This window comes from Luteibacter sp. 9133 (assembly GCF_000800155.1).
Lineage (GTDB): Bacteria > Pseudomonadota > Gammaproteobacteria > Xanthomonadales > Rhodanobacteraceae > Luteibacter > Luteibacter mycovicinus.
Genome location: NZ_JUHO01000001.1, coordinates 516,270 through 573,940 on the forward strand (window position 1 = coordinate 516,270; position 57,671 = coordinate 573,940).

Annotated in this window: 47 protein-coding genes and 1 riboswitch (2 of these 48 cut by a window edge); of the genes, 30 read left to right on the forward strand and 17 right to left on the reverse strand. The window is 65.3% G+C overall.

Annotation, left to right across the window (positions count from 1 at the left end; genetic code table 11):
- The 6 genes in view from gmk to FA87_RS02070 are tightly spaced (at most 58 nt apart) and all read left to right on the forward strand, a layout consistent with a single transcriptional unit that may run on beyond the window.
- Positions 1-492, forward strand: partial view of a guanylate kinase gene (gene gmk / locus FA87_RS02045; protein WP_036116218.1) — the 3' portion only. Its footprint begins 126 nt before the window's first position; only the last 492 of its 618 coding nucleotides appear in the window; the start codon falls outside the window, past its left edge; its stop codon occupies positions 490-492.
- Complete coding sequence (locus tag FA87_RS02050; RefSeq protein WP_043692052.1) at positions 489-1,301, forward strand: ATP-binding cassette domain-containing protein; 813 nt, start codon at positions 489-491, stop codon at positions 1,299-1,301. The genes gmk and FA87_RS02050 overlap by 4 nt, the downstream gene beginning before the upstream one ends.
- Positions 1,298-2,065, forward strand: coding sequence for a lipid asymmetry maintenance ABC transporter permease subunit MlaE (gene mlaE, locus FA87_RS02055; protein WP_036116216.1), 768 nt, complete (start codon positions 1,298-1,300; stop codon positions 2,063-2,065). Before FA87_RS02050 ends, mlaE begins: the two co-directional genes overlap by 4 nt.
- Before the next feature lie 58 nt (positions 2,066-2,123).
- Complete coding sequence (gene mlaD / locus FA87_RS02060) at positions 2,124-2,999, forward strand: outer membrane lipid asymmetry maintenance protein MlaD (protein ID WP_036116215.1); 876 nt, start codon at positions 2,124-2,126, stop codon at positions 2,997-2,999.
- A gap of 21 nt (positions 3,000-3,020) precedes the next feature.
- Positions 3,021-3,701: an ABC transporter substrate-binding protein gene (locus tag FA87_RS02065; protein WP_036116214.1), complete on the forward strand. Its 681-nt coding sequence runs from the start codon at positions 3,021-3,023 to the stop codon at positions 3,699-3,701.
- On the forward strand, positions 3,698-3,994 hold the full coding sequence (locus FA87_RS02070; protein WP_043692053.1) for an STAS domain-containing protein: 297 nt from the start codon (positions 3,698-3,700) through the stop codon (positions 3,992-3,994). The genes FA87_RS02065 and FA87_RS02070 overlap by 4 nt, the downstream gene beginning before the upstream one ends.
- Before the next feature lie 112 nt (positions 3,995-4,106).
- On the opposite strand, the gene FA87_RS02075 is transcribed toward FA87_RS02070, so the two are convergent.
- Positions 4,107-4,925, reverse strand: coding sequence for a VacJ family lipoprotein (locus FA87_RS02075; protein WP_036116210.1), 819 nt, complete (start codon positions 4,923-4,925; stop codon positions 4,107-4,109).
- 185 nt (positions 4,926-5,110) lie between these two features.
- On the opposite strand from FA87_RS02075, the gene rpoZ reads away from it, so the two are divergent.
- From rpoZ to FA87_RS02100, 5 genes are all read left to right on the forward strand, one after another.
- Positions 5,111-5,401, forward strand: coding sequence for a DNA-directed RNA polymerase subunit omega (gene rpoZ, locus FA87_RS02080; protein ID WP_036116209.1), 291 nt, complete (start codon positions 5,111-5,113; stop codon positions 5,399-5,401).
- Between the two features lie 112 nt (positions 5,402-5,513).
- Positions 5,514-7,700 carry a bifunctional (p)ppGpp synthetase/guanosine-3',5'-bis(diphosphate) 3'-pyrophosphohydrolase gene (locus tag FA87_RS02085; RefSeq protein ID WP_052191092.1) on the forward strand — a complete coding sequence of 729 codons (2,187 nt, stop codon included), beginning with the start codon at positions 5,514-5,516 and terminating at the stop codon, positions 7,698-7,700.
- A 132-nt stretch (positions 7,701-7,832) separates the two neighbouring features.
- A complete protein-coding gene (locus FA87_RS02090; RefSeq protein ID WP_036116206.1) occupies positions 7,833-8,216 on the forward strand; it encodes a RidA family protein in 384 nt (127 codons plus the stop codon).
- A 37-nt stretch (positions 8,217-8,253) separates the two neighbouring features.
- Positions 8,254-10,353, forward strand: coding sequence for an ATP-dependent DNA helicase RecG (recG, locus tag FA87_RS02095; RefSeq protein ID WP_156128599.1), 2,100 nt, complete (start codon positions 8,254-8,256; stop codon positions 10,351-10,353).
- 47 nt (positions 10,354-10,400) lie between these two features.
- Positions 10,401-12,998, forward strand: coding sequence for a glycoside hydrolase family 31 protein (locus FA87_RS02100; RefSeq protein WP_081996432.1), 2,598 nt, complete (start codon positions 10,401-10,403; stop codon positions 12,996-12,998).
- Positions 12,999-13,006: 8 nt separating this feature from the next.
- Here the strand turns inward: FA87_RS02100 and FA87_RS02105 are convergent, their stop codons facing one another.
- Positions 13,007-13,999, reverse strand: a complete 993-nt coding sequence (locus FA87_RS02105) for a mitochondrial fission ELM1 family protein (RefSeq protein ID WP_239708949.1) — start codon at positions 13,997-13,999, stop codon at positions 13,007-13,009.
- 98 nt (positions 14,000-14,097) lie between these two features.
- On the opposite strand from FA87_RS02105, the gene FA87_RS02110 reads away from it, so the two are divergent.
- The 6 genes from FA87_RS02110 (at position 14,098) to FA87_RS02135 (ending at position 18,931) form a co-directional block, all read left to right on the forward strand.
- Positions 14,098-14,691, forward strand: a complete 594-nt coding sequence (locus FA87_RS02110) for a malonic semialdehyde reductase (RefSeq protein WP_036116204.1) — start codon at positions 14,098-14,100, stop codon at positions 14,689-14,691.
- Between the two features lie 70 nt (positions 14,692-14,761).
- Positions 14,762-15,352: a YceI family protein gene (locus FA87_RS02115; RefSeq protein WP_036116203.1), complete on the forward strand. Its 591-nt coding sequence runs from the start codon at positions 14,762-14,764 to the stop codon at positions 15,350-15,352.
- Positions 15,353-15,459: 107 nt separating this feature from the next.
- Positions 15,460-15,666, forward strand: coding sequence for a zinc-finger domain-containing protein (locus tag FA87_RS02120; protein WP_043692055.1), 207 nt, complete (start codon positions 15,460-15,462; stop codon positions 15,664-15,666).
- Between the two features lie 61 nt (positions 15,667-15,727).
- Entirely contained in the window at positions 15,728-16,867 is a 1,140-nt protein-coding gene (locus tag FA87_RS02125; protein ID WP_036116201.1) for a glycosyltransferase, read from the forward strand.
- On the forward strand, positions 16,864-18,144 hold the full coding sequence (locus FA87_RS02130) for an O-antigen ligase family protein (RefSeq protein WP_051944024.1): 1,281 nt from the start codon (positions 16,864-16,866) through the stop codon (positions 18,142-18,144). The genes FA87_RS02125 and FA87_RS02130 overlap by 4 nt, the downstream gene beginning before the upstream one ends.
- Positions 18,134-18,931, forward strand: a complete 798-nt coding sequence (locus tag FA87_RS02135) for a glycosyltransferase family 2 protein (RefSeq protein ID WP_052191094.1) — start codon at positions 18,134-18,136, stop codon at positions 18,929-18,931. Before FA87_RS02130 ends, FA87_RS02135 begins: the two co-directional genes overlap by 11 nt.
- Here FA87_RS02135 and FA87_RS02140 read toward each other — a convergent pair.
- Together FA87_RS02140 and lpxL are read right to left on the reverse strand one after the other, a co-directional pair.
- Positions 18,875-19,792: a DUF535 family protein gene (locus tag FA87_RS02140; RefSeq protein ID WP_043692056.1), complete on the reverse strand. Its 918-nt coding sequence runs from the start codon at positions 19,790-19,792 to the stop codon at positions 18,875-18,877. The two genes, FA87_RS02135 and FA87_RS02140, sit on opposite strands and share 57 nt — an antisense overlap.
- Before the next feature lie 245 nt (positions 19,793-20,037).
- Positions 20,038-20,955 (reverse strand): LpxL/LpxP family Kdo(2)-lipid IV(A) lauroyl/palmitoleoyl acyltransferase, encoded by a 918-nt coding sequence (gene lpxL, locus FA87_RS02145; protein WP_036116199.1) that lies wholly within the window; start codon positions 20,953-20,955, stop codon positions 20,038-20,040.
- A gap of 80 nt (positions 20,956-21,035) precedes the next feature.
- On the opposite strand from lpxL, the gene waaA reads away from it, so the two are divergent.
- Positions 21,036-22,301 carry a lipid IV(A) 3-deoxy-D-manno-octulosonic acid transferase gene (gene waaA, locus FA87_RS02150; protein ID WP_036118482.1) on the forward strand — a complete coding sequence of 422 codons (1,266 nt, stop codon included), beginning with the start codon at positions 21,036-21,038 and terminating at the stop codon, positions 22,299-22,301.
- A gap of 4 nt (positions 22,302-22,305) precedes the next feature.
- On the opposite strand, the gene FA87_RS02155 is transcribed toward waaA, so the two are convergent.
- The 3 genes from FA87_RS02155 to FA87_RS02165 form a co-directional block, all read right to left on the reverse strand.
- Positions 22,306-22,899 carry a hypothetical protein gene (locus FA87_RS02155; protein ID WP_043692059.1) on the reverse strand — a complete coding sequence of 198 codons (594 nt, stop codon included), beginning with the start codon at positions 22,897-22,899 and terminating at the stop codon, positions 22,306-22,308.
- Positions 22,900-23,066: 167 nt separating this feature from the next.
- Entirely contained in the window at positions 23,067-24,419 is a 1,353-nt protein-coding gene (locus FA87_RS02160; RefSeq protein WP_043692061.1) for a TolC family outer membrane protein, read from the reverse strand.
- A gap of 34 nt (positions 24,420-24,453) precedes the next feature.
- Positions 24,454-25,113, reverse strand: coding sequence for a protein-L-isoaspartate O-methyltransferase (locus FA87_RS02165; protein ID WP_036116195.1), 660 nt, complete (start codon positions 25,111-25,113; stop codon positions 24,454-24,456).
- Positions 25,114-25,474: 361 nt separating this feature from the next.
- Between FA87_RS02165 and FA87_RS02170 the strand changes: the two genes are divergently transcribed.
- From FA87_RS02170 to FA87_RS02185, 4 genes are all read left to right on the forward strand, one after another.
- The gene (locus tag FA87_RS02170; protein ID WP_043692063.1) at positions 25,475-26,140 is read left to right on the forward strand and encodes a TetR/AcrR family transcriptional regulator; all 666 of its coding nucleotides are present in this window, start codon (positions 25,475-25,477) and stop codon (positions 26,138-26,140) included.
- Between the two features lie 35 nt (positions 26,141-26,175).
- Positions 26,176-26,274, forward strand: a riboswitch (TPP riboswitch).
- Positions 26,275-26,350: 76 nt separating this feature from the next.
- Entirely contained in the window at positions 26,351-28,198 is a 1,848-nt protein-coding gene (gene thiC, locus FA87_RS02175) for a phosphomethylpyrimidine synthase ThiC (RefSeq protein ID WP_043692065.1), read from the forward strand.
- Between the two features lie 134 nt (positions 28,199-28,332).
- Positions 28,333-28,923, forward strand: a complete 591-nt coding sequence (locus FA87_RS02180; RefSeq protein ID WP_036116189.1) for a DUF892 family protein — start codon at positions 28,333-28,335, stop codon at positions 28,921-28,923.
- Positions 28,924-28,969: 46 nt separating this feature from the next.
- Positions 28,970-29,989, forward strand: a complete 1,020-nt coding sequence (locus tag FA87_RS02185) for a DUF2333 family protein (RefSeq protein WP_043692067.1) — start codon at positions 28,970-28,972, stop codon at positions 29,987-29,989.
- Positions 29,990-30,076: 87 nt separating this feature from the next.
- Here the strand turns inward: FA87_RS02185 and ppa are convergent, their stop codons facing one another.
- The 7 genes from ppa to FA87_RS02220 all read right to left on the reverse strand — a co-directional run bounded on the left by ppa (position 30,077) and on the right by FA87_RS02220 (position 44,991).
- Positions 30,077-30,610 carry an inorganic diphosphatase gene (gene ppa / locus FA87_RS02190; protein WP_036116186.1) on the reverse strand — a complete coding sequence of 178 codons (534 nt, stop codon included), beginning with the start codon at positions 30,608-30,610 and terminating at the stop codon, positions 30,077-30,079.
- Between the two features lie 62 nt (positions 30,611-30,672).
- Positions 30,673-32,799, reverse strand: a complete 2,127-nt coding sequence (locus FA87_RS02195) for a prolyl oligopeptidase family serine peptidase (protein WP_043692069.1) — start codon at positions 32,797-32,799, stop codon at positions 30,673-30,675.
- A 232-nt stretch (positions 32,800-33,031) separates the two neighbouring features.
- On the reverse strand, positions 33,032-35,080 hold the full coding sequence (locus FA87_RS02200; RefSeq protein ID WP_043692070.1) for a sodium-translocating pyrophosphatase: 2,049 nt from the start codon (positions 35,078-35,080) through the stop codon (positions 33,032-33,034).
- A gap of 118 nt (positions 35,081-35,198) precedes the next feature.
- Positions 35,199-42,569 (reverse strand): SpvB/TcaC N-terminal domain-containing protein, encoded by a 7,371-nt coding sequence (locus tag FA87_RS02205; RefSeq protein WP_081996433.1) that lies wholly within the window; start codon positions 42,567-42,569, stop codon positions 35,199-35,201.
- 146 nt (positions 42,570-42,715) lie between these two features.
- Complete coding sequence (locus tag FA87_RS02210) at positions 42,716-43,108, reverse strand: RcnB family protein (RefSeq protein WP_043692073.1); 393 nt, start codon at positions 43,106-43,108, stop codon at positions 42,716-42,718.
- A gap of 24 nt (positions 43,109-43,132) precedes the next feature.
- Entirely contained in the window at positions 43,133-43,555 is a 423-nt protein-coding gene (locus FA87_RS02215; protein WP_043692075.1) for an RcnB family protein, read from the reverse strand.
- A gap of 149 nt (positions 43,556-43,704) precedes the next feature.
- Entirely contained in the window at positions 43,705-44,991 is a 1,287-nt protein-coding gene (locus FA87_RS02220; RefSeq protein ID WP_043692077.1) for an amidohydrolase family protein, read from the reverse strand.
- Between the two features lie 115 nt (positions 44,992-45,106).
- Between FA87_RS02220 and FA87_RS02225 the strand changes: the two genes are divergently transcribed.
- Together FA87_RS02225 and FA87_RS02230 are read left to right on the forward strand one after the other, a co-directional pair.
- A complete protein-coding gene (locus FA87_RS02225; RefSeq protein ID WP_036116172.1) occupies positions 45,107-46,321 on the forward strand; it encodes a putative DNA modification/repair radical SAM protein in 1,215 nt (404 codons plus the stop codon).
- A gap of 2 nt (positions 46,322-46,323) precedes the next feature.
- A complete protein-coding gene (locus FA87_RS02230) occupies positions 46,324-47,742 on the forward strand; it encodes a UdgX family uracil-DNA binding protein (protein WP_043692079.1) in 1,419 nt (472 codons plus the stop codon).
- Between the two features lie 128 nt (positions 47,743-47,870).
- On the opposite strand, the gene FA87_RS02235 is transcribed toward FA87_RS02230, so the two are convergent.
- Positions 47,871-49,127: a 6-phosphofructokinase gene (locus FA87_RS02235; RefSeq protein ID WP_043692081.1), complete on the reverse strand. Its 1,257-nt coding sequence runs from the start codon at positions 49,125-49,127 to the stop codon at positions 47,871-47,873.
- Between the two features lie 176 nt (positions 49,128-49,303).
- Between FA87_RS02235 and FA87_RS02240 the strand changes: the two genes are divergently transcribed.
- The 6 genes from FA87_RS02240 to FA87_RS02265 all read left to right on the forward strand — a co-directional run bounded on the left by FA87_RS02240 (position 49,304) and on the right by FA87_RS02265 (position 55,844).
- A complete protein-coding gene (locus tag FA87_RS02240) occupies positions 49,304-49,888 on the forward strand; it encodes an adenylate kinase (protein WP_043692085.1) in 585 nt (194 codons plus the stop codon).
- Between the two features lie 5 nt (positions 49,889-49,893).
- The gene (gene mpl, locus FA87_RS02245; RefSeq protein ID WP_043692086.1) at positions 49,894-51,252 is read left to right on the forward strand and encodes a UDP-N-acetylmuramate:L-alanyl-gamma-D-glutamyl-meso-diaminopimelate ligase; all 1,359 of its coding nucleotides are present in this window, start codon (positions 49,894-49,896) and stop codon (positions 51,250-51,252) included.
- A 10-nt stretch (positions 51,253-51,262) separates the two neighbouring features.
- A complete protein-coding gene (locus FA87_RS02250; protein ID WP_043692087.1) occupies positions 51,263-51,865 on the forward strand; it encodes an LON peptidase substrate-binding domain-containing protein in 603 nt (200 codons plus the stop codon).
- An 11-nt stretch (positions 51,866-51,876) separates the two neighbouring features.
- Entirely contained in the window at positions 51,877-52,692 is an 816-nt protein-coding gene (locus FA87_RS02255; RefSeq protein ID WP_043692088.1) for an NAD(P)-dependent oxidoreductase, read from the forward strand.
- 213 nt (positions 52,693-52,905) lie between these two features.
- On the forward strand, positions 52,906-54,243 hold the full coding sequence (locus tag FA87_RS02260) for a sigma-54 dependent transcriptional regulator (RefSeq protein ID WP_043692090.1): 1,338 nt from the start codon (positions 52,906-52,908) through the stop codon (positions 54,241-54,243).
- 353 nt (positions 54,244-54,596) lie between these two features.
- The gene (locus tag FA87_RS02265; protein ID WP_043692092.1) at positions 54,597-55,844 is read left to right on the forward strand and encodes an acetylornithine/succinylornithine family transaminase; all 1,248 of its coding nucleotides are present in this window, start codon (positions 54,597-54,599) and stop codon (positions 55,842-55,844) included.
- Between the two features lie 162 nt (positions 55,845-56,006).
- Here the strand turns inward: FA87_RS02265 and hemL are convergent, their stop codons facing one another.
- Complete coding sequence (hemL, locus tag FA87_RS02270; RefSeq protein WP_043692094.1) at positions 56,007-57,284, reverse strand: glutamate-1-semialdehyde 2,1-aminomutase; 1,278 nt, start codon at positions 57,282-57,284, stop codon at positions 56,007-56,009.
- Positions 57,281-57,671, reverse strand: partial view of a thiamine phosphate synthase gene (gene thiE / locus FA87_RS02275; RefSeq protein WP_043692097.1) — the 3' portion only. It continues 257 nt past the right edge of the window; the window shows 391 of its 648 coding nt (coding positions 258-648); the start codon falls outside the window, past its right edge; the stop codon is at positions 57,281-57,283. The genes hemL and thiE overlap by 4 nt, the downstream gene beginning before the upstream one ends.

Genomic DNA, 57,671 nt, shown 5'->3' on the forward strand with positions numbered 1-57,671 from the left:
CGCGTGGGTGAGCAGTACGGCCGCCATTATTTCTTCGTGGAGCGTCCGGACTTCGAGAACGAGATAGCCGAGGGCATCTTCCTCGAGCACGCCGAAGTCCATGGCAACCTCTACGGCACCTCGCGCACCGTGGTCGAGGAGAAGCTGAAGGTCGGCTCTGACGTCCTGCTCGAGATCGATTGGCAGGGCGCACGTCAGGTGCGTAAGGGCAAGCCCGATTGCGTGTCAGTTTTCATCCTTCCTCCGTCCCGCACGGAACTCGAACGCCGCCTGCGCGGTCGAGGTTCGGACGCGCCCGAGGTGATTGAACGCCGCCTGTTCAACTCGCGCGAGGAGATCGCTCATGCGCACGAGTTCGACTACATCATCGTCAACGATCGCTTCGAGGACGCCCTGGCGGACCTTCAGGCGATCGTCCGCGCCGTCCGCCAGCGCACGCCCATGTCGGCGCGCCGCCACGAAACGCTGATCGAGGAGCTGCTGGCCCCATGACCGACGACGCCATCGTCCGCATTCGCGGACTGACGACCGTACTCAACGGCAAGACGATTTTCGATTCCCTGGATCTCGATATTCCGCGTGGCAAGGTCACCGCCATCATGGGGCCCAGCGGTACCGGCAAGACCACCCTGCTCAAACACATCACCGGGCAGATGCGTGGCGATGCCGGTACGGTCGAGGTCGATGGCAACAACGTTCCCTCGTTGTCGCGCGAGATGCTGTTCGAGCTGCGCGAACGCATCGGTTATCTCTTCCAGAATTCCGCGCTGCTCACGGACTTCGACGTCTTCGAGAACGTGGCTTTTCCGCTGCGCCAGCACACGAAGCTGCCCGAGGAACTCATCCGCAACATCGTGCTGAACAAGCTCGAGGCGGTGGGCCTGCGCGGTGCGGCGAAGCTCGAGCCGACGGAGCTATCCGGCGGCATGGCCCGTCGCGTGGCGCTGGCCCGGGCCATCGTGTTCGATCCGGCGCTGATCCTCTACGACGAGCCCTTCGTCGGCCTCGATCCGATCGCGCTGAATCAGGTGCTGCTGCTGATTCGCACGCTCAACCAGACGCTCGGTATCACCAGCGTGCTCGTCGCGCACGAGCTCGCCGCCGTGCAGAAGGTGGCCGACCACGTCTACCTGATCGCCAACGGCAAGGTCGTGGCGCAGGGTGATCCCGCCAGTCTGGCCACCGATGGCTCGCCGTGGACGGCGCAGTTCTTCGGCGGTGAGATCGACGGTCCCGTTCCTTTCCAGTATCCCGCGGGCGATTACGCCACCGCGCTCGGTTTCCCCGGAGGCAAGGCATGACCACCCGGGACGACAATGTCGTCATCCGCAGCCTCGCGCAGATCGGCGCGTGTGGCCTGTTCCTCATCAATATCCTCGGTGCGGTGCCGCGCAGCTTCCGCTACTTCAGTGAGACGCTGCGGCAGATCTGGTTCGTCGGCGCGATGAGCCTGACGATCGTGATGACCTGCGGTCTGTTCGTCGGCATGGTGCTCGGCCTGCAGCTGTACGACGTGCTGTCGATCTTCGGAGGCACCTCGGCCACCGGTACGGTCGTCGCCATCGCGATCTACCGCGAGCTCGGTCCCGTCGTCACCGCGTTGCTCTTCGCCGGCCGCGCCGGCACCTCGGTGACCGCCGAGATCGGCCTGATGCGCGCGACCGATCAGCTCGACGCCATGGAAATGATGGCGGTGGATCCGGTCGCCTATGTGGTGGCGCCGCGTTTCCTCGCCGGCGTGGTCGCGCTGCCGCTGCTGGCCGTCGTGTTCTGCGCCATGGGTGTGTTCGGCGGCCATCTGGTCGGCGTGACCTGGCTGGGCATCGACAACGGCACCTTCTGGTCGAACATGACCGCGTCGGTCGACGTCCACAAGGACATCATTGACGGCGTCCTGCTCAAATCGTTTGCCTTCGGCATCGTGGTCTCGCTGATCGCGGTGTTCCAGGGCTACACCACGCCGCCCACCAGCGAGGGCGTCGCATACGCGACGACGCGCACGGTGGTCGCTTCGTCCATCGCCATCCTGGCGCTGGACTTCGTCCTCACCTCGTTCCTGATCTGAGGCACCGGAGACCCGCCATGACCCTTCTTTCCCCTATCTCCCATTCGAGGATCGTGCCGTGAGCCAGAGACCTTCCTATGCCGTCGGCACCGGCCTGTTCATCGTGCTCGGTTTCGCCGCGTTGGCCTACCTCGCCACGCAGACCACGTCGGTGGCCAATTCGCATCGCGGTTCCGCCTATGAGGTGACCACGCGCTTCGTCAATGTCGGACAGCTCAAGGTCCGCGCCCCGGTGAAGGTTGCCGGCGTGCGTGTCGGCTCGGTCGACGCGATCGACCTGGTTCCGGGCAAGGAGGAGGCGAAAGTCACCCTGTCGATCGACGACAGCCACAAGGACATTCCCGATGACTCCGTGGCCACGATCTACACCAGCGGCCTGCTCGGCGACCAGTACGTCGGCCTGCAGTTCGGCCAGTCGAAGACGCCGGTCAAGGCGGGCGGTGAGCTCGCCTTCACCCGTCCGGCTCAGCAGCTGGAAGAGATGATCGGCAAGTTCTTCGGCGGCGGCAGCGCCCCCGACCGTCTGGGTGGCACCTTCCACGTGACGGGCAACTTCACCAACATCGGCGGCCTGCAGCCCGGTGCCGCGGTCAAGCTGGCCGGCGTGCCGATCGGCAGCGTCGAATCGGTGGTGGTCAAGCCCGGTTCGTCGGAAGCGACCGTGACCCTTGCGATCGACAAGCGTTACTCCCAGATACCTGACGACTCGGCCGCCGCGGTGTTCACAAGCGGTTTGATCGGTAGCCAGTATGTTGCGATCCAGCCCGGCGGCTCGCCGGAATACCTGGCTGACGGCGATGAGCTGGTGCTCACGCAGTCGGCGCTGCAGCTGGAAGATCTGATCGGCAAGTTCCTCGTGAACGGTTCGCCGAGCGACAACAAGAACGGTTCCGCCCCGGGCGGCAACCAACCCGACAACGCCGGCAAGAAGTAAGGCCGGCTCAGGAGATATCGCATGCTGCGTCAGATTTCCCTCGCCATCGCCCTTGCCATCGGTACGGTCGTGGCCGCCCCCGTGCTCGCCCAGGATGCCGCTCCGGCCTCGGCCGGCCAGCAGCAGGGTCCCCAGCAGGTCGTCCAGACCATTTCCGACGACCTGGCCAAGGCCATCGAAGGGCACCAGGCCGAGCTCAAGAACGATAAGGAAAAGCTGATCGCCGTCATCGACGACACCTTCCTGCCGCATTTCGATATCGATTACGCGTCGATCCTGGTGCTGGGTCAGCACGCCAAGGAAGCCTCGCCGCAGCAGCGCGAGCGTTTCGCCAAGGCGTTCTACAACTCGATCACCCACCGTTACGCCGAGGGCCTGCTCAACTACACGCGCGGCCGGGTCAAGGTGCTGCCGTTCAACGGCGACCTGAACAAGTCGCGCACCCTGGTCCAGACCCAGGTCGTGCTCGACGACGGCAAGACCGTCTCGGTCAACTACGTGTTCCGCCAGAGCAAGACCACCGGCGACTGGAAGGCCTACGACGTTGTCATCGAAGGCATCTCGTACATCACCAACTATCGCAATCAGGTGGATGCCGAGATCAAGAAGGAAGGTCTCGACAAGCTGACCGCCGACCTGGAGCAGAAGGGTGCCGGCGCGATCGAGGAAATGAAGCAGGACACGGGCGGCGCGAACAAGTGAGCGACGCGTCGTTCTCGCTAACGACCCCGGCGCCGGACACCCTCGCGGTGTCCGGTGATCTTACGTTCGCCACGGCCGCCGACGCCCTCCACTCGGCCCGCGCCGAGCTGGACCGCGGCAAGCAGACAGTGCTGGATCTCGGCGGCCTGTCGCACGCCGACAGCGCCGGGCTGGCCACGGTGCTGGCGTTGCTGGCGCATGCGCGGGCCCAGCGCAGGGCCATCAAGGTCGCTCGTGTCCCCGAGGGGCTGCAGGCGCTGGCGCGGGTGTCGGGCGTCGACGAGTTGTTGTGATGTCGTGGTTATGTCGAGCTGAGACAGGCCCTTCGGGGCCTTTTTCGTAGCTGGGCCTGCCCCTTCCACAAGGGTCCAGGCGCAAAAAAAGGGCCCCGAGGGGCCCTTTTCATCAGTTGGGCTGCTGCCCGTTCTGGTTTTCCCACTTGTGCTGTTCATCCAGGAGCTTCTCGGGATCGAAGTCCTTGTCCTGGTCGAGGCCCTGCAGCTGTTCGATCGCTTCCGCCGGCGGGTTGCCGTCGTAGATCTGGCTCAGGCGCTGCTGGCGGTAAGCGTCGCGCAGGAACACGTAAGGATCGTAGGCCGAGGCCAGGAAGCTTTCCGCGTCGATGGCGCGGGCGCGCAGGGTAATGAGATAGAGGACCGACGGGGCGTAGTACTGGCCGGCCTTGAAGTCGTGGTTACGCGACAGGTAGCTCAGCGGATCGAAGAAATAACTGTCGACCGGCAGACGCCAGATGTCGCGCACCGTGCTCGGACCGACGAACGGCACGACCAGGTAGTCGCCCTCGGGGACGCCCCAGCGGGCCAGGGTCACGCCGAAATCGCTGTCGTACAGCGGCATGCCGAGCATGCTGGCCGGATCCTTGAAGCCCAGGAAGCCGATGGTCAGGTTGACCACGAAGCGGCCGGTCGTAATGACCGCCTGCTTCGGACGAGCCTGGAGCAGCTGGTTGCCGATGGTGATCGGCAGCCGGATGTTCGTATAGAAGTCGCTGACGGCCGTCCGCACCGGCGGGGTGGTGATCTTACGATAGCCGACAGCGACCGGCCGGATGATGGCCTTGTCCAGCTTGTCGTTGAAGGCGTAGACCTTCCGGTTGAACTTTTCGTTCGGATCGTCGTTTCGCGGCGGGGCGATGTGGCACGCGGCCAACAGCGCCAGCGCGGCCAGGCCGACGGCGTTACGGACGATCCGGGGGAGGTTCATGGGGCGCATCGGAGTGACTTTGGGGGTGGGGCGATAGGATAGTGTACCGCCTGGTTTTATTATTTGCACTAATGCCCGTCCGTCCTGGTCAGAACCGCACATGATACCCCTCACCTCATTGCCAGCCAACGGGGCTGACCGCTAAACTGCACAGTCAGAAGTGTCTTTATTGTCAAGGATTTGAAATGGCCCGTATTACTGTCGAAGACTGCCTCGAGGTAGTCGACAACCGCTTTGAGCTCGTGCTCATGGCGACCAAGCGCGCCCGCCAGCTGTCCAAGGGTGCCGAACCCACGCTCGATCCGGGCAACGACAAGCCGACCGTGCTCGCCCTGCGCGAAATCGCCGATCGTCGCGTCAACGACGAAATGATCGACGAGATCGACCGCGCCGCCCGCGAGCGCGCCGAGCGCGAAGCCCTCGAGTGGGCCGCCACGGAAGTGGACGACGACCTCTCGAAGGGTGGGGATGATTGATGATGCCGGGTCGCTGTCGGCCCAGCACTCATCTGAACGTTGCGCACGTTGACGCGCGGCTGCTGACGCCGCGCGCGGGAGGCTGCACCGGCTGACGGTGTAAGGTTCTCCCATGGAAGTCATTCCCGCCAAAAAACTGACCGACGTGGTCGATGATGGCCCGGTGCCTCCCTATGTGCAGGCGCTGGAAGAGCGCGTGGGCGCTTACCTGCCGCACGACCAGGTCATGCGCATCCGCCGCGCGTTTCTCATCGGCGCCGCCGCGCACGAGGGCCAGACGCGAAAGTCGGGTGAGCCGTACATCACGCACCCCGTGGCCGTGGCCCACGTCCTGGCGGAGCTGGGTCTCGACGCCGAGACCATCATCGCCGCGATCCTGCACGACACCCTCGAAGACACCCGGCTTGCCCGCGAAGAGCTCGCCGGCGAATTCGGCGAGACCGTGGCGGAGCTGGTCGACGGCGTCACCAAGCTCGACAAGATGCGCTTTTCCAGTCGCCAGGAAGCCGATGCGGAAAGCTTCCGCAAGATGCTTCTGGCCATGGCGCGCGACCTGCGGGTCATCCTGATCAAGCTGTCCGACCGCCTGCACAACATGCGTACGCTGGGCGCCAAGGACGCGACCTCGCGCCGTCGTATCGCGCGCGAAACGCTCGAGATCTACGCGCCGATCGCGCAACGCCTCGGCATGAACAAGTTCAAGGCCGAACTGCAGGACCTAGGCTTCAAGGCGCTCTACCCGGATCGCCACCGCATCATCGGCGAGCGCATCCGCGCCGCACTCGGTAACCGTCGCGAAGCGATGGCCAAGATCGAGATGGCCCTCGAAGGTCGGCTTGCCGCCGAGAAGATTCCCGGTCGTGCGGTCAGCCGGATCAAGTCGGCATGGAGCATCTATTCCAAGATGCGCGGCGACCACAAGTCGTTTGCGCAGCTGATGGACGTCTACGGCTTCCGCGTCATCACCGACAACGCGATGCACTGCTACATGGCGCTCGGCGCCGTGCATGGGCTGTACAAGCCGGTCGACGGTCGCTTCAAGGACTTCATCGCCATTCCCAAAGGCAACGGCTACCAGTCGTTGCACACCGTGCTGCTCGGGCCCTTCGGGGCGCCGATCGAGATCCAGATCCGTACCTCGGAGATGGAGTCGGTCGCGGAGCGCGGCGTGGCGGCCCACTGGGCATACAAGTCCGATTCCGGTCCCGCCAACAGTGCCCAGGCGCGTGCACGTGAGTGGCTGTCCGCGCTGGCGGACAGCCAGGCCAACACCCCCTCAGCGTCCGAGTTCCTGGAAAACGTCAAGATCGACCTGTTCCCGGACGAGGTCTACCTGTTTACCCCGCGCGGCGAGATTTTCTCGCTGCCGCGAAACGCGACTGCGCTGGATTTCGCTTACGCCGTGCACACGGATGTGGGCGACCACGCCGTCGCGGCGCGTGTGGACAAGAAACTCGTGCCGCTGCGCACGCGCCTGATTTCCGGCCAGCAGGTCGAGATCATCACGGCGCCGTCGGCGGTGCCCAACCCCGCATGGCTGGAAGCGGTGGTCACGGGCAAGGCGCGCACCGCCATTCGTCAGTACCTCAAGCATCTGCAGCACGAGGATGCCGTGGACTTCGGTCACCGCATGCTGGATCGCGCGCTCGACGCGCGCGGCATGAGCCTCGACTCGGTGCCGGCCGCTACGCTGGATCGCTTCCTCGAAGACGCCAAGCTCAAACGCCTGGAAGAACTCCTGTCCGAGATCGCGCTGGGTAACCGGTTTGCCGACCAGGTCGCCACGCAGCTGGTCGCTCTGCTCGGGCCGGGCAAGGGCGAGCCGTCGGCGTCGTCTGAGCAGCAGCACAGCGCGGAGAATATCCGCATCAGCGGCGCCGAGCGCGGCGTGCTCAGCTTCGGCAATTGCTGTCATCCGTTGCCGGGCGACGAAATCATCGGATTCCTTTCCTCGGGCAAGGGTATCGTCGTGCACCGGGTGGAATGCCCGAACGTGCCGGAGTTCCGCAAGACGCCCGAGCGCATCGTAGCTATCGAGTGGGATCGCGACGTGTCGGGCGACTACCGTGCCGAACTGCGCATCGAGGTGCTCAACCGTCCCGGCGTCCTCGCCACGGTGGCCGCGGCCATCGCCGACGCCAGCTCGAACATCGAGAACGTCGAATACATCGAGCGCGACAGCACGGCGGCCACGCTGCTCTTCGCCATCGAGGTCAAGGGGCGCAAGCATCTTGCCGACGTCATGCGCCGGGTCAGGCGCACGGGTGTAGTCAGCGGCGTATACCGCCACCCCCTGTAGGAGCGCGCCCTGCGCGCGATGGGTTTACCGTGGGCTAGGCTTCGCGCCCGAGGCGCGCCCGTCCACGTCGCTTCAGGTAGCTAGCGTGGCGCGGCGTAGATAGACTGCTGTGAATTCATCGAGGATGTATCCATGACCCGCAGCACCATCGCCACCGATAAGGCTCCGTCGGCCATCGGCCCATACTCGCAGGCCGTGCGCGCCGGCAACACGGTGTATTTCTCAGGGCAGATTCCGCTCGACCCGGCCACCGGCAATCTCGTCGAGGGCGACATCACCGTGCAGACGCGTCGCGTCTTCGACAACCTGGTCGCGGTGGCGGAGGCCGCGGGCGGCAAGCTGGCCGACATCGTCCGTGTGGGCATCTACGTCACCGATCTGGGCGACTTCGCCGCGGTGAACGCCGTGATGGCCGAATACTTCCAGCAGCCGTACCCGGCGCGCTCGACCATCCAGGTCTCGGCACTGCCCAAGGCGGCAACGGTCGAAGTCGACGCGATCCTCGTCCTGCCGTAAGGGCGCCGTCATTCCCGTGGCCCGTCGCGCAACGCCGATCACCGCTGCCGTTCCGGTGGCGGACCCCGGGCGTGCGCCGCTGACATCGCTCGGCGGCGTCGGGCCGGCGCTTGCCGAGACCTTGCGCAAGCTCGGCCTTCGCGAAGTGCAGGACCTCTGGTTCCATCTGCCTTTGCGTTACGAGGACCGCACCACGGTCGTGCCGATCGCCGATCTGCGCCCGGGCGACCGCGCCCAGGTCGAGGGTGTCGTCGAGCATGTCGAGCGCGGCTTTCGCTTTCGTCCGCAACTGAAGGTGATTATCGGCGACGACTCCGGTCGTCCGTTGTTGCTGCGCTTCTTCCACTTTCGCAAGTCGCAGGTCGATCAGCTGCCGAAGGGCGCGCGCCTGCTGTGCTTCGGCGAAGTGCGCCAGGGCCCGCAAGGACTGGAGATCGTCCATCCGCAGTACCAGCGCATCGAGACCGACGAAGCCGTCCTGATGGACGAGCGGCTGACCCCGGTGTATCCGACGACGGAAGGACTCGGGCCGCGTCGTCTCGCCAGCGTCATCGCCCGTGCGCTGGCGCACCTGCCGACGGACGATCGTCTGGAGCTGATTCCCGAGGAAATCGGCCGGCCGGCGGGGCTGACGTCGCTGCGCGACGCGTTGTCCTATGTGCATCGCCCCCCCACGGATGTCGATCTGCGGCAGCTGGAGGAAGGGCGGCATCCGGCGCAACAGCGGCTCGCCTTCGAGGAGTTGCTGACCCAGCACCTGACGTTGCGCCGCATGCGTGCGGCGGTGAAAGAACGCAAGGCGCCCGCGCTGAAAAGCGCGGGCACACTGAAGGATCGTCTGCTCGCCGCGCTTCCGTTCGCGCTGACCCGTGCGCAGACGCGCGTGTCGAAGGAAGTCGCACGCGACCTGTCGCGTGCCCATCCCATGCTGCGACTCGTGCAGGGCGATGTCGGCAGCGGCAAGACGGTCGTTGCCGCGCTGGCCGCGGTCGCCGCCGTCGAGAGCGGTTACCAGGTCGCCCTGATGGCGCCGACCGAACTGCTTGCCGAGCAGCATCTTCGTAACTTCCGTGCATGGCTCGAGCCCCTCGGTCTCGAAGTGGAATGGATGGCCGGCAAGGTGCAGGGCAAGGCGCGCAAGAGCGCGCTGTCACGCGCGGCGGAGGGCCACGCCCATGTCGTGGTCGGCACGCACGCACTCATGCAGGAAGGCGTCGCGTTCAGGAAACTCGGCCTGGTGATCGTCGACGAGCAGCACCGCTTCGGTGTGCATCAGCGGCTCGCTCTGCGCGACAAGGGCGCCGAGGGCTCGCTCATTCCGCACCAGCTCGTACTTACCGCCACACCGATCCCGCGCACGCTGGCGATGAGCGCATACGCCGATCTCGATGTCTCGTCCATCGACGAACTGCCACCCGGACGCACGCCGGTGCAGACCGTCGCGATCTCGAACGAGCGTCGCTACGAGGTCATGGAGCGCATCCACGCGGCCTGCATGCAGGGCAGGCAGGTCTACTGGGTCTGCACGTTGATCGAAGAGTCCGAGCAGCTGAACGCGCAAGCCGCCGAGGTGGCGCACGCGGAGCTGACGACCGGCCTTCCCGATCTGGCCGTGGGCCTGATTCATGGACGCATGAAGCCGAAGGAGAAACAGGCGGTGATGGATGCGTTCAAGGCCGGCGAACTTGCCGTGCTGGTCGCCACCACCGTCATCGAGGTGGGCGTCGACGTTCCCAACGCCAGCCTCATGGTCATCGAGAACAGTGAGCGCCTCGGTCTCGCCCAGCTGCATCAGCTGCGCGGGCGCGTGGGTCGTGGTGCCATCGCATCCAATTGCGTGCTGCTCTATCAGACACCGCTGTCGCGTCTGGCGAAAGAGCGACTACAGGTGATGCGTGAGACCAACGACGGGTTTCGCATCGCCGAAAAGGATCTGGAACTGCGTGGCCCCGGTGAAGTACTGGGCACGCGTCAGACGGGCCAGCTGCAGTTCCGCATAGCCGACCTCACCCGTGACGGTCATCTCATGCCCGAAGTGCAGCGGGTCGCCGAAGCCATGATGAAAGATCATCCCGCGCGTTGTGAGAGGCTCATCGCACGCTGGGTCGGCGACGCGGCGCGTTACGTCGACGCCTGACGGACTCATGCTAGAGTCGGAGCTTCCTTTAAGGGGAGGTAGGGTGCATGAGAGTGATCCGGGCTGCCGTCGCGTTCGCGACGTTTGTCGCCGCCGTCGCATCGTCATCGGCGCACGCCGATCCCGTCACCAGCGGCGAGGCTCGCTTCACGGTCCTCACGCCCCGCGTCATTCGCATGGAATATTCGTCCTCGAAACAGTTCGAGGACGCGCCTTCGCTGGTCTTCGCGACACGCGGTAACGCAGGCGACGTTCCCGCGAAGGTCTCCCATGAAAAGGGCTGGCTCGTCATTCGCACCGACTTGCTGACGCTGCGCTACAAAGAGGGTTCCGGCCCGTTCGGTGCCGACAACCTGACGGTCGAATCGAAGCAGCTCAAGCCGGCCATCGCCTGGCACCCCGGCCTGAAGGAAACACGAAATCTCGGCGGTACGGCGCGCACGCTCGATCAGGTCGATGGCGACCGTCATGCGTCCGACAACACGCCGCTGGATCTCGGCGACGGCTTGCTCTCACGCGACGGCTGGCACGTCGTCGACGACACGGGAAGCTTCGTCTTTGGCGATGAGAAGCTGCCGTGGGTGCACCGTCGCGCCTGCCAGGCATGCACCGACTGGACGTTCTTCGGCTACGGCCACGACTACGTCGCCGCGCTGGGTGATTTCACGAAAATCGCCGGCCGCGAGCCGTTACCGCCGCGCTATGCCTTCGGTTACTGGTGGTCGCGTTACTGGAATTACAGTGACAGCGAGATCCGCGACGTGGCGGCGGACTTCGCGCGCTACGGCATTCCGCTGGATGTCCTCGTGATCGATATGGACTGGCACACGACGCCAGGCCTCGCATCCGGTTCGGACAAGCGGGACATCGCGGGCCAGACGCCGGGCTGGACGGGCTTCTCCTGGAACCGAAGCCTGTTTCCCGACCCGCAACGGCTGCTCCGCTGGCTCGGCGACCAGGGCCTGAGGATCACGCTGAACCTGCACCCCGCCTCGGGCATGCTTCCCCACGAGGATGCGTACGGCCGATTCATGGATGCGATGAAGGCCGACCGCGCCCATCCGCTGCCTTTCGAAGCCGCGGACGCGAGCTACATGTCGGCACTCTTCAGCACGGTGCTCGATCCCCTGCAGGCGATGGGCGTGAGCTTCTGGTGGCTGGACTGGCAGCAATGGCGCGAATCGAAAGCCATGCCGGGACTGAGCAACACCTGGTGGCTCAACCATGTGTTCTTCACCCACATGCAGCAGACCAGCGACAAGCGTGCGCTGATCTATCACCGCTGGGGCGGACTGGGAAACCACCGCTACCAGATCGGCTTCTCGGGCGACTCGATCATCTCGTGGGGTTCGCTGGCGTTCCAGCCGCGCTTCACGTCGACCGCGTCCAACGTGCTTTATGGCTACTGGAGCCACGACCTCGGCGGTCACACCTTCCGCGACGAAAGCGATCCGAAGACGCGCCGGGTCGATCCGGAACTCTACGTGCGCTGGATGCAGTTCGGTGCGTACAGCCCGATCATGCGCACACACACCACGAAGAACCCGAACCTGCGCAAGGAGCCCTGGCGGTTCGCGCCTGCGGAATTCGACGCCTTGCGCGACACGGTGCTGACACGTTACCGCTTGCTGCCGTACACCTACACGATGGGTCGGAAGGCGTTCGACACGGGCGTGTCGCTGGTCAGGCCGCTGTACTACGCGTGGCCGGAAGACGACCGGTCCTACGCGAGCGGCGCCGAATACATGTTCGGCGACGACCTGCTGGTGGATCCGGTAACGGCCGCCGCGGGCAGCGACGGTTTCGCCAGCCAGGAGACCTGGTTGCCGAGAGGCGACTGGTTCGACACGACCCGCGGTCGCTCGTTGCATGGTGAGCGTGCGCTCGCGGGCCGTTACCGACTCGATGAGGTACCGGTCTTTGCGCGTGCCGGCGCCATCGTGCCGACCAATACGAATACGACGGTGAGCGTGTCCCACGACACGGGTGCGCGGACCTTGCTCGTCTACCCGGGCGGCAATCAGTCGGCCACGCTGTACGAAGACGCGGGCGACGACGAAGCCTACCGGGGCACGGCGTTCGCTCGCACAGCTCTGGCGACCGAGCGGACGAAGCAGGGCGTACGCCTGAAAATCGCGGCGCGCGACGGTACGTATCCCGGTATGCCGACGTCACGGACGTGGTCCGTGGCCTTCGTCGCCGTCGCGATGCCATCGAAGGTGACGGTGGACGGCGTGGCGCTTCCGCGGGCGGATGACGACAAGCCCGGCACCTGGCGGCTCAACGGACGCGACCTGACGCTGCATGTGACGCTGCCGGAGCACGACTTCGCCCATCCGCAGGTGGTCGACGTGACGTGGCCCACCGATGCACCCGATGTCGACGGTCTGGTCGGACAGATGCGCGATGTGCGCGATGCGGTGGCCTGGCTGAAGGGGCACTGGGAGGACTTCGGCGGTATCCCCGACGAGCTTTCGGCGGCGGCGCAGGCGGACCTGCTGATCGACTACCATCCCGACCGGTTCAGGGACGAAGTGGCGGCTTTCCGAAACCGGGTGGCGAAGCTCGACGCGATACTCGCCGCCGCGCCGATGTCGGACGAGCTGAAGGCAGGGTTCCGGGCGCGGCTGAAACCCAGGCCGTAGGACGGGGACTATCGGGCCGGGGATGCAGGCAGTCCGAGGTGCTTGCGTACCTCGTCCGCGATCGTCGCCGTCTCCCGCAGCGGTGCCTGCCGCTCCGGTGTCACCGCATCGATGTCATGCAGCCGTCCCGCCGCTCGCAGCTCTGCATGAAACCGCCCCAGCTTCGCATCCAGCGGCGCCGTCACGACGGTATGCACCGGCGCCCCGGTGGCGCAGGCCTCGCACAACATATTGACCGAGTCGGGTGTGACCACGAGACGGTCGGCCCACGCCAGGATGCCGGGATACGGATTGGGGCCGTCGGCGCTGCCCGTCCAGATCACGCCCGGCCAGTCGGCGAAGGCGTCGCGAAGCACCGGCAGGAGCGCCGGCGGCGTGCGTCGCGAGGCGGCGACCATGACCGAGCCGCCATCCGTCGCAAGTCGCCGGCGAACGGCGGAGACGAAGGCATCGGCCGCCTTGCCGTCGAGCGGCGCGCCACGCCGGTCGCCGCCGACCAGCACCCCCAGACGCGGGCCGGGTAGGTCGGCCAGGCCGGCAAACGCCTCGCGCCCGTCGGCGAGCCAGGCGTCATCGATGGGATGCAGCGACCCGATCGGACGGAGCACGTTGTCGCCGGTCAGCTCATCGTGCTTCGGCGCGATCACCAGGTCCCAGTGTCGCGGATCCAGCCGTGGATCGAGCAACTGCACCGACAGCGTGCGGCCTGCCGACCAGCGGCGGATCTGCCGCGTCGCCCAGGCGGCCGTGCGTCCGCAGCCGATGACCAGCGAGGGCCATGGCGGCAGCAGGTTCTGGTTGGCACGCCCAAGCGCCAGACGCGCGCCCGGCAGCAGGCGCGGGGCCGCCCACGACCAGGGGGCGCGCAGATCGATGGTGATCTCGCGGATCGACGGCGTGAGAGCTTCGGCCAGTGCCAGCGCCTGGCGGCGATTGCCGGCCGCGCCGTCGGTCACGACCCAGCACAGGTCACGATCGGTGATTGTTGTCGAATTCGGCACAGTTCGTTCCTTGTCCGACCGGTCCACACAGGGCGTCGCGACGCTTACACTGTCGGGATGCCGGGCCTCCGGCGTTCCATCACTGTACAAGGATATCCATGAGCGCTCCGTTGTCCGATGCATCGCTTGACCAGCTCTTCCTCACCGCCCGCACCTACAACGCCTGGCTGCCGAAGGAAGTGACCGACGAGCAGATCCACCGGTTGTACGAGCTGGCGAAGTTCGGCCCCACCGCCGCCAACTCCTCGCCGATGCGCGTCATCTTCATCAAGTCGCAGGACGCCAAGGCGCGTCTGAAGCCGTACCTGGCCGAGAACAACGCCGAGAAGACCATGTCGGCTCCGGTTACGGCCATCGTCGCGACCGACTTCGCGTTCTACGAGCACCTGCCCAAGCTGTTCCCGCATGCGGACGCACGCAGCTGGTTCGTCGGCAACGAAGACCTGATCCAGTCCTCCGGCTCGCGCAACGGTTCGCTGCAGGGCGCCTACCTGATCATGGCGGCCCGCGCGCTGGGGCTCGACTGCGGTCCGATGTCCGGATTCGATCAGGCGGGCGTGGATGCCGAGTTCTTCGCCGGCAGCCAGGTCAAGTCCAATTTTCTCATCAACATCGGTTACGGCGATCCGGACAAGAACCTGTTCGGCCGCCTGCCGCGTCTGGACTTCGACGAAGCCGCCCAGATCGCCTGACCTCTTTCCCGCGGTGACCCTCCGGTCCCGCCGTCACACGCCGTACCCACCTCACTGCTGGAGAAACACCATGCGCGCCCTCCGTTACGTTGCCCTCGCCGGCCTGCTCGCCACCGCCGGCACCGCCGCCGCCGCCCCGGTGACCTACAAGCTCGACCCGACCCACACCATGGTCCTGTTCAGCTGGAATCACTTCGGCTTCTCGAATCCGACCGCCAATCTCAATCAGGTCGACGGCACCCTCGTCTACGACGAAGCCGCCCCGACCAAGGCCACCGTCGAGGTGACCCTGCCGCTGTCCGGTCTGGACACCTTCGTGCCCAAGCTCGACGAGCACCTGAAGTCGGCGGATTTCCTCGATGCCGCCAAGTTCCCGAACATCACCTTCAAGAGCACCAAGGTGGTCTCGGCCGGCAAGGACAAGCTCAAGGTCACCGGTGACCTCACCGTCCACGGTGTGACCAAGCCGGTCACCCTCGACGCCACCCTGAACAAGGTTGGCCCGCATCCGATGATGAAGGTGCAGTCGATCGGCTTCGACGCCACCGCCACCATCAAGCGCTCGGACTTCGGCGTCGGTGCCTACGTCCCGAACGTGTCGGACGACATCAAGATCCGCATCACGACCGAAGGCCACGACGCCTCGGCTGACAAGAAGTAATCGTCCCGGCTTTCACGGCCGTGAAAAACCCGCGCCGGCAACGGCGCGGGTTTTCTTTTTTGTTACCATCGCAGGCCTCGGTTTACCGTTTTGCCCGGAGTTTCCCCATGCGACCCAATCCCGCGGCAGCGCCGCTGATCCCGGCAAACGCCGAAAACCGTTACGAAGTGACGCGCGCCGACCTGACGCTGTCCTGCCCGATGCCGGGGATGTACCTGTGGAACTCGCACCCCCGGGTCTACCTGTCCATCGAAGACGACGGTGGCACCTCAAAGTGCATGTACTGTGGCGCGACGTACGTCCTGAAAGACTGAACGGCCCCCTGCGGGCACGTTTCGTGCTTCGTCTGCGTCATCACACTCACCGGAACCACCCATGGCCACCGTCTCCCCGCACCGGACGATGACCGTCGTACAGCTGATCCCCTCGCTCCATTCGGGCGGGGCCGAGCGCTCGACCCTGGAAATCGCGCGGGCGCTGGTGGCTGCGGGGCACCGGTCGGTAGTGGTGTCGGCGGGCGGACGCCTGGTGGCGCAGCTGGAGGCCGAAGGCAGCGAGCACATCGCCCTGCCCATCGGTCGCAAATCCCTGGGCACCCTGTTCACGGTAGGCAAGCTGCGCCGCATCCTGCGCGAACTGAAGCCCGACATCGTGCACGCCCGGTCGCGGCTGCCGGCATGGATCGGCTGGTGGGCGATGCGTGGGGTCAAGCCCCGTCCGCACTTCGTCACGACCGTTCACGGGCTGAACAGTCCGGGTCGCTACAGCGCGATCCTGCTCCGAGGGGAGCGGGTCATCGTGGTCTCGCAGACCCTGCGTGACTACGTGCTCCGCCACTACCCCGACGATATTGAGACCGCGCGGATCGCCGTGGTGCCGCGTGGCATCGACACCGAGGCGTTTCCCTACGGTTACCGTCCCGACGACAGCTGGCAGCGGGCGTTCTTCGAGCAATACCCGCAACTGGCCGGCGCGCCTCTGCTGACCCTGCCGGGCCGTGGCACACGCCTGAAAGGTCATGCCGACGCGATCGAACTGATCGCGGACCTTCAACAGCGCGCCATCGATGCACGTCTGCTGCTGCTCGGCGCGGACGAACCGGGGCGAGAGGCGTATGTCGCCGAGCTGCGTCAGCTCATTCATGCGCGCGGCCTCGACGACCGTGTGGTGATCTCGCCGGCGCGATCGGACGTGCGCGACGTCTACGCCCTGTCCGATCTCGTCCTGCAGCTGTCGGTGCGGCCGGAGTCGTTCGGCCGTACGGTGGTCGAGGCGCTGGCCTTGTGCCGCCCCGTCATGGGTTACGCGCACGGTGGCGTCGGCGAACTCCTGGCCGAGCTCTATCCCGCGGGCCGCGTGCCGCTGGGCGATCGCGAACGCCTGGTCGAGCGCGCCGCCGAGCTCCTGCGTTTCGCTCCGCCGATACCGCCGCCGCGCAGCTACCGCCTCGTCGACATGCAGTCGGCCACGCTCGCCTTGTATGCCGAGCTGGTCGAAGGCACCCCGGCCGCGTGAGCTCGCGCGGGCCCGGTGCGCTGCTGAAAGCGGGGCTTGCCTCGCCGCTCCTGCCGATCTGGCTGGTGCCCGCGCTGCTGCCGCTGGGGCGCAGTGCCGAGGTCGGCGTGTTTCTCGCACTGGTCGGCTCGATACTGCTCGTCGTGCGCGAGCCGACGGCGATTCGTCATCATCCCGGTGCGCGCCTGTTTCTCTGGTTATTCGCCGCCTACGCGGGTGCCGCGCTCGTCTCCGTCGTCGACGCCGTCGCGCCCGGGAAGAGCTGGGGCACGCTGGCGGGCATCCTCCGGTTCGCTCCGCTGGGTGTGTACACGTGTTTCGCCATGCGCCGGCCAGGGAAGGTGCGCGCCATGTGGTTCGCCACCGCAGCGGTCGTCGCGCTCTGGGTCGCCGATGCCTGGGTGCAGGCGCTGACCGGTTATGGCCTCGCGGGCGCCTCCGATCCCGCGCGACTGTCCGGCATCTTCGGTGCGACCAACCTGAAGCTCGGTCCCGCGGTGTCCGCGCTGGCGCCGTTCCTTCTCTGGGCCGGGCGCGAGCGCTGGGGACGCCGGGGCCTGATCCTTACGTTCCTGCTGGCGCTCGGGCCGGTGCTGCTTTCCGGTTCGCGCGCCTCGTGGATCTGCTACGCACTCGTGGCCCTGGCGTTCCTCTGGCGTGAGGCGGGTACGTTCCGTCGCTTCGCCGTGGCCTGTCTGGGCATGGGCGCGGTCGTGCTTCTGGTCGGCGCACTGGCATGGCAGGTATCGCCGCGATTCCGCGACCGGGTGGCGCATACCTTGCCCGCCCTCACCGGTACCAGCGCGGGGCTGGACGCCGCGCTGACCGGGCGTCTCGATATCTGGACGACGTCGCTGCGCCTCTATGCGGCGCATCCCATCAACGGCGTGGGCGTCCGCGGCTTCCGCGTGGCCTATCCATCGGTCGCGTCGCCCGGAGACCACTTCCTGACCATCGAGAAATGCGGCGATGGGGAGGGTGCCTGCCATCCTCATCAGGTCGTGCTCGAGGCCGCCACCGAGACCGGAACCCTCGGCCTCCTCGCGTGGCTTGCGGCCACCGTGCTGGCCGTCCGCGTCTGGTGGAAAGCCGGTCCCGTGGCGCGCGAGCGTGCATTCCCCGCCAGCGTGGCGCTGTTTGCGATCTTCTTCCCGCTGAACACGCACATGGCCTTCTATTCGGCATGGTGGGGTCTGCTCACCGCGTGGCTGTTCGCCGTGTGGTGCGCGGCGCTGCTCGTCGATCTGCCGGACCTGGAACCGTCCCGTGGCGCGTGAGCCGCTGTCGGTCGTCGTGACCACGTTCAACAGCGCGGCGACGATCGGCGCCTGTCTCGCCTCCGTCCGTTTTGCCGACGACATCGTCGTGCTGGATTCCGGATCGACCGATGAGACGCGCGACATTGCCGCGTCGCATGGGGCACGGGTGAGCATTCAGCCATTCGCCGGGTACAGCGCACAGAAGCAGGCGGCGATCGACCTCGCCATCCACCGCTGGGTATTGCTGCTGGATTCGGACGAGGCGCTGCCCGCCATCGCCGCCGAGCGGGTGAGGGCGGCGCTCGTCACGCCCGACGTCGCAGGTTTCGAGATGCTTCGTCGCGAGTGGGTGTTCTGGCGCTGGCAGCCCGGTCGCGCGCGCCTGAATCACTACGTGCGTCTGTTCGACCGCACACGCGCCGGCATGAGTGGTCACGAAGTACACGAGAGTGTCCTGGTGCGCGGGCCGGTGCGGCGCCTCGATGCCGTCATCGACCACTATGGCGAGCGCGATATCGACGGGCGGGTCGACAAGGCCAACCGTTACTCGACGTTGCAGGTGCGCGACCGGCAGACGCGCGAGCCGCGGATGCTTCGTCTGCGTATGGTGGTCTATCCCGCCATCGCTTTTGCCCGGTACTACTTCTGGCGCGGTCACTGGCGGGGCGGCTGGGCGGGTTTCATCGCCGCCCGGGTACACGCCTTCTATGCGTTTCTGAAGTACGCCAAGCTGTACGAGCGCCGCGTATCAGGCGGCCAGCGGCAGGACCACGGCGCGTTCGAATCCGAACGCCCTGAGGACTAGATCGCAGGCTTCGTGACGCAGCGCTTCGCGCCGACGGAACTCACTGCGGCGCTTGCTTTCGACCTCGGTTTCGCAACGCACGGGCTCGTGAGGGGCCATGGCGTAGAAGCCCTCGCTGGTCTCCTGTCCACCGGACTCGCGCCAGAAGCCGTTGTAGTCGGCCTTTACCTTGTCGGCGATGCCCGCGAAGACGTGAGCCTCATTCGATATCCCGAGGACGCGTTCCACCTCGAAAGCCTCCGCGAGCGAACGGATCAGTGACAGCAGGAGGTTTTTAGGACGCAGGCCATGGCACTGCCGCGTGAGCTCGCGCACGGCTTCCAGGCCGGCGTGGTTGGGCGCACCCTGCAGGCAGCCGATGGCGATGGCCTTGCCGCCGTCGACGAAGGAGAACGCCGCATAGGAGATCTGCATGCCCTGGTGATCGACCAGCGAGAGCGTCATCTCGCCCTCGCGGGCGCGTCGGAACGGCGCCTTGAGCATCAGCGAGAGAGCCTCACCGTTACGCAGGAGCACCTTGCCAAGCAAGACCTGGCGCTCGCGGTACAGCACGTGGAACAGCGTCCGGGGGAACCGGGCAAGGGCGAATTCGTAATGCTCGCGCAGCACCTTCAGCCGGCGCTCGCGATTCCAGGCCTTGCTGATATAGCGGTGCTGGTAGCGCTCGGTGAGGATGGTGTCGATCGACGAGACGCCGGCCATCGGCGGTGTCTCCAGGAAGGCCAGCCATGTGTCGTGCTCCCGCCAGTGCGCCACACTGCGGCCGACATAGTTGAGTACCGCATTGACCACGTGCGACCGCTTGCGGTGCCACGCGCTGCGGCCGCGCAACGAGCGCGCGAAACGAAAGATCGACTGCATGGGAAGGTCCGTCTTGAGGAGTGACGACGGACGTTCTACGCGCGTGTTTTTTCGCGAAGCTTTCGTTGTTTATGACGAAAGGTTCGGCATTTCGTCAGCGTATACCGCAAGAAAGGTGGGAGAAACTCCCATGAAAGAAGCATCCAGGGCAGCTATCCGTCTGGCCCCACCGCGCACCTGTAGGAGCGAACCCTGTTCGCGAAAAGCCAACGAAGCAAAGATGCCGCACCACCCATCGCTACCACCTAATAAATCTTCGGCTCACCCGGCGGCCGCGTCTTGAACCGCTTATGCACCCACAGGTATTGCTCAGGCGCCTCACGCGCCATCTGCTCGATCTGTGCATTCACCCGCTCGGTATCGCGCGCGGCATCGTCGCTGGGAAAATCCTCAAGCGGCGCGCCGAGGCGCATGGCGTAGCCCGCGTCTCCCGGCAGGCGCCGGTGATAGAACGGAATCACCAGCGCGTTGGAGAGGCGCGCCAGGTGATGCGTGGCCGTGATGGTCGCGGCAGGCACGCCGAAGAACGGCACGAAGACGTTGTCCTTGCTGCGCATGTCCTGGTCGGGCGCGTACCAGAGCGTGCCGCCGGCCTTCAGATAGCGCACGGTACCGCGGATATCGTCCTTGTCGAACATCGCATCCGCGTAGTGCAGGCGCGAGCGCAGCACCGCGAATTCGAACACCTCCGAATCCATGCGGCGGTACATGCCCGCGATGCGGATGCGTGAGGAGACGAGGCGCGCGCTCAGTTCGAGGTGCGAGAAATGTCCGCCGACCAGGAGCACGCCACGGCCGGCGGCGCGTGCGGCTTCCAGGTGTTCGAGCCCGTCGACCGTGACGGGGACCTTCGCGATCGCGCGATCCGAGCCCATCCAGCCCAGTGCGAATTCGGCCAGCATCATGCCGACGTCGCACAGATTGGCCCGAACCAGCGCCTTCTGTGCCGCCGGATCCAGCTCCGGAAAGCAGAGGGCGATGTTGGTCGCGGCGATGCGCCGCCGTTCGGGGTTCAGGTGCAGGGCCAGGCGGCCCGCCATGCGTCCGAGACGCATCAGCCAGCGGAAGGGCAGGTGGGCGATAAGCCAGATGAAGCCGACGCCGAGCCACGCCGGCCAGTGGCGGGGCGTAAGAAGCTGGCGCGTCAGGGTAGGGCGGGTCATACCAGGCATGTCCGCCCATTGTAGCGAATGGGCGCGGCTATACTGACCGGTCACGGGTCAACCCAGGGAATCGCGTGCTGCTGCGCCTGCTCTACAACTTCGCGATGTACCTGTTCACACCGCTGGTGATGCTGCGTCTGATGGCGCGTGGCATGCGCTACGGCGACTACCACGTGCGCTGGCGCGAGCGCTTCGGTCGCTTCCGCGAACCGCGCCTCGCCGGCTGCCTCTGGGTGCACGCGGTCTCGGTAGGTGAGGTCAATGCCGCGGAACCCCTGGTGAAAGCGCTGATGGAGGCTTATCCGCAGGCGCCGATGCTGGTCACCACGGTGACCCCGACCGGCTCCGAACGCGTGCGTCAGCTGTTCGGCAGCAGCGTCCACAGCGTGTACCTGCCGTACGACCTGCCGTTCGCCGTGAAGCGCTTCCTGCGCAGTACGCGCCCGCGGCTGGCGATCATCGTCGAAACGGAAATCTGGCCGAACCTGTATTTCGCCTGCCGCAAGCACGGCATCCCGCTGCTGATCGCCAATGCCCGGTTGTCCGAGCGATCGCTGCGCGGCTACGCGCGCATGAGCTCCCTCGTCCGCCGCGCCCTGCGCTGCGTCAGTCATATCGCTGCACAGTCCCGCACCGATGCCGCGCGTTATCGGCTGCTCGGTGCGGAGCCCAGCCAGCTCACGGTCTGCGGCAACCTCAAGTTCGACATGCCGGTGCCGGACACGGCGTTGCAGGCGGGGCTGGCCATGCGCGAGGCATGGGGCACGGGGCGTCCGGTCTGGATCGCCGCCAGCACGCACGAAGGCGAGGAAATGTGCGTCCTCGAGGCTCACCTCGCGGTGATGCGCCGTCTGCCGGATGCGCTGCTGCTGATCGCGCCCCGTCATCCTGAGCGGTTCAAGGCCGTCGAAGCATCCGTCCGCAGCCTGGGCTTCCAGGTGGGAACGCGCAGCGGCGATGACATTCCCGGTCATTCCACGCAGTGCTTCGTCATCGATTCGATGGGCGAACTGCTGCGTTTCTTCGCGTCGGCCGATGTCGCCTTCGTCGGTGGCAGCCTGGTGTCCATCGGTGGACACAACGTCCTGGAGCCCGCCGCACTGAACAAGCCGGTGCTTGTCGGGCCTTATACGTACAACTTCGAGGAAATCACGCAGGCCCTGCTCGATGAAGGCGGCGGTCAGCGGGTGAAGGACGGCGACGAGCTGGGCGAGCAGGTGCTGGCCCTGCTTCGGGACAAGGACCGCCGGGAGATCATGGGAAACCGCGCTCGCCACGTCTTCGACAGCGAGCGCGGATCCGTGGGCAAGGTGATGGCGCTGGTGGATACCCTGCTTCAGGAGTGAAGGGTCAGTCCCTCTGGTTCCCGGCGTCGAGGCCGGAATTGCAGGCGAACCGGGCTTCCACCTGCGGCGTCGCGTTGGGCCGGTTGTCGACATGAGTGCTCATGAAGCGAACGCGGCGAGCCTGGTCCAGGCACGTCTTGTATACCAGTTCGCGGACGGCCCGATAGGCCGCGTGCGGCTCGCCGCTCGCCTGGGCAAGCCCCGTCGACGGACCCAGGCCATCACCGGTGACGATCGCCGCCGCGGGCATCGGGCCCTCCTTGATCCGGTCGGCGAAGGGATCCTCGGCAACGCGGCAGGTGGCATAGGCGTTCACCCGTACGCCGCCTTCGCGCGTGTCGTAATAACTGCGCTTGAATCCGTCGTGGTACTCGGTGACGTAGCCGCCGCGCACATCGCAGTTGTCCATGGCGCTGGTCCATACCGTGGCATATGGCGCAACGACGTCGCCGAGAACACCTTTGGCCCGGACGTCGTATTCGAACGACGTGGCGCTCGCGTATTCGACCACCTTGAGCCGGTGGTTCGTCGGGGAGGCCGGCGACGCATGGGCTAAGCCAGTGGTCGCCAGCAGGCCGACGATGATAAATCCCTTCATGGTTCTTCCTTGGTTCCGAGGCCCGGTTGGGCCCGGCCATCTTCGTCGGGCGGCAGGTTCGTCGGAGTCAGCGCCGCCCGTGCGATCGTGTAGGGCGTGTCCGCCAAAGAGCAAAAAAAACGGGCCGCGAGGGCCCGTTTCTTATTCTTCCCCCGAAAGGAAAGTCGTTACTGCAGCAGCGCGTTGATCGCCTCGAGGTCCTTCACATCCACGGTCCCGGCCGTCTGCTTGAGCAGCAGCTTGTCGAGAATGAACTGATGGCGGGCCTGCGAGTAGTCGCTGAGCGACGAGGTCAGGTTCTGCTGGGCGATCAGCACGTCGACGATGGTGCGCGTGCCGACTTCGAAGCCGGCCTGCGTCGCGTCGCGCGCGCTTTCCGAAGAGGCGACGGCGGCCTTGGTGGCCTCCACCTTGCTGATACCGGCGACCACCGAGCGGTAGTAGTTCAGCGTGTCGCGGACGACCTGACGACGGGTGCTTTCCAGGGAGTCCTGGGCGGCATCGCGCTGGTAGATCGACTGACGAACGCGTGACTGCGTGGCGCCGCCGGAGAAGATCGGCACGCTGAGCGTCAGGCCGACGCTGGTGCCGCCGCGACCGTTGCCCGAGACACGGTTCAGGGCGTCCGTCGCCGGGCTGCCCGCATTCTGCGTCCAGGAGGTGCTCTTGCTGTAACCGGCACTCGCGTCGATGGTCGGCAGATGACTCGCGCGGGCGGAGGAAATGCTGTGCTCCGCCGAGTCGACGTTGTACTGCGACGCGAGGATGCTCGGGTTGCTCTTGACCGCTTCCGCGACCCAGGCCTTCGGATCGTTGGGCGACGGGGCGTCCATGGGCAGGTCTTCGCGAAGTTTCTTCAGATTGTCCGCCGGCTTGCCGGTGATCTGGGTCAGTGCTTCACGCGAATCCGCCAGGGTGTTCTCGGCGGTGATGACGGCGGCGACCGAGGTGTCGTGCTGGGCCTTGGCGTCCTGCACGTCGGTGATCGCGGACAGGCCGACGTCGAAACGCTGCTGAGCCTGCTCGAGCTGACGAGCGAGCGCCTGCTCGTTGGCCTTGGCGAAGGTCAGGGCGTCGTCGTTGGTCAGGACCTGAAAATAGGCCGTGGCCACGCGCGTGGAGAGCTGCTGCAAAGCGGCTTCGTACGTGGCGTCCTGTGCCTGCGACGACGACTTGGCGGCCTTCAGATCGGCGTACCTGCTGAAGTCGAGCACGCTCTGGGTGACCGTGGCCGACTCGCTGCGCGTGCGGGTATGGCCGAGGTCCGTGCCCGTGGTCGTGTCGCGATCCGGACCATTCTGATCCGTCTGGGTGATACCCAGCTGCGCGCTGATCTGCGGGAGCAGCAGCGCACGGCTTTGTACGACGGTTTCACCCGTGGCGAGACGGGTGGAATCGGCCTGCGACAGCACCGGATCGTTGGCCCGGGCCTGGCGGTAGGCGTCGAGCAGGTCTTCAGCGTGGCTCGCGAACGGCGTCGCGGCCAGTGCCAGCGCGACGGTGAGCAGCTTCAAGCGCATGGTTTCGCCTCGTGGGTGATGGGAGATCTTTGGGTCAAAGCACGAAGCGCTTCACCGGCGCGGCATGCGCCAGGTAAGGAAGGTCCGTTTCAAACAGCGATTCCTCGCGATAGCGGCCGTCACCCTCGTGGGTGAGGAGGACCGCCGTCTGAGCGGGGGAATTGCCGCGTATGACGAACATGCGCCCGCCCGGCTTGAGCCAGCGCACGAATTTTTCGGGAACCGCATGGACGGCGCCCGTGACCACGACGGCATCGAAAACGCCCGTCGGCTGGTAGCCGTTGACGGCTTCGGCGGTTTCCACCGTGGCGTTGACCACCGAGGCGGCGGCGAGGCGCTCGCGGGCGGCGTCGACGAAGTCGGCGTGCATGTCGATGCTGGTCACCTTGCCGGCGAGGCGGGCGAGGCAAGCCGTCAGGAAGCCCGAGCCGGTACCGATTTCCAGCACCTCGTCGGTCTTCTTCAGTTCCAGGGCCTGCAGCACGCGACCCTCGACCACCGGCTTCATCATCACTTCGCCGTGGCCCAGCGGCAGGGTCAGGTCGGCGAAGGCGACATTACGGTGGGACGGCGCGACGAAATCTTCGCGACGGACGCCCTTCAGCGTCTCCAGGACGTCGGCATCGAGGACTTCCCAGGGACGAACCTGGTTCTCGACCATGTTCTGACGTGCCTGCTCGAAATTCATCGCCATGGTTTTTGGATCCCGTACGAAAAGCTGAAAAAGGTTCGAAAGGATAAGCGCTTAGCGCCCGTTTTCCCAATGTTGCCAAGGCTGCGGGTGCGCCACCGCCCGAGCTAAGTGCCGGAAGTCACCGGACCGGGCTGACGGAAGTCATGCCTGACCGTGCCTTCACTCGCTGGCGCCTGAACGATGAATGGTGCAAGCCCCTGAACGCCTTGGGTTTACCCGGGCAGTGGCCCCACTTCATTGTAATCCGCCGCGCAGCGCTTCCGTCGTACCGCCACCTTGAGGCTCATGCCGCAGGAGTGGTGGAAATAACTGAACCGCTGCGTATAATAAAGTCATAATTTCTGTTTGTGAAGGTGCAGCCATGAACGCCAGCCCGAAAATGAAGAGCCAGGGCCCGGGGCGTCCCAAGGACATGGAGAAGCGCGCGGCTATCCTGGATGCCGCCAAGGCGCTCTTCACGCAGGGCGGCTTCGCGGGCACCAGCATGGATGCGGTCGCGGCATCCGCGGGCGTTTCCAAGCTCACCGTGTACAGCCACTTCGGCGACAAGGACAACCTTTTCCGTGAAGTCATCCGTGCGCACGTACAGGAGCGCCTGCCGGACGACCTGTTCGACTTCAGCCCGGGCGCGGACATCCGCGTCACGCTGACCAACATCGCCAGCCGGCATGCGGCGATGGAGACCAACACCGAGTCCGTCGGTACGTTCCGCGCGATTCTTTCCGATTGCCAGTCGGGCGGTAATCCGCGTTTCGGTCGCCTGGTCTGGGAGGAAGGCCCGGCACGTATGCACAAGCTGGTGATGCGCCTGCTCGAGGGCGCCACCTCGCGTGGTCAGCTCGAAATCGTCGACATTTCCCGTGCGACCACGCAGTTCCTCGCGCTGCTCAAGGGCGACCTGCTCATCCGGCGCCTGTTTGGCTGCGAAGACTGCGCCGTGCAGTTCGGCGAGGAGGTCAAGGCCAATGCCCTGGCGGCCGTCGACATGTTCCTCCGCGCCTATGAGCCGCGCTCGTCCCAGGGCTGAGCGCTCGCTTCCCGCCCCGCTTCGTGGTTGAATCGCCCTCGAAGCGGGGGTGCCCAAGCAATTGCGCGGGCTGAGAGAGTCCCTTCGAACCTGATCCGGTCCGTACCGGCGTAGGAAGCTTCGTCCACGACAGGCAACGTGCGTCCATGCACGGGGCACGGCGTGGCGGCGCCGTCCGCTTCTCCCTTATCCGCAAGGTACGAGAAGCCGATGAACGCCAGTCCCACCGATCTTGCCCGCGCCGCGCGCGAGCTTTCCACCTCCGTCACCACGCCGATCGCCGGCTCGCGCAAGATCCACATCGGCGGCAGCCGGGCGGACGTTCGCGTCGCCATGCGCGAGATCGCGCAGTCGGCCACGCCCACGCTGTTCGGCGGAGAGGCGAACCCGCCCATCGTCGTCTACGACACCTCGGGGCCTTATACGGATCCGGCGCACACGGTCGACCTGGCCGCGGGGTTGCCTGCGCTGAGGGCAGGCTGGATCGAGGAGCGGGGCGACGTCGAGCGCCTCGATGGGCTTTCCTCGGCGTTCGGCCGCTCGCGCGTGCACGACCCACGCCTCGATGCCTTCCGCTTCGGCAGCACGCGCCTGCCGCTTCGGGCGAAGGCTGGCGCCAACGTCACCCAGATGCACTACGCGCGCCGCGGAATCGTCACGCCGGAGATGGAATACATCGCGATCCGCGAGAACCAGCGCATCGAGGCGCTGGCCGACAGTGCCCTGCGCACGCAGCATCGTGGGGAAGCGTTCGGCGCCGCTTTGCCCGGGCGCATCACGCCGGCGTTCGTGCGCGATGAAGTCGCGCGTGGTCGCGCCATCATTCCGGCCAACATCAACCATCCCGAAGCCGAGCCGATGATCATCGGCCGTCATTTCCTGACCAAGATCAACGCCAACATCGGCAACAGCGCGGTCAGCTCCGGCATCGCGGAAGAAGTCGAAAAGCTGGTCTGGGCGATCCGCTGGGGCGCCGACAACGTCATGGACCTTTCCACGGGGAAGCACATCCACGAGACGCGCGAATGGATCATCCGCAACTCGCCCGTGCCTATCGGTACCGTGCCCATTTATCAGGCGCTGGAAAAGGTCGGCGGCGTGGCCGAGGAACTCACGTGGGACATCTTCCGCGACACGCTGATCGAGCAGGCGGAGCAGGGCGTCGACTATTTCACGATCCACGCGGGCGTCCTGCTCCGCTTCGTGCCCCTCACCGCCAAGCGCGTTACCGGCATCGTCTCCCGGGGCGGATCGATCATGGCCAAGTGGTGCCTCGCCCATCATCGCGAGAACTTCCTCTACACGCACTTCGAGGACATCTGCGAAATCATGAAGGCGTACGACGTGTCCTTCAGTCTCGGCGATGGCCTGCGTCCCGGTTGCGTGGCGGATGCCAATGACGCGGCGCAGTTCGGTGAGCTGGACACACTGGGCGAACTGACGAAGCTGGCGTGGAAGCACGACGTGCAGACCATGATCGAAGGTCCCGGCCACGTGCCGATGCAGCTGATCAGGGAGAACATGGAACGTCAGCTGGAGAAGTGCCACGAAGCGCCGTTCTACACGCTGGGCCCGCTCACCACCGATATCGCGCCCGGGTACGACCACATCACCAGTGCGATCGGCGCCGCGATGATCGGCTGGTTCGGCACGGCGATGCTCTGCTATGTGACGCCCAAGGAACACCTCGGTCTGCCCAATCGTCAGGACGTACGCGACGGCATCATCGCCTACAAGATCGCCGCCCACGCGGCCGATCTCGCCAAGGGGCATCCGGGGGCGCAGGTGCGCGACAACGCGCTGTCGAAGGCACGTTTCGAATTCCGCTGGGACGACCAGTTCAACCTGGGGCTCGATCCGGACAAGGCCCGCGAATTTCACGACGAGACCATGCCGAAAGACGCACACAAATCCGCGCATTTCTGCTCGATGTGCGGTCCGAAGTTCTGTTCCATGAAAATCACCCAGGACGTGCGCGATTTTGTCGCGGAGCAGGGCATGGCGGAAAAGAGCATGGAGTTCGTGGCACAGGGCGCCGAGGTGTACCGAAAGGCCTGACGGCGTGGCCGGGTGCCTGCGCCGGCAGGCCCCAACGCCGGTGGCGTGCTCCGCAAACCCTTCACCCCGCCTTCCCGGCGGGGCCCTTAACGTCTCCGGCCATACCTAAACCCACTCTCCCAGGAGACCAGGCCATGGCCAGCAGCAAGCCTTTCATCAGCGATATTGAGAACATCCGTAAGCGTGCGCGTCAGCACATCGACGACGGCGCGGTGACCGCCGGCTATCGCGCCGATCGCGAAACGGTGATCAAACTGCTCAATGAAGCCCTCGCGACGGAGATCGTCTGCGTGCTTCGCTACAAGTTCCATTACTACATGGCACCGGGTATTCATTCGCAGAGCGTCAAGTCGGAATTCCTGGAACACGCCAACGAGGAACAGGGCCACGCCGACCGCATCGCCGAGCGCATCACCCAGCTCGACGGTACGCCCAATTTCAATCCGGAGGGCCTGCTTTCCCGCAGCCACGCCGATTATGTCGAGGGCACCACGCTGGTCGACATGATCAAGGAAGACCTGATCGCCGAGCGCATCGCCATCGACAGCTACCGTGAGATCGTCACGTACATCGGCGACGACGACCCGACCACGCGCCGCATCATGGAAGACATCCTTGCGCAGGAAGAAGAGCACGCCGAGGACATGGCGACGCTGCTGGAGAACCTCGGCGCCAAGGGCGAGCCGACGACGACCTGGGAACCCTCGAACCCCTCCGCGCACTGATTGGGTAAGCTAGGCGCTCACGTTCGCGACGATAAGGAAAGACATCATGAATGCGACCGCCTCACCCGCGCCGACCCCACGTCGGCGCAACCCTGTCGGACTGCTGGTCGCCGTGCCGATCGCGATCCTGATCCTCGTCATCCTGTTCTTCATGTGGTGGTGGGACAAGGAGCCTGAACAGTTCGACCCGGTTACCGTCACCACGGCGCACATGAAAGACATCGGCAGGCCGCTGAGCACCGGTGCCGTCACCACGTATACGCTGATCCGCTCCGTCGACACCCTGATGGACAAGCGCGGTGGCTACCTCAGCAACGACAAGATGCCGCCGGGCGTGTTCATGGACAACATGCCGAACTGGGAATTCGGTTCGCTGACCGCCTCGCGCGACCTGTCGCGCGCGTTGCGCAACGACCTCAGCCGGTCGCAGACGCAGTCCACCGAGGACAAGGATCTGGGCGAGGCCGATCCGCTGCTCAACAGCCCCAACGATCGCTGGTTGTTGCCGAGTTCGGAGTCGCAGTATTCGAAGGCGGTGGACGATCTGGAGAAGTATCTGGGTCGTCTGAGCGATGCGGAAGACGCCAACGCGCACTTCTACGCACGCGCGGATAACCTCGCGGACTACCTGCAGACAGTGTCGGCGCGCCTCGGCTCCCTCTCGCAGCGGCTGTCCGCAGCGGCGGGACAGCTCAAGGTGGATGCGGCGCCCAACGCCGACGTCAGCGGCAACGCCGGCCCGGCACGGGCGGTGTACGTCAAGACGTCCTGGAACAAGATCGACGACAACTTCTACGAAGCGCGTGGCTACACGTGGGCGTTGCTGGAGCAGCTCAAGGCCATCCGCCACGACTTCGCGCCAATCCTGCGAAGCAAGAATGCGGATGCCAGTCTGCAGCAGGTGATTCGTGAACTGGAGGAATCGCAGAAGGCGCTCGGCAGCCCGGTGGTGCTCAATGGTTCGCCGTTCGGATTCTTCGCCAACCACTCGCTGGTGATGGCGAATTACATCTCGCGAGCGAATGCCGCGATCATCGATCTGCGCGGGCTGTTGAACCGCGGGTAACAAAAACAATGTAGGAGCTCGCCCTGCGCGCGAACCTGAAACATCGCGCGCAAGGCGCGCTCCTGCATATGTTGCCGACCGTCGTTCTTAGTGGTCGGCCTTGTAACGATCCATGCCCGCCAGAATCTCGGCCTTGGCCTCAGCGGCGCCGACCCAGCCGTCGACCTTGACCCACTTGCCCTTCTCCAGATCCTTGTAGTGCTCGAAGAAGTGGCCGATGCGCTCCAGCCAGTGGCCGGAAACCTGCTCGATGTCCTTGATGTGCGCGTAGCCCGCGAACACCTTCTCCACCGGAACCACGACGAGCTTCTCGTCGGCGCCGGCTTCGTCGGTCATCTTCAGCATACCGACCGGGTGGCAACGGATCACCGAGCCCGGGACCAGCGACAGCGGCAGGATCACCAGGGCGTCCAGCGGATCGCCGTCTCCGCCCAGGGTGCCAGGCACATAGCCGTAGTTGCACGGGTAGCGCATCGGCGTGGAGAGGATGCGGTCGACGAAGATCGCGCCGCTTTCCTTGTCCACTTCGTACTTGACCGGCTCGGCGTCCTTGGGGATTTCGATGATGACGTTGATTTCGTCCGGCACATTCTTGCCGGCGGGAACGAGATGCAGACCCATGGGATTCCTTGACGATTCAGTGGGGTAGAAGAACGGCCGGGTAGCATAAAGCCTTTTGCGGCCTATTTCAGGTGGTCCCAGAGGTACGTGTAGCTCAGTGCGTTCATGAAGGCCGACTGCTTGTTGTCCGCCGCCGCGCCGTGTCCACCCTCGAGGTTCTCGTACAACGCCGCGTCGAAACCCATGGCCTGCATGCGGGCCGCCATCTTGCGGGCATGCACGGGGCCCACGCGGTCGTCGCGGGTCGAGGTGGTGAACAGCACCGCCGGATAATGCGTGCCCTTGTGCAGGTTGTGGTACGGCGAGAAGGTCTGGATGTACTTCCACTCCTCCGGCTTGTCCGGGTCGCCGTATTCCGCCATCCACGAGGCACCGGCCGACATATGCGTGTAGCGCCTCATGTCGAGCAGGGCGACCTGGCTGACCACCGCGCCGTACAACTGGGGGTACCGGGTCAGCATATTGCCGGCCAGAAGACCGCCGTTGCTGCCGCCCATCATGCCCAGATGCTTCGGACTGGTGATCTTGCGGTCGATCAGGTCCTGCGAGACCGCCGCGAAATCCTCATAGGCGCGGGGACGGTTGGCCTTGACGGCCGCCTGGTGCCAGCGTGGGCCGTATTCGCCGCCGCCACGGATATTGGCCACGACGTAGACGCCACCCTTTTCCAGCCAGGCGCGGCCGACGCCGCCCGAGTACATCGGCTGCAGCGAAATCTCGAAGCCGCCGTAACCGTAGACCAGCGTCGGGTTGCTCCCGTCGGCCTTCATCCCGTTCGGCGCGATCTCGAAGTAGGGCACCTTCGTGCCGTCCTTCGAGGTGGCGAAGTGCTGGCTCACGGTGAATTTCGAGCCGTCGAAGAAGGCCGGGCTGTGCTTGATCGCCTCGCCTTCGCCCTGACCGATCACGCCGTAATAGAGCGTCGTTGGCTGGGTATAGCCCGACACGGTGAGGAAGTACTCGTCGCTCTCATCCGCATCGATGCCGCCAGCCTGCACCGTGCTCAGCGCCGGTGCTCCGCCCAGGGGTTCGCTCTTCCACGGGCCCTTGTCGGCCGGCGTCAGCACCTGGATCTGGCTGACCACGTCACGCATCACATTGAGGATCAGGTGATGGCGCGTCCACGAGTGGCCAGCCAGCGAGCTGTGCTCATCGGGGGTGAACAGCACATTGAGGTCGCGTTTGCCGGCCATGAAGTCATCGAACTTCGCCGCGAGGAGCGCACCGGACGGGTACGTTTTCCCTCCCACCGTCCACGCCGTACGCAACTCGATCAGCAGCCATTCGCGTTCGATGTCGGTTTCGGCGTCGTTCGGTACATCGATCTTGCTCAGCTTGCCGTCCTTGCCGCGCAGGAACACTTCCGAGTTGTAGAACTCGAGCGAGCGCTGTACGAAATCGCGCTGGAATCCCGGCGTCTGGTCGCGGTACGCCGAGATGGACATGTCCTTGGGCGTGCCCTCGTAAACCACCGTCGCCGACGACAGCGGGGTGCCGCGCTTCCATTCCTTCACGATGCGCGGGTAGCTCGATTCGGTCATGGAGCCGGGGCCGAAGTCCGTGGCGACGAAGAGATGGTCGTCGTCGACCCAGCTGACCAGCGTCTTCGCCTCCGGAAGGGTGAAGCCGTCCTTGATGAACGTCCGGGTCGACAGGTCGAATTCGCGGACGACGTCGGCATCGGCACCGCCGCGCGACAGCGACACCAGGCAGCGGCGGTTCGACGGACGCAGGCATTGCGCGCCGTGCCAGACCCAGTTTTCCTTCTCGGCCGCCGACAAGGCGTCCAGATCGATCACGGTCTCCCAGGCCGGCTTGTCCTTGCGGTATTCCGCCAGGGTGGTGCGGCGCCAGAGGCCCTTGGGATGCTGCTTGTCGCGCCAGAAATTGTAGAAATGATCGCCGATCTTGCTGACCATCGGGATCTTCGCATCGGAGTCCAGCACCTCGAGGATGCGTGCCTCCAGCGTCTTGAAGTCCGCGCCTTCCGCGTAGCGGCTGACGGTCTTCGCGTTTTCCTGCCGGACCCATGCGAGCGGCTTCGCGCCGTCGATGTCGTCGAGCCAGAGGTTTTCGTCGTCGCCGGCGGCCTGAGTGGCGGGGGCGGAAGAAGTCTTGGGAGTGTCGTGGGCGTGGGTCATGCCACTGAAAGTAAGGGCGATGGCCAGCGCAATCCAGCGTCGGTGCATGGGGTCGGGTCCGTTTGCTAGCGGTTCCCTGACATTAGCTTACGGAAGGCGGGGTCCGGGGCATGACTTGTGGGCTAGCGGGTGCCAGTCCGACGCTGAGGCAGCCGGGCTTTCGCGAGCATGGCTGGCTGCCCCCGGAGCTGGGTACCCCTGGCTCTGGCTCCTACCCGAGCTGGGTATCCCTGCTCGGGTAGGAGCCAGCCCTGCTGGCGATGCTCCTCGCCCGGAAGCCCTACAACAGGGGAATCAACAACAAAGCCACGATATTGATGATCTTGATCAGCGGATTCACCGCCGGTCCGGCCGTGTCCTTATACGGATCGCCCACGGTATCTCCCGTGACCGCCGCCTTATGCGCATCGGAGCCCTTACCCCCGAAGTGCCCGTCCTCAATGTACTTCTTCGCGTTATCCCAGGCGCCGCCGCCCGTCGTCATCGAGATCGCGACGAACAGGCCGGTCACGATGGTGCCGATCAGCACACCACCCAGTGCCTGCGCGCCGGCTTCGGGACCGCCCAGCCACTTGAAGCCGAAAATCACCACCACCGGCACCAGTACCGGCAACAGTGACGGCACCAGCATCTCGCGGATGGCCGAACGGGTCAGCATGTCCACCGCCCGCGAATAATCGGGGCGCGTCGTACCTTCCATGATCCCGGCGATCTCGCGGAACTGCCGCCGCACTTCTTCGACTACCGCTCCCGCCGCCCGGCCCACGGCCTCCATCGCCATCGCGGCGAACAGGTAAGGGATCAGGCCGCCGATCAGCAGACCGATGATGACGTAGTGGTTGGACAGGTCGAAACGCACCTCCGTGCCGCCGAAGTGCAGGTTGAGGTTGTGCGTGTAGTCGGCGAACAGCACCAGCGCGGCGAGGCCGGCCGAGCCGATCGCGTACCCCTTGGTCACCGCCTTGGTCGTGTTGCCCACGGCGTCCAGCGGGTCGGTGACACCGCGTACTTCGGCGGGCAGTTCGGCCATCTCGGCGATGCCGCCGGCGTTATCGGTGATCGGGCCATAGGCATCCAGCGCCACGATCATGCCGGTCATGCTCAGCATCGCGGTGGCCGCGATGGCGATGCCGTACAGACCCGCGAGCGTGTGCGCTCCCCAGATCGCCGCACATACCGCCAGAACGGGCAAGGCCGTCGATTTCATCGACACACCCAGACCGGCGATGATGTTGGTCGCATGGCCGGTAGTCGACGACTGTGCCACGTGACGCACGGGGCGATATTCGGTCGCCGTGTAGTACTCGGTGATCACGACCATCGCGCCCGTCAGCACCAGCCCGATGACGGCGCAGCCGAAGATCCGGTTGGCACCGTAGGAGGAGTCGGCCATCAGCGATTGCGTGATCGGCCAGAATGCGATGGCCGCAAGCAGCGCTGAGACGAACACGCCGGCATACAGCGCATTCATGATCTTGCCGCCGCGGGTCTTGACGAAGAACGTGCCGATCACCGAAGCGACGATCGATGCGCCGCCGAGCACCAGCGGATACAGCACCCCCGACGGACCGACCTCGGTGGCCATGACACCGCCCAGCAGCATCGTGGCGATCAGCGTGACCGCGTAGGTTTCGAACAGGTCGGCCGCCATGCCCGCGCAATCGCCGACGTTGTCACCGACGTTGTCCGCGATGACCGCGGGGTTTCGCGGATCGTCCTCGGGGATGCCGGCCTCGACCTTGCCGACCAGATCCGCGCCCACGTCGGCACCCTTGGTAAAGATGCCGCCGCCCAGACGCGCGAAGATCGAGATCAGCGAGGACCCGAAGGCGAAGCCGACGAGGGCATGCAGCGCGTGCGTGCGCTCGTAGCCCATGTGCAGCAATACGCCGTAGTAGCCAGCGACCCCGAGCAGGCCGAGGCCAACCACCAGCATGCCGGTGACCGCGCCGCCCCGGAAAGCCACTGCGAGGGCGGAAGAAAGGCCGCTTCTGGCGGCCTCGGCGGTTCGAACGTTGGCCCGAACGGACACGTTCATGCCGATGTAACCGGTCGCCCCCGAGAGGAGCGCTCCCAGCGAGAAGCCGATCGCCGTTCCCCAGTCGAGGAAGATGCCGATGAGCAGGAAAAGGACGATGCCGACGACACCGATGGTGGCGTACTGGCGGTTAAGGTAGGCGCGGGCGCCTTCCTGGATCGCCGCGGCGATCTCCTGCATTCGTTCGTTGCCCGGCGATCTGGCCAGAACCCAGCTGACCGAAAATGCGCCATACAGAATCGCAACGACCGCACATGCCAGCGCGATCCATAAACCGTACTGCTGCAGCATCGAAGCCTCCCCGAATTGTAGGAGCCCGCCAAGGGCCCGGGCCGAGTATAGGCAGGGGAGGCGGTCGAAGGTGTTGTGCGCTGCGCCACGTGCGCGGCGTGACGAGAACTGGCTACGATCAAAATTCCAGTTGCCGCGACGTACCCGGACGGTGCGGCGGTGATCGCGGAGTTCTGTTCCCCTGGACGGGTGACCGCGGGGGGCGGTGCCCGGGCGGCGGCATATCCGTGGTGAGCGCTCGATAAAGGATGGGGTGTCGCTGCGCCAACTCCGAGGGGCGGCCGCGAGGAGAGCGGCTTCTATCTTGTCGCGATTCGCCGCGGCTGGAACGTCCGCTCTCGCTGGTGTGATGCGAGCTCCCCGAATTTCTGCTTGATACGCTGCTGGAGCGGCTGGAGCGGCTGGATACGCTGCTGGAACGGCTGCTACCCGATGATGCGTAGTTGCTCTCGGCATCACTGCGATAGTCCGGACGGCGATGTCTGCGCTCATTGTCCGGCCGATTTTGCGATGCGGGTCTCTCAGGCAAGTATCCGCTGTTGTTAGAGCGGCCCGTCTGCACCCGTGCGATGGCGCCATGCGGCACTGGTGCGCCGCTCAGAATGCCGTCGCAGTGATAGCAGGCCACGAATGGCAAGAGTTTCCTATCGATCTGCCCGGTCGATGCTGCACGTCCGAGCTGAATGGATGGTCGTAATTTGACGGTGAATACGATGACTCTCTCCGGGATGTCGTTAAATGCAAGACGACTCGCGAGGATGCGATTTGCCTGGTTGATCGCCTGAACTTCGGCGTGTGCGCCGCCGATACCATCCACACGCCGCATGGGCCGAACCTCAACGGTGACATCACCCTGATCTCGCGGAGCGGTATGTGGCGCGAGATGCTGACGAATGTTCTCTATCGTCCATTGATGAAGCTCTGCCGGTGCGGCGTGGGGCTCACGGCGGATTGCCCTGCTATCGCTGGCAGAGCGTCTGAATGCACGATTGATGCCGCCGATATACGCATCGAAGTCGGTAATCGCAAACTGACTCGCCGTCCTCGCAGTGCCCCCCTGAAGATGCTGCTCAGCAATGTTGAACGACACGTTGGATCCCCTGATTTCCCCATGCGTCAGCGGCGTTGTGCCGGGGAACGGCCCATCGCCATACACCGGAGCCACTGGATTGACGAAGCCATTCTGCGCGATCCCGACGACCCTGTTGTTCTGAAGGCTTACCTGCAGCGTATCGGCATGCGTCTCCAGCGCATGGGATACGGCCTGCAAGCTGAAAGTTCTAGTGACAGGAATGAAAAATCCCGCGTACGCGGCGCCTCGCTGTAAGGCTTGCTCGCCCGTCTGCCCCTCGCGCAGGCGTGCGGAAACGTAACGTGCGGCGTCGTCCAAGAATAGTCGTCTTGCCCTGGCGATATCGGCTCCGGGCGTGCGCATGCCTCGTTCGTCCTGGTCTCGCACGAGGCGCTCCTCGGGCGTCATGAGCCCATCGACGTCTTCGTGAGTGACGGGGTTGCCGTGGACCATCGCATAGCGATTGAGGCCGGCTGCATCGGCTGCCGGATCCGGCGACATCCATCGCCATTGCCACGCCTCGTAGAATCGGTGGCCGAAGTCCTGGCCTCCCCAGCTTTCCCGTTCCTTGCCGCTGTAACGGACATTCTTCGCCGCTTCATCCGCTTCGGCGCGGGCAGCGCGTAACGCCGAAGTACCGTATGGATGGTATTCCTCGCTCGTCAGCATGGTGCCGCTGTCGTCCACCACATAAGAAGCCGGTCGGGAGGTCGTATCCAGTTCATAAGACACCGCGGGGGAGCCCTGGTGTACCCGCATGCGGAGCACGACGCCTTCTGCCGGCACTTCGAGGACGTCCGTTTCGCCGAGTGAGCCGCTTTGCTGTGCGAGCGCGCCATCGTAACGGATTTCGCCGGTGCCATCGGGTCTCCACCAGGTCTTGCGGAGGCGCATGCCGTCGCCCCCGTACGTGCTGACCTCGTGGCCATCTGGATCGCTCACCGAGCCGAGTTCATGCAGGCGCCCCTCCGTGTCCCAGAGTAGACGTCGTTTGCCGGGCCAGAGCACGGACAACCTTCCGGCAGCGTCGAACCACTGGTCCACGTCCCCTGGGACGGCGCCGGTGGCTGCCGGCAATCCGCGATTGGACAGGGCGGCTACCACCGTGGATTCGGATCGCAAACGGCCATCGTCGCGACGATGTTCGACGTTCACTACGTTATCGGATGCATCGTACTCAAATCGTTGGGTGTAGCCCACGGTGAGCGAGGGGAGTACGGGACCGAGGATCAGCGGAGGAAGGGCACCGTCGACCGGCGACGTCACGGACTCACGGCCCGAAGCCTCGACCAGGCGGTAGCCGCCGTCGTAGCGATAATGGCGCTGGTCGTCATCGCCAAGGTCCAGGGCGATGATGTTACCAACGCGGTCACGGGTGATCCGCGTCTGGTGAAGGACACCGCCCGCTCCGGTCGCGGTGGACTCGGAGATCAGGCGCCCGGTTGCAGCCTCGTACTCGAGGGCCCGGGTCATAGAGCCGAAATGCACCTGAAGTGCCCTACCGGCGGCGTCACGCGAGTCGTATCCGACGACGGCAACAGGCGCATCGCCGGTGGTGAAGACCCGTAGTTCCTTCATCGTGCGATCCGCGGCCCACGATGCTTCTTGCCGGTAGCCTGCGGAGTGGGTGATCGAGACGGGCGCTCCCAGCGCGTCGCAATCCATATGGGTCACCGAAGCTTCCGCTTCGAGCGCGTCGTCGATCGTATCGTTATCGATCCAGTTCGCCAGCACGCCTGCCTTCAGAAGTCGACGCGACCGAGTCAACGGGCGGCCCAGAAGCGATGCACGAACGATATCGATGCGTCCACCTGTGTCGTACGTACATGTCGCCAACGACGCGAGATTGTCTCCCGACGGGGAGCTCTCCGGGTCGCGGTAAGCGACTCGTGTGATGGTTCGGCGGGATGTGCCGGTCGCCACGTCGGTAGTGGTCAGCCGCCCGGCGGCATCGTAGGTCCATTCGTGGTCCACACCTGTCGCATCCCGTCGCCAGACCAGGTTGCCCGCATCGTTGATAAGCGACCAGACGTCCCCGGCATCGGCGCTCCACACGTGACCGGCGCCGAGACCTGTGGCGTACGTTCGCACGGCTTGCCCCTGCGGAAAGGATCGTGCGTCGACTACCGATACAGGCTGTCCGTCGAGGTGAAGCAAGGTGCGTTCGATGCAAGGTTCCGTCACGTCCGATGTGGAGCCAGCAAGATAGCGGGTGAAGCGGATAGCCGTGCCGCCCGCATCGAAGGAAACCATCTGCGGTGAGGAAGGAAGCGGGTCAGCAAGGTTTTGCTTCGCGGCGACGCGGTTCTCGTCCTCGTCGACCGTGTACCAGCTAAAGCGCCAGGTTCTTTTCGTGCGTCCCTCGGCATCGGTCGTCGCTGTCAGGCGCGCACGCGCATCCCATGCGAAGCGCGTCGCGCCGACATCGGGAGGTATGGCGCGGTAGAGCCAGTCCTGTGTGCCGTAAGGCAGTGAACTGGCGGCAATCGGGCCATCCGTTATCCAGTGGAACTGCCGTCGCACGGACCATGCCGTTGCTGTTGACGACGTTGCGTGCACTTCCCTGATCAGCCTCCCGAAACCGTCGAAATGCACGATCGAGCGATGAAATTGACGCGCGGCGTCGGTGGGATAGCGATCGGCGACGATCTTCAGAGCATGCGTGGGCTGCCTTTCGGTGTCCCAGGCATTTTCGTTGGCAACCCATGCAAAGCCATGATTCCCCACCGCACTTCCCGGGTCGTCCACGCTCTCGCCGACGGTCGAGGCAGGTAGTGGTGTGATGGGAGATATCTGGCCGAAACCGGTGTCGGACACTACGCCGGCGGAGTCGCGTTGTTTGCCATGGATGGTGCCGCGCCGAAGCGAACCGAAGGCATCCATGGCGATGGAGCGGACGACGCCGTTGGCATCGGTTGTTCGCCACGGCCGAAGCCGGCGGTAGTCGATGTCGAATCGCACGTTCCAACCGACAGGGTCACTGGCGCTGATGACGAACAGGTCGCTGGCATCGTAGCGATAGGACGTCCATCCGATGCTTCGCGCTGGAGAGTCGCGTCGGACGCGGAAGAAATGGTCGCGACCATCGTATTCACGCAGCTCGAGTTCCTCGCCGAGGAGGCCTTCCGATGGACTCATCAAGCGGCTGCGCATAGGTATATGACCGGCGTGATCTGCCATCGTCGCAAAGCGGTCGTCGCCAAGCGCCAACCGGTAGCCGGTCTGCGCTTCGGCGTCGATGCTTGCGACCATGACACATGCGACCAGGCCGTTCAGATCAGGGAGAGCCTGGCCATCGGCTGATACATACTCGGTCGAAGAAAGAGCGACCAGTGCGCGTGTCCCATGAAGGGTGGGGTCGCTCTCTCCCTCGAAGCGCTCGGCGCGGATGGTTGCGGTGGGCAAGGCGACCTTACTCAGGATCATGCGGTCTACTCGCCAGTCTCCCGCAAGTCCAAGTCGCCACGCCTGGCGATCGGAACTGTGCCACGGCATGATATGAGTTTCCACGACGGTCTGAACATGTTGCTGTTCGTCGTGCGAGTCGGCCCATAGTCGGCGGCTTTCATCGTCATCTGGAGGGCATCCCATCTCTCGCGAGCACGCTACGCGGATGGTTCGCCGCGCGATGCCGAAAGCGTCGTGATCGAGATACAGGCCATGCTCTCGTCGAGGATCGCTTTCCCAGCCGGAGCGATCCTCGTTCGCATCCTCGAGCATGAGCGGCAGCGAACAGCCGAAAGGTGCGGCTTCGCCGGCCGCCACGACGCGGCGCACCTGATGTCTGACCTCGGTGAGGGCGATGAGTAGGGTGTTCTCGCCTCCGTTGTCGCACTCGTAAGTTTCCCTTCGACGGAGAGATCCGATCAGCGCATGACGCAGCTCGTTGGCGTCTTCGGGGTTCTGCAGAGGATCGTCACGGTCATCCGAACCGAGCCATTGTGTGAACCGCACTTCCGCTAGCGGGATCGCGCCTGGGGCCGTGTCGTTGAAACCCGTACGCCCATCGTCGACGGACGCGTCTCCAACGTGGTACCAGCAACGCTGTAAGTTGGCGGCGATGCTGTCGTCTCCTGGCACGGTCAACGTATCGATACGTTGAAACCCACGACATATGTTTTCCACGGCGTCGTGGTGGCCGTCGCGATAGGCGTACTCGCGATAGCAGGAGCGGCCGGCAATCTCGTCGGTCAAGGTGATGCGTTTGGCAACGGGTATGGCGTAAGGGAGTCTGTCGATGGGGCATAGCCCTTGGTGAGCGCCGTCAAGCGCTTCCTGCGCACTACTCCGCCAATCCACACGGGTGAGCGCGCCCTGGTGGTTGTCGGTCGTGGCGAGACGAAGGGGGAACGGCAGTCCGATATCCATTCGCCATCTCGTCGGCCGGTTACCCGCGACACCGGGTGCCTGTATAAGCAGGCTGAATCCTCCGCGTCCTGCAAAGTCGCCTGTCTCGAAGTGCCACGTATCGTCCAGCCGGTAGCCGTCGGGCCAGGCACGTATCAGCGCCTGATCGAAACCATGGCCGGATCGGTTAAAGAAAATCAACAACCCCCGGCGCGATGCGTAGAGAATGTCGGCAAGCCCGTCGCCATCGACATCGACCACGAAGAGTCGTGCAGGGTCGAGGTTTTCACCGACATCGAGCTGGCAGACGGCACGACGAGCGGCAAGCCGTCCATGACCCCTGTCGGCCCAGGCGACAACCGCGCCATGGACATCCACCGTGACGAGGTCATTTGCTCCAGGGACCAGGAGCGCGGCGAACGCTTTCCATTCGCGTGGATCCGACCCCGTCGGGAGCGCGTCGGCGAGGTGCGTCTCGGTGCGGGGTGGAAGAAAGTCGCCGGCGGCGTTTCGCGCAAAGATGCGGAGTGCATGCCGTTCTACGATGACCATCGCACGGCGACCTGAGCCGTCGATGTCGACCTCGTGGGCAAATGAAGGGACGTATTCCGTCGGCATGGACGTGCACGAGGTGAAGCGCGTCCATTGCTTGTTCGACCCGATTCGGTTCGTTCCCTTGACGGTGTCGGTGTTGAGCATCCATTCCAGCCGGCCGTCGCAGCTGGCATCGACGAATCGCCAGGGACTGCTTCCGACGAATTCGAGGAGCGATGTGCCAGGTTTACCCGTGCTTGGCATGGGTAAAGCTACGGCCGGCCCGTAGACAATGCCGTCCGCTTCGCCAGGATTTCTGTACGGTTCGGCATATAGCCATCCCACGGTGCTCTGCCAGAGCAGTCCGGGAAGGCCCCCGCCGTAGAGATCGATCAGTCGGATATCGGACGTCCGATCCATCGGGGAGGGGCAGTCGAAGATGCAGGTCTGGCCTAAGGATGCGTCGGGTTCGTTCCAGGTAAGCGTCAGGGGAGGCAGCGCGTGACATTTCTCGTGCTCGTCGTATGCCAGTCGTGTTACTCGCTGGAGCAGGCAATAGCGAGGCGTGGCCGTGTAATCCAGGAGCAGGCGATGCACCAGTACGGGATTCGCCCCGAGCAGGGGGAAGCGATGGAATGCGAGGATCTGACGGCAAAGGCGTAGTTGGCGATGTTCGAATCCATACGCGACATCGCATACCGGGTCGGGTCGTGCTGGCCAAGGCGCGCCGGGCTCATACGACGGACAGGAGGATGGCCCTGTGTCCCGGGCCCCGTAATCGAATATGCAGTCGAAGTGCCAGTCATCGTCAGGCAGGGTCGCGGTTTCCCAGACGAGCAGATTCGCTCCGGGGTGGCGGTTCCCATAGCGGATGCGAGATAGGTAGCGAGCGGAGGTGGAGTCGCGACCATCGTCCGGGTGTCCCACGCCGTCTTCTCGCGCATATTCGTAGACGGTGCGTGCTCCGTGCGGTGAGAGCGATTCCTGGACGCGCCACTCTGCGATCCTCTCGGGGTCGGCGGGGTCGCTCAGTCGCGCGTCGGCGTGCGCGCCATAGACGTGCAGCGTACCGTCCGCATCGTGCACGAGCCAGAAATCGTGTGCGCCTTCCGCTTGCCAATGCTCGATGCGTCTGAAGGCTCCTTCCACCCTGGGAAGGAACTGGCGAACACGAAAGGGCATGGGAAGTGCATCGCCCCGGAACGACGTCACGCTCGTCTCATCCCAGGGGAGAATGGGCGATCCATCAGGCCCGCAGAAATTGTCCGTGTCGTCGAATCGCAACGCTGTTCCGCCCGGGCGTCTTGCGATCGGAAGCATGTTGAGGCTCCAGCCAACACCGAAAGGGCCGGAGGCACAAGTCGACACATAGGAAAAGCGAAGTATGGGTGCCCCCCTGGCTGCGGGAAGCGGCAGGGGGATCTCGAACGAGACCGCTCCACGGATATCCGGATCTTCCCAGTCCGTGCCAATCGGAGGTGACACGACGGGCGCGGTGAGCGACTCCGGCTCGATAACTCCAAGACGAGCATTCATGATGTCGACACATCCATGCGTCAGAGATTGCCGTCTCCTTTATAGCCCGAATCCGCCTTCATGCACGGGCTCAGCGTTCGGATCGGCACAAATCCATATGCCGATCCGGCGCTTCAGACCACAATCCCTTGTTAAGCCTCACTTCGTTACTGCGACAGAATGTCCGCGATCACACCGGTGGCGATCGCCACGAGCAGCAGATCGTTGTTATCGGCGCGCACCCAGTGGTAGCCACGTGGCGGTTCGCGGAGGTGACGCTCGCGATAATCGTTCACGACGACCACGCGACCGTCATAGCGGTGACCGCGCTCCCAGTGACCGCCCGGGCGCGGGTGCCAGTCGGCACGACGATCGTCGTGGCGGTCGTCCCGATGGTCGCGATGATCGTCGCGGTGGTCGTCGCGATGATCGTCACGACGATCGTTGCGATTGTCGTGATCGTCGTGGTGCCAGTCCTGCGGCGCCGGTGCCAGGGCGAAAGCCGGTGCGATCGCGCCAGCCGCGGCGATGCAGAAAACCATTCTGGTGAGCATTTTCATGAGCGAGTCCCTGTTAAGCGCGCTTTAGCGCGTGGCGATGTCGAGGATGATGCCGGTCGCCACAGCGACGAGCAGAAAATCGTTGTTCTCGCGGACCCAGTGATAGCCGCGCGGCGGCGGCCGCAGCCGGTAGCTGCCGTAGTCGTATACGACGACATTGCGACCGGCGTAGCGGTGCCCGCGCTCCCAGTGGCCGTAATACCGCGGCGGGGGCGGACGGTAGTAGCGATCCGGGCCGTGGTGGTAGCCACCGTAGTAGCGCGGCGGCGGGGGCGGCGGACGGTGACCGTGCCAGCCGTTGTCATGATGCCAGTCGCCACGGTCATGGCCGCGATCGTGCCCACGGTAGTCACCGTGGCGATCGTGATCGCGGTGGTCGTCAGCGAACGCCGCGGTCGTGGCGACCATGGCGAGCGCGGCAAAAGCGGTACGAAGCATCATTTTCATAGCCTGTCTCCTGGACGATCGTCTCGCCGTGACTCGCTACGGCCGATCGACGATTCGGATGCTATGAAGGGAAAGCTGAACGCAAAGTCTTACATTTTGAAAGGTTCACGAAAGCGTTCACTGTCGCGACAGCTATTGAACCCGTCGGTTCAGGAAATCGATCCGGGCCGGAACTCAAGTGTCAGATTCGACGGGCGTTCTGTCAGAAAGAGCGCCGAACGCCGTTCAGGTGCGCGGGCAAGGATTTTTCCGCCCCGAACGACCAGAAGACGGGCCGCCTTCAGCCGGATGGCCTCGAAGGCGTCGCCCGCCTGCAGTAAAACGAAGTCCGCACGGTGGCCCGGCTGGATCCCGTAGCCTTCCAGCCCGAGGACGCGCGCGGCGTTCACCGTCACCGCATCGAAGCAACGTGCCACGCCCTGGGTCGAGGTCATCTGCGCCACATGCAGGCCCATGTGTGCCACTTCCAGCATGTCGCCGGAGCCCATGCCGTACCAGGGATCCATCACGCAGTCGTGGCCGAACGCGACATTGACGCCCGCATCGAGCAACTCGGGGACACGCGTCATGCCGCGACGCTTCGGGTAGGTGTCGTGCCGGCCCTGGAGGGTGATGTTGATCAGCGGATTGGCGATGGCATGCACGCCCGCCTCGGCGATCAGCGGTAGCAGCTTGGACACGTAGTAGTTGTCCATCGAATGCATCGAGGTGAGATGCGACCCGGTGACGCGATCCTGCAGGCCCGTGCGCACCGTTTCCGCCGCAAGCGTCTCGATATGCCGTGACAGCGGGTCGTCGGATTCGTCGCAGTGCATATCCACCCGCAGGCCACGTTCGGCGGCGAGTTCGCACAGCCAGCGGACGGATGCCGCGCCGTCGGCCATCGTGCGTTCGAAGTGCGGGATGCCGCCGACCACGTCCACGCCCATGTCGAGGGCGCGGACCAGGTTGGCCTTCGCGGTCGGTGAACGGAGCAGCCCGTCCTGTGGGAAAGCGACGAGTTCGAGATGCAGGTAGGGCGCGACGCGGCGCTTCACTTCGAGCAGGGCCTCGGTCGCCAGCAGACGGTCGTCACAGATGTCGACGTGGCTGCGGATGGCGAGCAGGCCCTGGGCCACCGCCATGTCGCAGTAGGCCATGGCGCGGTCGACCAGCGCCTGCTGCGTGAGGTCGGGCTTGAGTTCGCCCCACAGTGCGATGCCTTCGAGCAGGGTGCCGGAGGCGTTGAGGCGTGGCAGGCCCAGGGACAACGTCGCATCCATGTGGAAATGCGCGTCGACGAACGGCGGGCTGACCAGACGGCCGTGCGCGTCGATCTCTTCGACGCCTTTTGCCGGAAGCGCCGGCTGGATCGCTGCGAATCGCCCGCCCTCGATGCCGATGTCGACGTCCTTGCGGCCGTCGGGAAGCGTGGCGTGACGGATGATGAGGTCCATGGTGGGCGCCGGTGTTTAAAGCAGGGATGATAACGGGCGGGTCGCTGGCGGGGTAATCGCTCGATCGGCCGCCTTCACGCAGGCCCGGCCCGGTTTTGGCACCATCACTTCCCCCATGAAGCTTTCCGACAAACTCGCCATCCTCGCCGACGCCGCGAAGTACGACGCGTCCTGCTCATCCAGCGGTGGCAAAGGCCGCAACTCGCTGAAAAGCGGGGGCATCGGCTCGACCGAAGGTATGGGCATCTGTCATGCGTACGCGCCGGACGGCCGCTGTATATCGCTGCTGAAGATCCTGCTGACCAATTTCTGCGTCTACGACTGCGTGTACTGCGTCAACCGGCGCAGCAGCAATGTGCCGCGAGCGCGCTTCACGGCCGAGGAAGTGGTCAATCTCACCCTCGAGTTCTACCGGCGCAATTACATCGAGGGCCTGTTTCTCTCGTCAGGCATCATCCAGTCGCCCGACTACACGATGGAGCAGCTGGTGCGCGTGGCACGTACGCTGCGCACCGAGCACAAGTTCGGCGGCTACATCCACCTCAAGACCATTCCCGACGCGTCGCCTGAACTCATCGACGCCGCCGGTCGCTGGGCGGATCGCCTGAGCATCAATGTCGAGATGCCGACCGAAGGCGGCTTGAAGTCGCTGGCGCCGGAGAAACACCTGGGTGACATCCGCAGCGCGATGGGTCGCCTGCGCCTGTCCATCGACGAAGCCAAGGCGGAGAAGAAGGCGCCTCGCTTCGCGCCTGCCGGTCAGAGCACGCAGATGATCGTCGGTGCCGACGATGCCAGCGACCGCGACGTGCTCTCGGCCAGCACCAACCTGTATACGAATTACCGGCTGCGTCGCGTCTACTATTCGGCCTTCAGCCCGATCCCCGACGCGTCGAAGATCCTGCCGCTGAAGCCACCGCCGCTGGTACGCGAGCACCGCCTCTACCAGGCGGACTGGCTGATGCGCTTCTACGGCTTCGGCGCCGACGAAATCGCGCCGCCGGGCGACGACGGCATGCTGTCGCTCGACGTCGATCCGAAGCTGGCCTGGGCGCTGCGCCATCGGGATCAGTTCCCCGTGGATGTGAACCGCGCGCCACGCGAGACCTTGTTGCGCGTGCCTGGCCTTGGCGTCAAGACGGTCGACAAGATGATCGCGATGCGAGGGCACCGGCGTATCCGCTATGACGATCTCATTCGCCTGCGTGTGCCGGTGAAGAAAGTGGCACCCTTCGTCGAGACGGTCGATCACCGTCCGCGCGGGGATCACGAGAGCGTGGCGCTTCGCCGTGACCTGCGCGAGCCCTCGCAGCCGGATCTTTTCGGCTGATCATGCGCGTCGTCACGCTGAACGACCCGTCGGACTTCGACGAGTGGCGCGTCAAGGCGCGGGCGCTGTTGCTGGCCGACATCGAACCGTCCGAAGTGGACTGGGAGGGCGGCGGCACCGGCGGATTGTTCGCCGGCGACGACGCGATTCCTCCGCCTGTGCGCACCAGCGTTCCCGCCGTCCCCCGCGACTTTCTGAATGTCGCCAGCGCCGTGCTGGCGCATACCGACAGGCGTCGCCACGCCACGCTCTATCGCATGCTGTGGCGGCTGGCGCACGGTGAGAAAGCCTTGCTGCGCATCGCTACCGATGACGATGTCGCCTGGGCTCACACCTGCGTGAAGCAGGTCAGCCGCGACATGCACAAGATGAAGGCGTTCGTGCGCTTTCGTGAAGTCCGGCATGGGGAGGACACGGTCTACGTCGCCTGGTTCGAGCCGTCGTTCGACATCGTCAAACGCGTCGCGCCATTCTTCGTGCGTCGCTTCACTGGCATGCACTGGTCCCTGCTGACGCCGTCACGCACGGCACACTGGAATGGCGAGACGCTGTCGTTCGGGCCGGGTGCGAGCAGGGCGGATGCACCCACCGACGATGCGCTCGAAGATCTCTGGCGCACGTATTACGCCAGCATCTTCAATCCGGCCCGGTTGAAAGTCGATGCGATGCGGCGCGAGATGCCGGTGAAGTACTGGAAGAACCTGCCGGAAGCGAAGCTCATTCCAGGCCTGGTACGCGACGCGTTACCGAGGATGCAGGCGATGGTCGACAAGCAGCCGACGATTCCGAAGAAGAAAATCACGCCGCTGCAGAAAGCTGTCGCGGCGGCGCCCGAAGGCAGTATCACGGCGTTGCGCGCGCAGGCGCGCGAATGCCGTGCCTGCGACCTGTGGAAGCCCGCGACGCAGACGGTGTTCGGCGAAGGCCCGGTGCACGCGAGGGTGGTCGTGATCGGCGAACAGCCGGGCGATCAGGAAGATCTGGCCGGAAAGCCGTTCGTCGGGCCAGCCGGCAAACTGTTCGACCGCGCGCTGGAAGAGGCGGGGATCGAGCGCGACCTCCTCTATGTCACCAACACGGTGAAGCACTTCAAGTTCGAGCCGCGCGGAAAGGTGCGGTTACACAAACGTGCCAACGCGGAGGAGCAGGCCGCCTGCCGGCCATGGCTCGCGGCCGAGATCGATCGTGTCCAGCCCGAGGCCCTGGTCTGCCTTGGCGCCATGGCGGCGCAGGCGGTGTTCGGTTCGTCGTTCCGGCTGATGGCGCAACGTGGCGAATGGATCGACCTGCCCGATGGACGGAAGGCGATGGCCACGGTGCACCCTTCGTATCTGCTGCGCTTGCCGGATGCCGAGGCGAGAGAGGCGGGCTATGCGGAGTTCGTGCGGGATCTGGGGTTGATGCGGGGGGTGTTGGGCTGAGGTCGGAGCGTCGCGCGCAGACGCGCTCCTACATGTGCACGGTGACCATGTAGGAGCGCGCCCCGCGCGCGACCCACACCGCGACGACCGCTGGCGCGCCCCGCTCGCCGCCGGCCCGACGCGACACGTCACCCAGGCTTGAACTTCCTCAGCTTCTTCGGCACCGAAGCATTCTTCAGCGTCACATACACCGGCAGCCCATCGTCGCCGTAGGGCGGGGGCACCTCCCCCACGATCAGCGGCGCCAGATACCGTCGCGCCGCCGCGGTGATCCCGAAGCCATCCTTCGACATGAAGTTCTTCGGCATCTTCTTCTCGTGGTTGGCGATCTTGTCCAGCGGCGCCGCTTCGATCTTCCACTTATACGGCTCATCGGACACGCGCACGATCACCGGCATGATCGCGTTGAGCCCCTCGGCGGCGTACTCCACCGCCTTCTTGCCCACCGCGTACGCCTGATCGACGTCCGTCTTGGATGCGACATGCCGTGCCGAGCGCTGCAGGTAGTCGGGCAACGCCCAGTGATACTTGTAGCCCAGCTTCTCGCGAACGAGAGCCGCCAGCACCGGTGCCGCACCGCCGAGCTGCGCATGGCCGAACGCATCGCGCGCGCCGGACTCGGCCAGGAACGTGCCCTCCTTGTTCTTCACCCCCTCGGATACCACGACGGTGCAGTAGCCGACCTTCTCGACCGTGGCCTGCACCCTGGCCAGGAAGGCCTCGGGGTCGAACACGTTCTCCGGGAACAGGATGACGTGCGGCGCATCGTTGGATCCCGAGCCCGCCAGGCCGGCGGCCGCGGCGATCCAGCCCGCGTGGCGGCCCATGACCTCGATGATGAACACCTTGGTCGAGGTGTCGGCCATGGAGGCGACGTCCAGGCTCGCTTCGCGGACGGCGATGGCGGTGTACTTGGCCACGGAGCCGAAGCCCGGGCAGGTGTCGGTCACCACAAGGTCGTTGTCGATGGTTTTCGGCACGCCGATGCAGTTGACCTCGTACCCGAGTGCCTGGCCGATCCTGGAGACCTTGTTGGCCGTGTCGGCCGAGTCGTTGCCGCCGTTATAGAGGAAGGTACGAATGTCGTGCGCCTTGAACACCTCGATCAGGCGCTCGTATTCCGCGCGGTTCTCTTCGAGCGACTTGAGTTTGTAGCGGCAGGAGCCGAAGGCGCCGCCCGGGGTGTGCTTCAGCGCGGCGATGTTCGCCTTGGCTTCCTTGGTCGTGTCGATCAGCTCCTCGCGCAGTGCGCCGAGGATCCCGTTGCGCGCGGCATAGACGGGGATGCCCTTGTCCCGGGCGGTCTCGATGACGCCGGCGGCGGTGGCGTTGATGACGGCGGAGACACCGCCCGACTGGGCGTAGAGGATTTTGCCGGCGGCCATGCTTCGGGTCCTTCTGCGGGAGCGGAGCCGGCAGGGTAACGCGACGCGCGTCAAACCGCCCTACACCTGCGACATGTCGCCTGTTTGACGGCGTGGCGCCCCGCCCGTTACCTTGAGACCCATTTTCTTGTGTCCGGCGGCGGGGTTACCCCGCATGTCCGACGAACGGAGCATCAATGCGACTCGTGCTATTCGGCGCCCCCGGCTCCGGCAAAGGTACTCAGGCCACCCGCCTCAAGGAGCGCCTCGGCGTGCCGCACATCTCCACCGGCGATCTTCTGCGCGGTGAGATCAAGGCAGGCACCGAGCTCGGCCTCAAGGCCAAGGGCCTGATGGACGCCGGTCAGCTGCTGCCCGACGACATCATGCTCGGCATCATCGAGCACCGTCTGGGCGAGCCGGACGCCGGGCCGGGCTTCATCCTCGACGGCTACCCGCGCAACCTGGCCCAGGCCGACGCGCTGGACGCCGTGCTGGCCCGTATCGGCCAGCCGCTGGACGTGGTGGTCAAGCTCGACGTGCCCGATGCGGCCATCATCGGCCGCTGCGAGGTGCGTTTCGAGAAGGAAGGCCGTCCCGACGACAACCCGGATACCGTCAAGAAGCGTCTTGGCATCTATGCCGACCAGACCGCTCCGGTAGCCGACTTCTACAAGCAGCGCGGCAAGCTGCAGGTCGTCGACGGCGTCGGCGAACTCGACGAGGTCACCCAGCGCGTGCTGGATGTGCTGCCCGGTGGTGTCAAGGCCGCCAGCGCCTGACCCCCGTGCGCGTCCATATCCTCGGTATCTGCGGCACCTTCATGGGAGGAGTCGCCGCGCTGGCGCGTGAGCTCGGCCTGACGGTCGAGGGTTCGGACGCCAACGTCTACCCGCCCATGAGCACCCAGCTCGAGCAGCTCGGCATCGGTCTGATGCAGGGTTACAGGGCGGAGCATCTGCAGCCCGCGCCCGATCTCGTGGTGGTGGGCAACGCGATGACGCGCGGCAACCCGGCCGTCGAGTACATGCTCGACGCGGGCCTGCGCTATATCTCCGGCCCGCAATGGCTGGGCGAGACGCTGCTGGGCGGACGCGAGGTGCTGGCTGTCGCCGGCACCCACGGCAAGACCACGACCACCAGCTTGCTGGCGCATCTGCTCGAAGCCGCGGGGCAGTCGCCCGGCTTCCTGATCGGCGGTGTCCCGGGCAACTTCGACGTGTCCGCGCGGCGTGGCACCGGTAAGCCCTTCGTCATCGAAGCCGACGAATACGACTCGGCGTTCTTCGACAAGCGCTCCAAGTTCGTTCATTACCGCCCGCGCATCGCCATTCTCAACAACCTCGAATACGACCACGCGGATATCTTCCCGGACGTCGCCGCCATCCAGCGCCAGTTCCACCATCTCGTGCGGACGGTGCCCGGCAATGGCCGGCTGATCGTCAACGCCGAGGATCCGTATCTGGCCGAGGTGCTGGCGATGGGTGCGTGGACGCCGGTCGAAACCTTCGGCATCGACGCGGGCGACTGGCGTGCCGAGCTGATCGCCGCCGACGGTTCGCACTTCCGTGTGCGCCGTGGTGACACCGCGCTCGGCGAGATTCGCTGGGGTTCGCTCGGGCGTCACAACGTGATGAACGCGCTGGCCGCGCTGGCGGCGGCGACCGCCGCCGGTGCCGATCCCGTGGCGTTGCTGCCGGCCTTCGCCGATTTCGCCAGTGCCCGGCGGCGGATGGAGCTGATCGGCCAGGCAAAGGGCGTCACCGTTTACGACGACTTCGCCCATCACCCGACCGCCATCGCCACGACGCTGGCCGGCCTTCGCGCCAAAGTCGGTAAGGGTCGCATCGTCGTGGCACTCGAGCCGCGCTCCAATTCGATGCGTCTGGGCGCGCATGCCGATGCGCTGGCGCCCTCGCTCGCCGATGCGGATCGTGTGGTGTTTCTGCATCGTCCCGAGCTGGCCTGGGACGCGGGCAAGGTGACCGGCGCACTCGGTGGCCGCGGAACCACCGCCTCCACCGTCGATGCCCTGATCGACGCGCTGGTCGCCGAAGCGGCGGACGGCGACCAGGTCGTCTTCATGTCCAACGGTGGCTTCGAAGGCGCGCCACGGCGCTTCTTCAACGTGCTGGACGCAGGTTAGACTCAGGGGCATGGCTGCCACCACGCCCGCACTCGATCTGCCGTTGTTTCCCCTGTCGAACGTCCTCTTCCCGGGCGGTCACCTGCAGCTGCGCATCTTCGAACCGCGCTACATCGACCTCGTGCGCGAATGCTCGCGGACCGGTCGCGCGTTCGGCGTCTGCATGATCCTCGAGGGCCGTGAGGCGGGACAGCCCGCGGTGCCCGCCGCCGTCGGCACGCTGGCCACCATCACCGACTTTCATACCAGTGAGGACGGCCTCCTCGGCATCGTCGCCCAGGGCGGTCAGCGCTTTCGCGTCACCCGCACGCGCGTGCGTTCGGACGGCCAGGTGCGCGGTGACATCGCGCCGTGGGTCGACGAACCGAAGATGGAACTGCCGGCGGAATTCGGCTTGCTCGCGACGATCCTGGAGCGCCTCGCCGATCAGATGATGCCGCCGTGGCGTCATGACATGGCCGAGCGCGCCGACGATGCGAGCTGGGTCGGTTTTCGTCTTTCCGAACTGCTGCCGCTGGATCCGAACGAGTGCCAGCACATGCTCGAGCTCGACGACCCGCTGCAACGCCTGGCCGAATTGCGTGACATCCTCCCGCGCTTCCAGCGCGCCTAAGGGGTACCACCATGACATCGCTGAAGGGCAAGACGCTGTTCATCACCGGCGCGTCGCGCGGTATCGGCCTGGCGATCGCGAAGCGCGCGGCCCGTGACGGCGCCAACATCGTCATCGCGGCCAAGAGCAGCGTGGCCAATCCGAAGCTGCCGGGAACCATCCACAGCGCAGCCGCCGAGATCGAAGCGGAAGGTGGCGTGGCGCTGCCGCTGAAAGTCGACATCCGTGAGGAATCCGAGGTGCGCATGGCGGCGGCTACGGCGGCCGAGCGCTTCGGCGGCATCGATATCGTGGTGAACAACGCCAGCGCGATCTGGCTCAAGGGTGTCGAAGACACGCCGATGAAACGCTTCGACCTGATGCACGAGGTGAACACCCGCGGCACGTTTCTGGTGACGCAGGCCTGCCTGCCGTACCTGAAAGAAGCCGCGAATCCGCACGTGCTGATGCTGTCGCCTCCGCCTAGCATCGACCCGACGTGGTACGCGCCGCATGTGGCCTACACGATCGCCAAGTTCGGCATGAGCCTTTGTGTCCTGGGTATGGCGCCCGAGTTCGCGCCGATGGGTATCGCCGTCAACGCTTTGTGGCCCCGGACGGTGATCGCCGCGGCGGCCATCGCCATGATCGATGGCGTCCGCCCGCAGAACTGCCGCACGCCCGCGATCGTGGCCGATGCGGCGCATGCCATCCTGACGCGGCCTTCCCGTGATTACACCGGGCACTTCGTCATCGATGAAGACATCCTGCGGGAGCACGGTGTCACCGACTTCGACCGCTACGCCGTGGTGCCCGGCGAACCGCTGCTGCCCGATTTGTTTCTGTAGCTACCGCGACAGCTATGCCGCGGCCTCCCGGGAGCTAGCCCGTTTGGCGTATGGCCGCTTCCGGCAGGCAGCGGTACCGTCTCTCCCTGTCGCCGCCGGCTGACAGCCGAGTGGCGATGTGGGGCTTGTCGGCCAGCAGGGGGTGCCGGCGGCGGGTCCGGTCATGAATCCGCGAGAGCCGGCAGCAGGCCACGTATCGTGTGAGGAGCAGGCATGTCGCGCGGGGAAATGACGGGTCGTTGTGTCGTCTGGGTGGGCAGGCCGAGCGTCGAGGAACACTTCGGTCTGATCCGGGCGGGATGGCGTACGTTGGTAGCCGATCCCGGTCGTGTGGGCGGCGACCTGCCCGAGTGCGGTGAGATGGCGGTCGCCGTGGTCGACCTGCGTTCGGCGGCTCCTGAAGCCCTGAAACTCCTGGGCGAACTGCGGCGGTTGCATCCCGGCATGCCCTGGATCGGGCTCACCGGTCCACACACGCCCTCCAGCGACCCTGCCGTCCGGCTCGCCTTGCCCTGCGCGCTCGAACTCATCGACGGCGCGTCGTCGTTCGCCGCCCTGCGCCAGGCGCTGCTCAGGGTGCCGCATGAGGGTGGTCTCGAGCCGCCGGACGAGCGCCCCACCGTGATGACCGGCGACAGCCCGGCCATTCGCGCACTGTCACAGAACATCCGCAAGTTCGCACCGGTCGAACTCCCGCTCCTCATTACGGGCGAGACAGGCACCGGCAAGGAGATGGCCGCCCGCGCGCTGCATCAACTCTCCGCTCGCCACGGAAAGCCGTTCGCCGCGATCAATTGCGGTGCGCTGCCGGCCAACCTGGTCCAGTCGGAATTGTTCGGGCACGAGCGCGGTGCCTTCACCGGCGCGACGGCACGGCGTATCGGCCATTTCGAGGCGGCGGACGGCGGCACTGTCTTTCTCGACGAGATCGGTGACCTTCCGCTGGATGCCCAGACCAATCTGCTGCGTGTGCTTCAGGAAGGAACGATCGATCGCGTCGGCAGCTGTCAGTCCGTGCATGTCGACGTCCGCGTGCTGGCCGCCACTCATGTGGACCTGGAAAGGGCCGTCGCCCAGGGCCGTTTCCGCGAGGACCTGTTCTACCGGCTCAACGTGCTCCGGCTGCGAATGCCGCCTCTGCGGGAGCGCGCCGGCGATATCGAGCTGCTGGCCCAGCATTTTCTCGACGCTTTCCGCGAAACCTATGGCACGCGCGCACGGGCCTTCAGCACCGCCGCGCGCAAGGCGATGAACGGCTTCCCGTGGCCGGGCAACGTCCGTGAGCTGATGAACCGCGTGCAGCGCGCCGCCGTCATTGCCGACGACGCCCTCATTACGCCCGAGGATCTCGAGCTGACGCCGGATGCGCCCGGCGGCGACCGGGACAGCCTTGGCAGCGCCCGAACCTCGGCCGAGCGCGAGGCGATCGTCGATTGTCTGCGCGCCAGTGCGTTCAACATCAGCGAATGCGCGCGCCGTCTGCGCGTCTCCCGCGTCACCGTCTATCGCCTTTGCAAGAAGCACCAGCTGGCGCTCGACCAGCTGCGTTGATCCGTCAGCGGAGTGAAGAAAACTCCCGGTCCTCTGGGGGACCGGGAGTTCCCATTCGTCGCTCGGCTTGGCAGGGTCGTCGGGCGAACGAACATCGCGGGCTTCACAGGGCCTTGTCCCACAGGCAGCAAACGCCGTGCCACGTGGCAGGTGCTTTGATTCGCAAGGAGTTTCCCGTCGGTCTGCGGCGCGTGGCCGTTCAGCCGCTGAAGCGGCGTGTCACAGAGTCGTTGCACGCGCGGTACAGCCGATCATACGATGCGGGTTCGATGTCGGACCGCAGAGCGTACCGTGCGATTCCATCCGTTTCTGTAAGGGTTCCGGCGCTGCGGCCGGGCCCGGGAGTTCGTTCCATGTCCTCGCATCCTGTCGATTCCTCCGATCTCATCGGCCTCGGCAAGCGCTACTGGCTGTCCGTTTATCGTCCCCGCGACGTCGTCCTTGACCACGGCAAGGGCTCCCGCGTCTGGGATACCGAAGGCCGCGACTACCTCGATTTCGGTGCGGGCATCGCGGTCAACGCGCTGGGTCACCAGGACCCCGATCTGGTCGCCGCGCTGACCACACAGGCCGGCAAGCTCTGGCACGCAAGCAATGTCTTCTGGACCGAGCCGCCGCTGCGCCTGGCCGAAGAACTGATCGAGCACGCCCCGTTCGCCGAGCGGGTCTTTCTCTGCAACTCCGGCACGGAGGCCAACGAGGCCGCCATCAAGCTGGTGCGCAAGTGGGCTACGTCGAAGGGCCGCCCGCCGGAAGAGCGCGTCATCATCACCTTCAAGGGCTCGTTTCACGGGCGCACGCTCGCGTCGGTGACGGCTACGGCGCAGCCGAAATACCAGGAAGGTTACGAGCCGTTGCCCGGTGGCTTCCGCTATGTGGCATTCAACGACGTGCCCGCACTGGAAGAAGCGTTTGCGCAGGGCGGCGTGTCGGCGGTGATGCTGGAGCCGATTCAGGGCGAGGGCGGCGTGATGCCGGCCGAACCCGGTTTCCTCAAGGCCGTACGCGAGCTCTGCGACAAGCACGACGCCTTGCTGGTGCTGGATGAAATCCAGTCCGGCATGGGTCGCACGGGCACGCTGTTCGCCCACGCGCACGACCATGTCACGCCCGACATCGTCACGCTGGCCAAGGCGCTGGGCGCGGGCTTCCCGATCGGTGCGATGCTGGTCGGCCCCAAGGTCGCCGACATCATGCAGTTCGGTGCGCATGGCACCACGTTTGGTGGCAATCCGATGGCCGCCGCGGTGGCGCGCGTCGCGCTGAAGAAGATCTCGTCGCCCGCCGTGCTGCTCAACGTCGAACGCCAGGCCAACGACATCCGCGCCGGACTCAACAAGCTCAATCACGACCTGCACCTCTTCTCGGAAGTCCGTGGGCGTGGCCTGATGATCGGTGCGGTGCTCGGTGATGCCTATAAGGGCCGGGCGGGTGAAATCCTCGACCTTGCCGCCGCGCATGGTTTGCTGATTCTGCAGGCCGGCCCCGACGTGCTGCGCATCGTCCCGCCGTTGACCATCACCGACGAAGAAACCGCGGAAGGCCTCGAACGCCTCGGCGCGGCACTGCACGCCTTCACCAAGGAAGCGCAAGTCGCCTGAGCGATCCTGTCGATCCGGCCGGCCTCGCCGCCCGGATCGACGATGCTCTGCTCCGGCAGGAGCCAGCCTGCTGGCGAACCCTCACTCCGGCAAAAAAACGAGTGAAGCCGTGCCGCACATCCAACGCCAGGCACGGCCTCCACATGCGTTACTCCGCAGACATCACAGCGAAGCAAACACCTCACCCGCCACCGCCACCGTGCCCGCGATGACATCATCGTCGTGCGCGCTGGAAACGAACCCGGCCTCAAAAGCCGACGGTGCCAGGTAAACCCCGCGCTCCAGCATGCCGTGGAAGAAGCGATTGAACGCATCCACGTCGGCCTTGGTCGCCTGCGCATAGCTCTCGACGGTTTCGTCCGTAAAGAACAACCCGAACATCCCACCCACGCGATTGACGCTGAAAGGCACACCGGCGCGCTTCGCCGCACCAAGGATGCCGTCGGTCAGCTTCACGGTGCGCGCCGCCAGGTCGTCATGGAAGCCCGGCGCCTGGATCAACTCCAGCATCGCCAGACCCGCCGCCATCGCCACCGGATTACCCGACAAGGTGCCCGCCTGATAGATCGGGCCGGACGGAGCGATCTGCTCCATCAGGTCGCGGCGGCCACCATAGGCACCGACCGGCATGCCGCCGCCGATGATCTTGCCGAAGCAGGTCAGGTCCGGCGTGATGCCGTAGTGCGCCTGCGCGCCGCCGAGAGCCACGCGAAAGCCGGTCATGACTTCGTCGAAAATCAGCAGCACACCGTGCTCGGTGCACAGGTCGCGCAAGTCCTGAAGATAACCTTCCTTCGGCGGAATGCAGTTCATGTTGCCGGCGACCGGCTCGATGATCAGGGCGGCGATTTCCTTGCCTTCCTGCGTGAAGAGCAGGCGGGCGGCATCGATGTTGTTATAGGGGAGAGTGAGTGTCAGATCGGCCGACGCCTTGGGCACGCCCGGCGAGGTCGGCACGCCGAAGGTCAGCGCACCGGAACCGGCTTTCACCAGAAAGCTGTCGCCGTGGCCGTGGTAGCAGCCTTCGAACTTGACGATCTTCGAGCGGCCGGTCGCACCACGCGCCAGGCGGATCGCCGACATCGTGGCTTCCGTACCCGAGTTGACCATGCGCACCATGTCGATGGACGGCACCAGATCGACGATGGTCTCGGCCATCGTGACCTCGGCGGGGCAGGGCGTGCCGAACGACAGTCCGTTCCTGACGGCGCGTTCGACGGCCTCGCGCACAGCCGGATGATTATGTCCCACGACCATGGGGCCCCAGGAGCCGACGTAATCGATGTAGCGGTTGCCCTCGACGTCCCAGAGGAAGGGACCGTCAGCCCGGGCGGTGAAGAACGGCTCGCCGCCGACCGACCGGAAGGCGCGCACGGGCGAATTGACCCCGCCGGGCAGCAGCTTGCGGGCGCGGGCGAAGAGTTCCTGGTTGCTGGTCATTGAATGATTCCGGGGCGTGAGTCGAAAAGATCGGCGAAGCGGCGCGTCGCGGCCTGGATATCGGGCGCGGCGAAAACGGCGGAGACCACGGCAAGGTAGTCGGCACCCGCTTCGATAAGGACCCGTCCATTGTCGGGGGTGATCCCGCCAATCGCCACGACCGGCAGGCCCAGGAGGGTGACCTGCGTCAAAACGTCGTGCGGGGCGACCGGGGCATGGGGCTTGGTGGTCGACGGGTACATGGCGCCGAAAGCCAGGTAGTTCGCCCCCTCCCCCGCCAGTTGCTTCGCCCGCTCGAGGGATCCGTAGCAGGAGACACCGATGATGGCGTCCGGGCCCAGTTCCGCGCGGGCTTCGGCGATCGACACATCCTCGCGGCCCAGATGC

What these genes read in the sequence shown, in the direction of transcription:
- FA87_RS02050 (WP_043692052.1), top strand. Translation starts at nt 489, where the DNA reads ATGACCGACGACGCCATCGTCCGCATTCGCGGACTGACGACCGTACTC.
- mlaE (WP_036116216.1), top strand. Translation starts at nt 1,298, where the DNA reads ATGACCACCCGGGACGACAATGTCGTCATCCGCAGCCTCGCGCAGATC.
- FA87_RS02065 (WP_036116214.1), top strand. Translation starts at nt 3,021, where the DNA reads ATGCTGCGTCAGATTTCCCTCGCCATCGCCCTTGCCATCGGTACGGTC.
- FA87_RS02075 (WP_036116210.1), bottom strand. Translation starts at nt 4,925, where the DNA reads ATGAACCTCCCCCGGATCGTCCGTAACGCCGTCGGCCTGGCCGCGCTG.
- rpoZ (WP_036116209.1), top strand. Translation starts at nt 5,111, where the DNA reads ATGGCCCGTATTACTGTCGAAGACTGCCTCGAGGTAGTCGACAACCGC.
- FA87_RS02085 (WP_052191092.1), top strand. Translation starts at nt 5,514, where the DNA reads ATGGAAGTCATTCCCGCCAAAAAACTGACCGACGTGGTCGATGATGGC.
- FA87_RS02090 (WP_036116206.1), top strand. Translation starts at nt 7,833, where the DNA reads ATGACCCGCAGCACCATCGCCACCGATAAGGCTCCGTCGGCCATCGGC.
- FA87_RS02100 (WP_081996432.1), top strand. Translation starts at nt 10,401, where the DNA reads ATGAGAGTGATCCGGGCTGCCGTCGCGTTCGCGACGTTTGTCGCCGCC.
- FA87_RS02110 (WP_036116204.1), top strand. Translation starts at nt 14,098, where the DNA reads ATGAGCGCTCCGTTGTCCGATGCATCGCTTGACCAGCTCTTCCTCACC.
- FA87_RS02115 (WP_036116203.1), top strand. Translation starts at nt 14,762, where the DNA reads ATGCGCGCCCTCCGTTACGTTGCCCTCGCCGGCCTGCTCGCCACCGCC.
- FA87_RS02120 (WP_043692055.1), top strand. Translation starts at nt 15,460, where the DNA reads ATGCGACCCAATCCCGCGGCAGCGCCGCTGATCCCGGCAAACGCCGAA.
- FA87_RS02125 (WP_036116201.1), top strand. Translation starts at nt 15,728, where the DNA reads ATGGCCACCGTCTCCCCGCACCGGACGATGACCGTCGTACAGCTGATC.
- FA87_RS02140 (WP_043692056.1), bottom strand. Translation starts at nt 19,792, where the DNA reads ATGCAGTCGATCTTTCGTTTCGCGCGCTCGTTGCGCGGCCGCAGCGCG.
- lpxL (WP_036116199.1), bottom strand. Translation starts at nt 20,955, where the DNA reads ATGACCCGCCCTACCCTGACGCGCCAGCTTCTTACGCCCCGCCACTGG.
- FA87_RS02155 (WP_043692059.1), bottom strand. Translation starts at nt 22,899, where the DNA reads ATGAAGGGATTTATCATCGTCGGCCTGCTGGCGACCACTGGCTTAGCC.
- FA87_RS02160 (WP_043692061.1), bottom strand. Translation starts at nt 24,419, where the DNA reads ATGCGCTTGAAGCTGCTCACCGTCGCGCTGGCACTGGCCGCGACGCCG.
- FA87_RS02165 (WP_036116195.1), bottom strand. Translation starts at nt 25,113, where the DNA reads ATGGCGATGAATTTCGAGCAGGCACGTCAGAACATGGTCGAGAACCAG.
- FA87_RS02170 (WP_043692063.1), top strand. Translation starts at nt 25,475, where the DNA reads ATGAACGCCAGCCCGAAAATGAAGAGCCAGGGCCCGGGGCGTCCCAAG.
- thiC (WP_043692065.1), top strand. Translation starts at nt 26,351, where the DNA reads ATGAACGCCAGTCCCACCGATCTTGCCCGCGCCGCGCGCGAGCTTTCC.
- FA87_RS02180 (WP_036116189.1), top strand. Translation starts at nt 28,333, where the DNA reads ATGGCCAGCAGCAAGCCTTTCATCAGCGATATTGAGAACATCCGTAAG.
- FA87_RS02185 (WP_043692067.1), top strand. Translation starts at nt 28,970, where the DNA reads ATGAATGCGACCGCCTCACCCGCGCCGACCCCACGTCGGCGCAACCCT.
- ppa (WP_036116186.1), bottom strand. Translation starts at nt 30,610, where the DNA reads ATGGGTCTGCATCTCGTTCCCGCCGGCAAGAATGTGCCGGACGAAATC.
- FA87_RS02195 (WP_043692069.1), bottom strand. Translation starts at nt 32,799, where the DNA reads ATGCACCGACGCTGGATTGCGCTGGCCATCGCCCTTACTTTCAGTGGC.
- FA87_RS02200 (WP_043692070.1), bottom strand. Translation starts at nt 35,080, where the DNA reads ATGCTGCAGCAGTACGGTTTATGGATCGCGCTGGCATGTGCGGTCGTT.
- FA87_RS02205 (WP_081996433.1), bottom strand. Translation starts at nt 42,569, where the DNA reads ATGAATGCTCGTCTTGGAGTTATCGAGCCGGAGTCGCTCACCGCGCCC.
- FA87_RS02210 (WP_043692073.1), bottom strand. Translation starts at nt 43,108, where the DNA reads ATGAAAATGCTCACCAGAATGGTTTTCTGCATCGCCGCGGCTGGCGCG.
- FA87_RS02215 (WP_043692075.1), bottom strand. Translation starts at nt 43,555, where the DNA reads ATGAAAATGATGCTTCGTACCGCTTTTGCCGCGCTCGCCATGGTCGCC.
- FA87_RS02220 (WP_043692077.1), bottom strand. Translation starts at nt 44,991, where the DNA reads ATGGACCTCATCATCCGTCACGCCACGCTTCCCGACGGCCGCAAGGAC.
- FA87_RS02225 (WP_036116172.1), top strand. Translation starts at nt 45,107, where the DNA reads ATGAAGCTTTCCGACAAACTCGCCATCCTCGCCGACGCCGCGAAGTAC.
- FA87_RS02230 (WP_043692079.1), top strand. Translation starts at nt 46,324, where the DNA reads ATGCGCGTCGTCACGCTGAACGACCCGTCGGACTTCGACGAGTGGCGC.
- FA87_RS02235 (WP_043692081.1), bottom strand. Translation starts at nt 49,127, where the DNA reads ATGGCCGCCGGCAAAATCCTCTACGCCCAGTCGGGCGGTGTCTCCGCC.
- FA87_RS02240 (WP_043692085.1), top strand. Translation starts at nt 49,304, where the DNA reads ATGCGACTCGTGCTATTCGGCGCCCCCGGCTCCGGCAAAGGTACTCAG.
- FA87_RS02250 (WP_043692087.1), top strand. Translation starts at nt 51,263, where the DNA reads ATGGCTGCCACCACGCCCGCACTCGATCTGCCGTTGTTTCCCCTGTCG.
- FA87_RS02255 (WP_043692088.1), top strand. Translation starts at nt 51,877, where the DNA reads ATGACATCGCTGAAGGGCAAGACGCTGTTCATCACCGGCGCGTCGCGC.
- FA87_RS02260 (WP_043692090.1), top strand. Translation starts at nt 52,906, where the DNA reads ATGTCGCGCGGGGAAATGACGGGTCGTTGTGTCGTCTGGGTGGGCAGG.
- FA87_RS02265 (WP_043692092.1), top strand. Translation starts at nt 54,597, where the DNA reads ATGTCCTCGCATCCTGTCGATTCCTCCGATCTCATCGGCCTCGGCAAG.
- hemL (WP_043692094.1), bottom strand. Translation starts at nt 57,284, where the DNA reads ATGACCAGCAACCAGGAACTCTTCGCCCGCGCCCGCAAGCTGCTGCCC.